Origin of the sequence: Pseudomonas sp. IPO3778 (assembly GCF_013386825.1) — a bacterium.
Classification (GTDB): domain Bacteria; phylum Pseudomonadota; class Gammaproteobacteria; order Pseudomonadales; family Pseudomonadaceae; genus Aquipseudomonas.
On the sequence record NZ_JACARC010000025.1, the window covers coordinates 1 to 55,886 of the forward strand.

The 55,886-nt window shown below is 62.4% G+C and carries 50 protein-coding genes, 1 tRNA gene and 1 pseudogene; 26 read left to right on the forward strand and 26 right to left on the reverse strand.

Features of this window, described 5'->3' with window-relative positions:
• Window positions 1-218: 218 nt before the first annotated feature.
• Genes purU through HX855_RS11010 form a run of 6 tightly spaced genes read left to right on the forward strand, consistent with a single transcriptional unit; the run spans window position 219 to window position 6,985 of the window.
• The gene (gene purU / locus HX855_RS10985; RefSeq protein WP_177089392.1) at window positions 219-1,085 is read left to right on the forward strand and encodes a formyltetrahydrofolate deformylase; all 867 of its coding nucleotides are present in this window, start codon (window positions 219-221) and stop codon (window positions 1,083-1,085) included.
• On the forward strand, window positions 1,082-1,987 hold the full coding sequence (gene folD, locus HX855_RS10990) for a bifunctional methylenetetrahydrofolate dehydrogenase/methenyltetrahydrofolate cyclohydrolase FolD (protein ID WP_177089393.1): 906 nt from the start codon (window positions 1,082-1,084) through the stop codon (window positions 1,985-1,987). The genes purU and folD overlap by 4 nt, the downstream gene beginning before the upstream one ends.
• Window positions 1,969-3,210 carry an FAD-dependent oxidoreductase gene (locus tag HX855_RS10995; RefSeq protein WP_177089394.1) on the forward strand — a complete coding sequence of 414 codons (1,242 nt, stop codon included), beginning with the start codon at window positions 1,969-1,971 and terminating at the stop codon, window positions 3,208-3,210. Before folD ends, HX855_RS10995 begins: the two co-directional genes overlap by 19 nt.
• 14 nt (window positions 3,211-3,224) lie before the next feature.
• On the forward strand, window positions 3,225-3,524 hold the full coding sequence (locus HX855_RS11000) for a sarcosine oxidase subunit delta (protein ID WP_177089395.1): 300 nt from the start codon (window positions 3,225-3,227) through the stop codon (window positions 3,522-3,524).
• Window positions 3,521-6,418, forward strand: a complete 2,898-nt coding sequence (locus HX855_RS11005) for a 2Fe-2S iron-sulfur cluster-binding protein (RefSeq protein ID WP_177089396.1) — start codon at window positions 3,521-3,523, stop codon at window positions 6,416-6,418. The genes HX855_RS11000 and HX855_RS11005 overlap by 4 nt, the downstream gene beginning before the upstream one ends.
• 3 nt (window positions 6,419-6,421) lie before the next feature.
• Window positions 6,422-6,985, forward strand: a complete 564-nt coding sequence (locus tag HX855_RS11010) for a sarcosine oxidase subunit gamma (RefSeq protein WP_177089397.1) — start codon at window positions 6,422-6,424, stop codon at window positions 6,983-6,985.
• A gap of 151 nt (window positions 6,986-7,136) precedes the next feature.
• Here HX855_RS11010 and HX855_RS11015 read toward each other — a convergent pair whose 3' ends face one another.
• Complete coding sequence (locus HX855_RS11015; protein WP_177089398.1) at window positions 7,137-8,543, reverse strand: cytosine permease; 1,407 nt, start codon at window positions 8,541-8,543, stop codon at window positions 7,137-7,139.
• 322 nt (window positions 8,544-8,865) lie between these two features.
• Between HX855_RS11015 and HX855_RS11020 the strand changes: the two genes are divergently transcribed.
• On the forward strand, window positions 8,866-9,351 hold the full coding sequence (locus HX855_RS11020) for a flavin reductase family protein (protein ID WP_177089399.1): 486 nt from the start codon (window positions 8,866-8,868) through the stop codon (window positions 9,349-9,351).
• Between the two features lie 147 nt (window positions 9,352-9,498).
• On the opposite strand, the gene HX855_RS33860 is transcribed toward HX855_RS11020, so the two are convergent.
• Together HX855_RS33860 and HX855_RS33865 are read right to left on the reverse strand one after the other, a co-directional pair.
• Window positions 9,499-10,284: a methyl-accepting chemotaxis protein gene (locus tag HX855_RS33860; protein ID WP_375140078.1), complete on the reverse strand. Its 786-nt coding sequence runs from the start codon at window positions 10,282-10,284 to the stop codon at window positions 9,499-9,501.
• Window positions 10,285-10,404: 120 nt separating this feature from the next.
• Window positions 10,405-11,445 (reverse strand): annotated as a pseudogene (locus HX855_RS33865) (cache domain-containing protein); the annotation flags it as partial.
• Between the two features lie 187 nt (window positions 11,446-11,632).
• Here HX855_RS33865 and HX855_RS11030 point away from each other — a divergent pair.
• The 4 genes from HX855_RS11030 (at window position 11,633) to HX855_RS11045 (ending at window position 16,368) form a co-directional block, all read left to right on the forward strand.
• On the forward strand, window positions 11,633-12,676 hold the full coding sequence (locus HX855_RS11030) for an LLM class flavin-dependent oxidoreductase (protein WP_177089401.1): 1,044 nt from the start codon (window positions 11,633-11,635) through the stop codon (window positions 12,674-12,676).
• A gap of 323 nt (window positions 12,677-12,999) precedes the next feature.
• Window positions 13,000-13,680 (forward strand): response regulator transcription factor, encoded by a 681-nt coding sequence (locus tag HX855_RS11035; protein ID WP_177089402.1) that lies wholly within the window; start codon window positions 13,000-13,002, stop codon window positions 13,678-13,680.
• Entirely contained in the window at window positions 13,658-15,073 is a 1,416-nt protein-coding gene (locus HX855_RS11040; RefSeq protein WP_177089403.1) for a HAMP domain-containing sensor histidine kinase, read from the forward strand. Before HX855_RS11035 ends, HX855_RS11040 begins: the two co-directional genes overlap by 23 nt.
• A gap of 86 nt (window positions 15,074-15,159) precedes the next feature.
• Complete coding sequence (locus HX855_RS11045; RefSeq protein WP_309139820.1) at window positions 15,160-16,368, forward strand: D-alanyl-D-alanine carboxypeptidase family protein; 1,209 nt, start codon at window positions 15,160-15,162, stop codon at window positions 16,366-16,368.
• 49 nt (window positions 16,369-16,417) lie between these two features.
• Here HX855_RS11045 and HX855_RS11050 read toward each other — a convergent pair whose 3' ends face one another.
• On the reverse strand, window positions 16,418-17,545 hold the full coding sequence (locus tag HX855_RS11050; protein WP_177089404.1) for an alpha/beta hydrolase: 1,128 nt from the start codon (window positions 17,543-17,545) through the stop codon (window positions 16,418-16,420).
• A gap of 151 nt (window positions 17,546-17,696) precedes the next feature.
• Here HX855_RS11050 and HX855_RS11055 point away from each other — a divergent pair, with 151 nt between their 5' ends.
• Both HX855_RS11055 and HX855_RS11060 read left to right on the forward strand, forming a co-directional pair.
• A complete protein-coding gene (locus tag HX855_RS11055) occupies window positions 17,697-18,548 on the forward strand; it encodes an EcsC family protein (protein ID WP_177089405.1) in 852 nt (283 codons plus the stop codon).
• Window positions 18,549-18,694: 146 nt separating this feature from the next.
• A complete protein-coding gene (locus HX855_RS11060; RefSeq protein ID WP_177089406.1) occupies window positions 18,695-19,486 on the forward strand; it encodes a phytanoyl-CoA dioxygenase family protein in 792 nt (263 codons plus the stop codon).
• A gap of 84 nt (window positions 19,487-19,570) precedes the next feature.
• Here HX855_RS11060 and HX855_RS11065 read toward each other — a convergent pair.
• The 5 genes from HX855_RS11065 to HX855_RS11085 all read right to left on the reverse strand — a co-directional run bounded on the left by HX855_RS11065 (window position 19,571) and on the right by HX855_RS11085 (window position 23,301).
• Window positions 19,571-19,646: transfer RNA gene (locus HX855_RS11065), tRNA-Gly, on the reverse strand.
• Window positions 19,647-19,709: 63 nt separating this feature from the next.
• Complete coding sequence (gene pgsA / locus HX855_RS11070; protein ID WP_003208929.1) at window positions 19,710-20,270, reverse strand: CDP-diacylglycerol--glycerol-3-phosphate 3-phosphatidyltransferase; 561 nt, start codon at window positions 20,268-20,270, stop codon at window positions 19,710-19,712.
• Between the two features lie 32 nt (window positions 20,271-20,302).
• Window positions 20,303-22,141, reverse strand: coding sequence for an excinuclease ABC subunit UvrC (gene uvrC / locus HX855_RS11075; RefSeq protein ID WP_218175982.1), 1,839 nt, complete (start codon window positions 22,139-22,141; stop codon window positions 20,303-20,305).
• 1 nt (window position 22,142) lies between these two features.
• Window positions 22,143-22,784 (reverse strand): UvrY/SirA/GacA family response regulator transcription factor, encoded by a 642-nt coding sequence (gene uvrY / locus HX855_RS11080; RefSeq protein ID WP_008436066.1) that lies wholly within the window; start codon window positions 22,782-22,784, stop codon window positions 22,143-22,145.
• 151 nt (window positions 22,785-22,935) lie between these two features.
• A complete protein-coding gene (locus HX855_RS11085; RefSeq protein ID WP_177089407.1) occupies window positions 22,936-23,301 on the reverse strand; it encodes a helix-turn-helix domain-containing protein in 366 nt (121 codons plus the stop codon).
• Between the two features lie 81 nt (window positions 23,302-23,382).
• Between HX855_RS11085 and HX855_RS11090 the strand changes: the two genes are divergently transcribed.
• A complete protein-coding gene (locus HX855_RS11090; RefSeq protein ID WP_177089408.1) occupies window positions 23,383-23,622 on the forward strand; it encodes a DNA-binding protein in 240 nt (79 codons plus the stop codon).
• A gap of 64 nt (window positions 23,623-23,686) precedes the next feature.
• Here HX855_RS11090 and HX855_RS11095 read toward each other — a convergent pair whose 3' ends face one another.
• The gene (locus HX855_RS11095; RefSeq protein WP_177089409.1) at window positions 23,687-24,121 is read right to left on the reverse strand and encodes a GNAT family N-acetyltransferase; all 435 of its coding nucleotides are present in this window, start codon (window positions 24,119-24,121) and stop codon (window positions 23,687-23,689) included.
• Window positions 24,122-24,134: 13 nt separating this feature from the next.
• A complete protein-coding gene (locus tag HX855_RS11100) occupies window positions 24,135-24,887 on the reverse strand; it encodes a carbon-nitrogen hydrolase family protein (RefSeq protein ID WP_177089410.1) in 753 nt (250 codons plus the stop codon).
• A gap of 618 nt (window positions 24,888-25,505) precedes the next feature.
• Between HX855_RS11100 and HX855_RS11105 the strand changes: the two genes are divergently transcribed.
• Window positions 25,506-26,588: a 3-deoxy-7-phosphoheptulonate synthase gene (locus tag HX855_RS11105; RefSeq protein WP_177089411.1), complete on the forward strand. Its 1,083-nt coding sequence runs from the start codon at window positions 25,506-25,508 to the stop codon at window positions 26,586-26,588.
• A 116-nt stretch (window positions 26,589-26,704) separates the two neighbouring features.
• On the opposite strand, the gene HX855_RS11110 is transcribed toward HX855_RS11105, so the two are convergent.
• The 11 genes from HX855_RS11110 to HX855_RS11160 form a co-directional block, all read right to left on the reverse strand.
• Window positions 26,705-27,406 (reverse strand): NAD(P)H-dependent oxidoreductase, encoded by a 702-nt coding sequence (locus HX855_RS11110; RefSeq protein ID WP_177089412.1) that lies wholly within the window; start codon window positions 27,404-27,406, stop codon window positions 26,705-26,707.
• Window positions 27,407-27,415: 9 nt separating this feature from the next.
• Window positions 27,416-29,035, reverse strand: coding sequence for an ABC transporter ATP-binding protein (locus HX855_RS11115; RefSeq protein WP_177089413.1), 1,620 nt, complete (start codon window positions 29,033-29,035; stop codon window positions 27,416-27,418).
• Window positions 29,036-29,037: 2 nt separating this feature from the next.
• Entirely contained in the window at window positions 29,038-29,865 is an 828-nt protein-coding gene (locus HX855_RS11120; protein WP_177089414.1) for an ABC transporter permease, read from the reverse strand.
• A gap of 3 nt (window positions 29,866-29,868) precedes the next feature.
• The gene (locus tag HX855_RS11125; protein WP_010173705.1) at window positions 29,869-30,828 is read right to left on the reverse strand and encodes an ABC transporter permease; all 960 of its coding nucleotides are present in this window, start codon (window positions 30,826-30,828) and stop codon (window positions 29,869-29,871) included.
• Window positions 30,829-31,014: 186 nt separating this feature from the next.
• Window positions 31,015-32,601 (reverse strand): ABC transporter substrate-binding protein, encoded by a 1,587-nt coding sequence (locus HX855_RS11130; protein ID WP_177089415.1) that lies wholly within the window; start codon window positions 32,599-32,601, stop codon window positions 31,015-31,017.
• Window positions 32,602-32,613: 12 nt separating this feature from the next.
• The gene (locus HX855_RS11135; RefSeq protein ID WP_177089416.1) at window positions 32,614-34,224 is read right to left on the reverse strand and encodes a 5-guanidino-2-oxopentanoate decarboxylase; all 1,611 of its coding nucleotides are present in this window, start codon (window positions 34,222-34,224) and stop codon (window positions 32,614-32,616) included.
• 11 nt (window positions 34,225-34,235) lie between these two features.
• Window positions 34,236-36,335: an acetate--CoA ligase family protein gene (locus tag HX855_RS11140; protein WP_177089417.1), complete on the reverse strand. Its 2,100-nt coding sequence runs from the start codon at window positions 36,333-36,335 to the stop codon at window positions 34,236-34,238.
• A gap of 18 nt (window positions 36,336-36,353) precedes the next feature.
• The gene (locus HX855_RS11145; protein ID WP_177089418.1) at window positions 36,354-37,514 is read right to left on the reverse strand and encodes an acyl-CoA dehydrogenase family protein; all 1,161 of its coding nucleotides are present in this window, start codon (window positions 37,512-37,514) and stop codon (window positions 36,354-36,356) included.
• A 41-nt stretch (window positions 37,515-37,555) separates the two neighbouring features.
• Window positions 37,556-38,347 carry an enoyl-CoA hydratase/isomerase family protein gene (locus HX855_RS11150; RefSeq protein WP_177089419.1) on the reverse strand — a complete coding sequence of 264 codons (792 nt, stop codon included), beginning with the start codon at window positions 38,345-38,347 and terminating at the stop codon, window positions 37,556-37,558.
• 154 nt (window positions 38,348-38,501) lie between these two features.
• Window positions 38,502-39,140, reverse strand: a complete 639-nt coding sequence (locus tag HX855_RS11155) for a TetR family transcriptional regulator C-terminal domain-containing protein (protein WP_177089420.1) — start codon at window positions 39,138-39,140, stop codon at window positions 38,502-38,504.
• Between the two features lie 41 nt (window positions 39,141-39,181).
• Complete coding sequence (locus HX855_RS11160) at window positions 39,182-39,940, reverse strand: class II aldolase/adducin family protein (RefSeq protein ID WP_177089421.1); 759 nt, start codon at window positions 39,938-39,940, stop codon at window positions 39,182-39,184.
• 132 nt (window positions 39,941-40,072) lie between these two features.
• Between HX855_RS11160 and HX855_RS11165 the strand changes: the two genes are divergently transcribed.
• The 4 genes from HX855_RS11165 (at window position 40,073) to HX855_RS11180 (ending at window position 43,725) form a co-directional block, all read left to right on the forward strand.
• Window positions 40,073-42,028, forward strand: coding sequence for an FAD-dependent oxidoreductase (locus HX855_RS11165; RefSeq protein WP_177089422.1), 1,956 nt, complete (start codon window positions 40,073-40,075; stop codon window positions 42,026-42,028).
• Window positions 42,004-42,594 (forward strand): helix-turn-helix domain-containing protein, encoded by a 591-nt coding sequence (locus tag HX855_RS11170; protein WP_177089437.1) that lies wholly within the window; start codon window positions 42,004-42,006, stop codon window positions 42,592-42,594. The genes HX855_RS11165 and HX855_RS11170 overlap by 25 nt, the downstream gene beginning before the upstream one ends.
• A gap of 121 nt (window positions 42,595-42,715) precedes the next feature.
• Window positions 42,716-42,922 (forward strand): hypothetical protein, encoded by a 207-nt coding sequence (locus HX855_RS11175; protein ID WP_177089423.1) that lies wholly within the window; start codon window positions 42,716-42,718, stop codon window positions 42,920-42,922.
• A complete protein-coding gene (locus tag HX855_RS11180; RefSeq protein WP_177089424.1) occupies window positions 42,910-43,725 on the forward strand; it encodes a hypothetical protein in 816 nt (271 codons plus the stop codon). Before HX855_RS11175 ends, HX855_RS11180 begins: the two co-directional genes overlap by 13 nt.
• A 14-nt stretch (window positions 43,726-43,739) precedes the next feature.
• Here HX855_RS11180 and HX855_RS11185 read toward each other — a convergent pair whose 3' ends face one another.
• The 3 genes from HX855_RS11185 to HX855_RS11195 all read right to left on the reverse strand — a co-directional run bounded on the left by HX855_RS11185 (window position 43,740) and on the right by HX855_RS11195 (window position 46,015).
• On the reverse strand, window positions 43,740-44,495 hold the full coding sequence (locus tag HX855_RS11185; RefSeq protein ID WP_177089425.1) for an outer membrane protein: 756 nt from the start codon (window positions 44,493-44,495) through the stop codon (window positions 43,740-43,742).
• Between the two features lie 133 nt (window positions 44,496-44,628).
• Complete coding sequence (locus HX855_RS11190; protein ID WP_177089426.1) at window positions 44,629-45,180, reverse strand: DUF3455 domain-containing protein; 552 nt, start codon at window positions 45,178-45,180, stop codon at window positions 44,629-44,631.
• Window positions 45,181-45,316: 136 nt separating this feature from the next.
• Window positions 45,317-46,015: a hypothetical protein gene (locus tag HX855_RS11195; protein ID WP_177089427.1), complete on the reverse strand. Its 699-nt coding sequence runs from the start codon at window positions 46,013-46,015 to the stop codon at window positions 45,317-45,319.
• Between the two features lie 272 nt (window positions 46,016-46,287).
• Between HX855_RS11195 and HX855_RS11200 the strand changes: the two genes are divergently transcribed.
• From HX855_RS11200 to HX855_RS11230, 7 genes are all read left to right on the forward strand, one after another.
• Entirely contained in the window at window positions 46,288-47,136 is an 849-nt protein-coding gene (locus HX855_RS11200) for a hypothetical protein (protein WP_177089428.1), read from the forward strand.
• Between the two features lie 43 nt (window positions 47,137-47,179).
• Complete coding sequence (locus HX855_RS11205) at window positions 47,180-48,058, forward strand: DUF3365 domain-containing protein (protein ID WP_177089429.1); 879 nt, start codon at window positions 47,180-47,182, stop codon at window positions 48,056-48,058.
• 10 nt (window positions 48,059-48,068) lie between these two features.
• The gene (locus HX855_RS11210; protein ID WP_177089430.1) at window positions 48,069-49,490 is read left to right on the forward strand and encodes a serine/threonine-protein kinase; all 1,422 of its coding nucleotides are present in this window, start codon (window positions 48,069-48,071) and stop codon (window positions 49,488-49,490) included.
• The gene (locus HX855_RS11215; protein WP_177089431.1) at window positions 49,487-50,302 is read left to right on the forward strand and encodes a PP2C family serine/threonine-protein phosphatase; all 816 of its coding nucleotides are present in this window, start codon (window positions 49,487-49,489) and stop codon (window positions 50,300-50,302) included. The genes HX855_RS11210 and HX855_RS11215 overlap by 4 nt, the downstream gene beginning before the upstream one ends.
• A gap of 136 nt (window positions 50,303-50,438) precedes the next feature.
• Window positions 50,439-51,827: an amidase gene (locus tag HX855_RS11220; RefSeq protein WP_177089432.1), complete on the forward strand. Its 1,389-nt coding sequence runs from the start codon at window positions 50,439-50,441 to the stop codon at window positions 51,825-51,827.
• Window positions 51,828-51,921: 94 nt separating this feature from the next.
• Window positions 51,922-53,274, forward strand: a complete 1,353-nt coding sequence (locus tag HX855_RS11225; protein WP_218175984.1) for a citrate-proton symporter — start codon at window positions 51,922-51,924, stop codon at window positions 53,272-53,274.
• A gap of 101 nt (window positions 53,275-53,375) precedes the next feature.
• The gene (locus HX855_RS11230; RefSeq protein ID WP_177089433.1) at window positions 53,376-54,722 is read left to right on the forward strand and encodes an OprD family outer membrane porin; all 1,347 of its coding nucleotides are present in this window, start codon (window positions 53,376-53,378) and stop codon (window positions 54,720-54,722) included.
• Window positions 54,723-54,731: 9 nt separating this feature from the next.
• On the opposite strand, the gene HX855_RS11235 is transcribed toward HX855_RS11230, so the two are convergent.
• On the reverse strand, window positions 54,732-55,634 hold the full coding sequence (locus HX855_RS11235) for a LysR family transcriptional regulator (protein ID WP_177089434.1): 903 nt from the start codon (window positions 55,632-55,634) through the stop codon (window positions 54,732-54,734).
• Between the last annotated feature and the right edge of the window lie 252 nt (window positions 55,635-55,886).

A 55,886-nucleotide genomic window follows, 5' to 3' on the forward strand; every position in this document is an offset into this window, starting at 1 on the left:
TAAATAACGGATATGCCCCCACCCCCCGGGCCCACAAAACTTTCCCCCCAGTTAAAAAACTTTCCCAAACCCCTAGACTCCCCGCCCCCATTCCCCTATAAAGCCACTTCAGGAATATTTTATTCCCCACAAGAAAACGCGCTCATGGAATGAGCCAGCTGTCCTCAGACATTTTTTCGCTATGCGATGAGCTGCCGCCATCATCCCGAGGACGTGTCATGCAACACGAAAAAAACCATTTCATCATCAAGGTCACCTGCCCGGCGGTGTCCGGCATCGTCGCAGCCGTGACCACCTACCTGGCGGACAACGCTTGCTACATCGGGGAGATGGCGCAGTTCGACGACGACTTCAGCGGCCGCTTCTTCATGCGCGCCGTGTTCCGCTTCAATGACGGCCACCCCGGCGACCTCGAGCAAATCAAGGCCGGTTTCGCCGACATCGCCCAAGCCTTCGACATGCAGTGGGAACTGCACGACACCCGCGAACCCATGCGCGTGATGCTGATGGTCAGCAAGTTCGACCACTGCCTCACCGACCTGCTCTACCGCTACCACAAGGGCGAGATGGACATGACCATCACCGCCATCGTCTCCAACCACCTCGACCTGCGCCCCATGGCCGAACGCGAGGGCATTCGCTTTATCTACCTGCCGGTGGCCAAGGACAACAAGGCCGCCCAGGAAGCCGAACTGATGAAGATCGTCGACGACACCCGCACCGAGCTGGTGGTGTTGGCGCGCTACATGCAGATCCTCTCCGATGACCTGTGCCAGCAACTGTCGGGGCGAGCGATCAATATTCATCACTCGTTCCTGCCCGGGTTCAAAGGCGCGAAGCCTTACCACCAGGCCTATCAGCGCGGTGTGAAGCTGATCGGGGCCACGGCGCACTACGTCACCAGTGACTTGGATGAGGGCCCGATCATCGAGCAGGAAGTACAGCGCGTCGACCACGTGTACAAGCCCGACGACCTGGTCGCCATCGGCCGTGACACCGAAACCGTAGCCCTGTCCAAGGCGGTCAAGTACCACCTGGAACACCGGGTCTTTCTCAATCAGGACAGAACGGTGGTGTTCCGGTGAGCGCCCATAAACTGATCGATGGTAAAGCCGCCGCCGCACAGGTGCTGCTGCAGGTCCGCGAGGACGTGACGCGCCTGCGCGAGCACGCCATTGAACCGGCATTGGCGGTGATCCTGGTGGGCGGCGACCCGGCCAGCCAGGTCTATGTGCGCAACAAGATCCTGCGGGCCGAAGAGGTGGGTATTCGCTCCCTGGAACATCGCCTGCCCAGCGACACCAGCACCGAGCAGTTGCTGATCCTGATCGGCCAGCTGAATGCCAACCCGGCGATTAACGGGATCCTCCTGCAATTGCCGCTGCCGCCGCAGATGGATGAATTACGGGCCCTGGAAGCCATCGCGCCGGAGAAGGACGTGGACGGTTTCCACAGCCAGAACGTCGGCGGCCTGAGCCAGGGCCGCCCGGTGTTGACGCCCTGCACCCCCAGCGGTTGCCTGTATCTGCTGGAGCAGACCCTGGGCGATTTGCGGGGCAAGCATGCGGTGGTCATCGGCCGCTCGAACATTGTCGGTAAACCCATGGCCGCCCTGCTGCTCAAGGCGGACTGTTCGGTAACGGTGTTGCATTCCCGCAGCCAGAACGCCCAAGCCTTGTGCCGGCAGGCCGATATCGTGATTGCCGCCGTGGGGCGCCCGCGTTTGATTGATGCCAGTTGGCTCAAGCCCGGCGCGGTGGTGATCGACGTCGGGATCAACCGCATCGACGATGACGGTCGCAGCCGCCTGGTGGGTGACGTCGACTTCGAAGGGGCCCTGCCCCATGTCGCCGCAATCACCCCGGTGCCCGGCGGTGTGGGCCCGATGACCATCGCCTTCCTGATGAAAAACACCGTGACCGCAGCCCTTGCGCAACACCAAGCCTTACGCAGCCAATCGGAGGCCGTATGCCATTCAATCTATTGAAATACGGGCTGAGCTCGGAATACCCGGTGGAGGTGGACTTGCCACCGCCCAAGGACCTCAAGGCCAGTTATGACGTGGTGATCATCGGGGCCGGCGGCCATGGCCTCGCCACCGCTTACTACCTGGCCAAATACCACGGCATCACCAACATTGCCGTGCTGGAAAAGTCATACCTGGGGGGCGGCAATACGGCGCGCAATACGGCGGTGATTCGCTCCAATTACCTGACCAGCGAGGGCGTACGGTTTTACGCGGAGTCGGTGAAGATGTTCCAGTCGCTGTCCAACGAATTCGACTTCAACATCATGTATTCCGAACGCGGTCAGCTGACCCTGGCGCATACCGACGCCACCGTGCGTTCGTTCCGCCAGCGCGCCGAGGTCAACAAGCACTTTGGCGGGCGGACCGAGATGATCGACCGCCAACAGATTCGCGAACTGGTGCCCAGCCTCAACCTCGACCCCGGCCACTTGCCGGTGATCGCCGGGCTCTGGCACATCGACGGCGCCACCGCGCGCCATGACGCAGTGGCCTGGGGTTACGCCAAGCAGGCGGCCAAGCGTGGCGTGGAGATCCACCAGCTCACCGAAGTGCAGGACCTGATCATCGAAAACGGTGCGATCACGGCGGTCAAGACCAATCGCGGCACGATCAAATGCGGCTGCGCGGTGCAGGCGATTGCCGGGCACAGTTCGTTGCTGATGGCCAAGGCCGGCATCCGCTCGCCGATCCAGACCTTTCCGTTACAGGCCATGGTGACCCAGCCGTTCAAACCGTTTCTCGACCCGCTGGTGAGTTCCTCGGCCCTGCACTGCTACGTGCAGCAAACCAGCCGGGGCGAAGTGGTGTTCGGCGGCGGTTCCGACCCCTACCCGCTGTTCAACACGCGCTCGACCCTGGATCTGAAGGAAAGCCTGCTGGCCCACGCCATCGAGATGTTCCCGTTCCTGGCCAACGCCAAGCTGATGCGCCAGTGGGCCGGGATCACCGATATGACGCCCGACTACAGCCCGATCATGGGCCTGTCGCCGGTGAAAAATTACTACCTCGACGCGGGCTGGGGCACCTGGGGGTTCAAGGCCACGCCGATTTGCGGCAAGACCATGGCCGAACTCGTGGCCAGCGGCGGCCAGGTGCCGGAGCTGATCAAACCCTTTGGCCTGGAGCGTTTCTCGACCTTCCAGCAAGTCAACGAAATGGGCGCCACGGCGGCCAGTCACTAAGCGCAGAGCGGACTATGAAAATCATGATTTGCCCGCTCAACGGGCCGCGCAATATCAGCGAGTTCACCTACGGCGGCGAGTTCAAGCCGATGCCCGACCCGGTGAACTGCAGCGACGCCGAATGGGCCGACTACGTGTTCAACACCGACAACCTCGCCGGTGTGGTGCGTGAATGGTGGATGCACACGCCATCGAGCTACTGGTTCCTCGCCGAGCGTCACACCGTCACCGATGAGATCCAGCGCACCTTCGACCCCAAAGAACTGTTCAGTACCCGCGTCGACTTCAACGCCGCCAAGGAGATCGCCGGATGAATCGCCTACCCGCCCCCATGGGCTTGCTGATCCAGCGCGATCAGTTGCTCGACTTCAGTTTCGACGGCCAGCGCTACCAGGGCTTGCAGGGCGACAGCATCGCCAGCGCGCTGTTGGCCAACGGGCGTTTCCTGATCTCCCGTTCGTTCAAATACCACCGCCCGCGCGGCCCGCTGACCATGGCCGGCCAGGACGCCAACAGCCTGGTGCAATTACCCCAGGAGCCGAACGTGTTGGCCGACGCCCACCCGTTGTCCGGCGGTTTGCAGGTGAGCGCGCAGAACGTCAATGGCTCCCTGGACAACGACCGGGATGCCTACTTGGGCAAGTTTTCCAAATTCATGCCGGTGGGGTTCTACTACCGTTCGTTCTATAAGCCCAAGGGCATGTGGAAGGTCTGGGAACCGATCATTCGCAAAAAGGCCGGCCTGGGTGTGCTCGACCTGACATTCCAGCCCGAGTACTACGACAAGGCCTACCTGTTTACCGACCTGGCGGTGATCGGCGCCGGCCCCGCCGGTCTGCAGGCGGCCCTCACCGCCGCGAATGCCGGGGCCAAGGTGTTGCTGATCGAGCAGCAGCCGATCCTGGGCGGCTCACTGACCTACGCCCGCTTCGATATCGAAGGCACGCGCGCCGAAACCCTGCGCCGGGAACTGCTCGGTGCGGTGCAGCAACACGAGAATATCCAGGTGCTGACCGAGGCCACCTGCAACGCCTGGTTCACCGACAACTACCTGCCCGTGATCCAGGGCAAGCGCATGTACAAGGTGCGCGCGCGCCAATGCCTGGTGTGCAGCGGCTCGTTCGATCAGCCGGTGATCTTCCGCAATAACGACCTGCCGGGCGTGATGCTGACCAGCGCCGCGCAACGCCTGATGAAACTCTACGCGGTGAAGCCCGGCAAACGCGCCGTGGTACTGACCGGCAACGATGACGGTTACCTCGCCGCCCTTGACCTGCACGACCAGGGTGTGGAAGTGGCCGCGGTGATCGACCTGCGCCACGCCCCCGCTGACAAAGCGCTGCCAGGCGCACTGGCCCAGCGCAAGATCCGCTGCCTGACCAACAGCACCGTGTTCGAGGCCCTGCATGAAAAAGGCATGCGCCATGTGAAGGGCGTCGACGTGCGCCAGATCACCGGCCAGGGCCAGGTCAGCGACAGCGGGCAACGGTTCGACTGCGACCTGTTGTGCATGTCTGCCGGCTACATGCCGGTCTATCAACTGCTGTGCCAGGCCGGCGGCAAGCTGGCTTATGAAGACACACGGGCAGAGTTCAGCCTCAGCGGTTTGCCGCAAAACCTGAATGTGGCGGGCTCCGTCCACGGCCGGCATCAGTTGGACAACGTGCTGGTGGACGCCACCAACGCCGCCACCCACAGTGTGCTCGCCCTCGGCTTGAGTGCGGCCGGCCCGCAGCTGCCGTTGCGCAGCGAAGCCCAGGTGAATTTCAGCTGGCCGATCTTCCCGCACCCCAAGGGCAAGGATTTCGTCGACTTCGACGAGGACTTGCAAGTGGCCGATATCGTCAACGCGACCCGCATCGGCTACCGCGATGTGCAACTGGTCAAGCGCTACTCCACCGTGGGCATGGGCCCGTCCCAGGGGCGTCACTCGGCCCTGCCGACGGCGCGCCTGGTGGCCTGGGCCACCCAGCGCAATATCAGTGAAACCGGGGTGACCACCGCGCGGCCGCCGTTTGTGGCAGAGAAGCTGGCGCATGTCGCCGGCCGTGCTTTCGACCCCTACCGCCAAACCCCGATGCATGCCCGGCATGTGCAGGCCGGGGCGAAGATGATGCCCGCCGGTATCTGGCAACGCCCGGCGTATTACGGCAAACCCCAGGACCGCGAGGCGTGCATGCAGGCCGAAGCCCTGCACGTGCGCAACAAGGTCGGGCTGATTGATGTGTCGACCCTGGGCGGCCTGGATGTGCGCGGCCCGGATGCCGCCGAACTGCTCAACCGGATGTACACCTTTGCGTTTCTCAAGCAGCCGGTGGGCCGTTCCCGCTATGCGCTGATGACCAACGAGCATGGGGTGGTGATCGACGACGGCGTGTGCGCACGTCTGGCCGACAACCACTTCTACGTCACCGCCACCACCAGCGGCGTCGACCGGATCTACCAGCAGATGCTCAAGTGGAATGCACAGTGGCGCCTGGACGTGGACGTGGCCAACGTCACCGCCGCGATCTGTGCCGTCAACGTGGCCGGGCCGGATTCGCGCAAGGTGCTGGAACAGGTCTGCACCGACCTCGACCTGAGCGCCGAAGGGTTTCCGTATCTGGGCGTACGCCAAGGCACCGTTGCCGGGATCAGGGCGCGGCTGCTGCGGGTTGGTTTTGTCGGTGAGCTGGGCTATGAAATCCACGTGCCGGCCCGCCATGGCCTGGCGCTCTGGGATGCATTGATGGCAGCGGGCAAGGCCCATGACATTCGCCCCTTCGGCGTCGAAACCCAGCGCCTGCTGCGCCTGGAAAAAGGCCACGTGATCATCAGCCAGGACACCGACGGCATGACCCACCCGGCCGAAATCGACATGGGCTGGGCGGTCAGCCGCAACAAGCCGTTCTTCGTCGGCCGGCGCTCGGTGGACATCCTCGAAGCCCAGCCGCTGAAACGCAAACTGGTGGGCTTCACCCTGCCCAAGGGCAGCGTGCAACCGCTGGAAGGCCACTTGGTGCTCAACGGCCCGGACATCAGCGGCAACGTCACCTCCTGCGAATACTCCAGCAGCCTGGGCAAAATAGTCGGCCTGGCCTACGCCGGTATCGACCAGAGCGCGCCGGGGCAACGGCTTCCGATTCGGGTCGAGGGCGGCATTGTCGTCCAGGCCGAGGTCGTGCCATTGCCCTTTTTCGACCCCACCAACCAACGCCAGGAGGGTTAAGCCATGACCAGTCTGAAAGCACACACGATAATCACGCCGGCGTGCCGCCTGGTGGACCAGACCGATTTGCCACGGGTTGGCTTTCGCGGCAACCAGAGCGCCGAATACCTCAACGCCCGCGGTTTCACCCTGCCGGACGCCCCCAACCGCGCCACCGCCCAGGCGGACGGCAGTTGGGTGGCACGCCTGTCCCAGACCGAGTACCTGTTACTCGGCAGCCCACAGGACCAGGGCCAGCGCATCGCCGATGAAGAGGCACGCTGGGAGCTGGACCACCGCGCCAACTACCTGCTGCCGCGTCAGGACAGCCATGCCTGTGTGCTGCTCAGCGGTGATGGGATTGCCCGGGTGATGGCCAAGCTGTGCGGCGTCGACCTCAGCGCTTCAGCCTTCAAGCCGGGGGCGGTGGCACAGACGTCGGTGGCGCGGGTCAACGCGATCGTCATCCACTCGGGCAGCATGGATGCACCGGCGTTTCATATCCTGTGGGATCGCGCCTCGAAGGACTACTTCGAAGGCGCGCTGTGGGATGCAGTGGCGGAGTTCGGCGCAGGTGATGCGCTCTGAGCCTGAAACAGGCCTGAAGGTAATCCCGATCAAAAAGGTGGGAGCGGGCTTGCTCGCGAATACGGTGGGTCAGCCACTGATGTGCTGACTGAAAGACGGCATTCGCGAGCAAGCCCGCGCCCACATTGGGACTGTGCTGCACCCGCCAGGGTCAGTCGGTGTAACCCAACCGCGCGGCCCGGCTCCCCTGGGTACGTTGACGGGTCGCCAGGCAGTAATACAACGGGCACGTCACCACCAACCCCACCAGCCACGACAGGTCGGCGCCTTCCACCAGGTTGGCGTACGGCCCCACATACAGCGACGTGTTGGCAAACGGCAGTTGCACGATGATGCCGATGAAATACGCCACGATTGCATGCAGGTTAAAGCGCCCGTAAATCCCGCCGTCCGCCTGGAAGATCGAGGCAATGTCGTAGGCGCCGCGCTTGATGAGGTAGAAGTCGATCAGGTTGATCGATGCCCACGGCACCAGCACCACCAGCAGCGCCAGGATCAGACCGATGAACTGCGAGATGAAGTCCGCCGAGGCGCCCAATGCCACCAAGCAGCAACCGCCGAGTACCACGCCGGACAGCACCACGCGCACCTTGATGCTGGGTGTCCACTGGCTGGCAAAGGTCTGGATCGAGGTGATGATCGACAGCACCGCGCCGTACAGATTCAGGGCGTTGTGGCTGATGATATTGAGCAGGAACAGCACCATCAGGATCGGCCCGAACGCGCCGGTGGCCTGCTTGACCGCGACCATGGCTTCGGTGCCTTCAGGCGTTGCCAGGGCGGCAACCAGGCCAAAGGAAAACGACAAAATGGTGCCCAGGGTCGCCCCCAGGTAGGTGGCGATAAAAGGTCGGGTGATGCCGATATCCGCCGGCAGGTAGCGCGAATAATCGCTGGTGTAGGGCGAGAAGCTGATCTGCCAGATGACCCCCAGCGACACCGTCGCCAGCCAGCCGGCCAGGTTGAAACCGCCACGGGTGAGGAAGTCGGCCGGCAGGTCATGGGCAAATATGTAGAGGAAGCCGGCCAGCAATGCGCTGCCCATCACCCAGGTGCCGATGCGGTTCAGGGTATGAATAAAACGGTAGCCGATCACGCCAATGGCCGTGGCGCTGAGCGCACCGATGAGGATGCTGGCCGGCACCGGTACCGACGGCACGATGCCAACGATGGATTTGCCGGCCAGCACGATGTTGGAAATGAAAAACCCGATGTAGATCAGTGCCGCGAAGAACACGATCAGCAGTGCGCCGTAACGCCCGAACTGGCCCCGGCTCTGCACCATCTGCGGGATGCCCATGCGCGGGCCCTGGGCCGAGGCCAGGGCAATCACGATGCCCCCGAGCAGGTGCCCGAGGGCGATCGCCAGCAGCCCCCACACCAGGTTGAGGTGGAACACCTGGGCCACCATGGCGCCGGTGACGATGGGCAGCGGTGCGATGTTGGTGCTGAACCATAAGGTGAACAGGTCGCGGGCCTTTCCATGGCGCTCTGCGAGGGGAACGTAATCGACCGTGTGGTTCTCGATCAGGGGATCTTGCCGGGACATCTGGGGCATGGAAATGAACTCGCGTTTGTCTGATCTTATAGTTGTTTGACGCCAAACCGGGGGCGCTCGCCGGCGGCCCCTCAGATGAACACCATATTATGGTATTCCAACATTTTCACAAGACTGATCCGTAGTCTCAAGCTGCATCTGATCCGTAAGTGTGCCACATGGCCCATCACCTTTTCTCGCCTTAACCCCCGTATTTATTGGTTATAAGACCAAAGGCTGACGTTGGTCGGCGGCTTGAAAAAGCCCTTGATTAGATTGTATTACGGTATACCATCAGACGCACAAACTTATAAAATTCGCCTTACCGCCAGAGGACCGTCCCATGATCGATGCCGCCATCTACAAACAAGTGATGGGTTCGTTTCCATCCGGGGTCACCGTGATCACCACCCTCGATGACGACGGGCAAATCGTCGGGCTCACCGCCAGTGCCTTCAGCTCGTTGTCCATGGACCCGGCCCTGGTGCTGTTCTGCCCCAACTACAGCTCCGACTCCTACCCCGTGCTGATCAAGAACAAACGCTTTGCCATTCATGTGTTGTCCGGTGGGCAGCAAAGCGAAGCCTATGCGTTCGCGCGCAAGGGCAAAGACAAGGCGCAGGGCATCGAGTGGACCTTGAGCGAGCGCGGCAACCCGATCCTGGCCAATGCCACGGCGGTGATTGAGTGCGAGTTGTGGCGGGAATATGAAGGCGGTGACCACGCGATCATGGTCGGCTCGGTGAAGAACCTGATCGTGCCCCAGCAGAACGCCGGGCCACTGGTGTATTGCCATGGGAAAATGGGCGCGTTGCCCATGCCGGCCTAAGCAACACCTGAATCCAATGTGGGCAATGTGGGAGCGGGCTTGCCCCCGATAGCGGTGGGTCAGCTACAGATAAGTTGGCTGATCCACTGTAATCGGGGGCAAGCCCCCTCCCACATTTGGATTGCTGTGTGTCAGTTGCATCTGTTGTCAGGTGCGGAAGCGGCTGACCAACTGGTTCAACGTCTGCGACAACGCTGTCAATTGCTGCGCATCCTGGCGCGTGGAATCAGCCAGGCTCGCCACCAACTGCGCATCCCCGTGAATCTGGCTGATATGCCGATTGATGTCTTCCGCCACCTGGTGCTGCTCTTCGGCGGCCGTGGCGATTTGCGTATTCATGTCGCGGATCACGTCCACCGACTCGCGAATCAACCCGAAGCTGGCCCGTGCATCGTTGATCGACACCACCGTTTCCTGGGACACCTCCAGGCTGGCGTGCATCTGCTTGCCCATCTGATGGGTGCGCCGCGCCAGGTTGCCCAGCAGCCCGTCGATCTCGCCGGTGGAGTCGGAGGTGCGCTTGGCCAGGGCCCGTACTTCGTCCGCCACCACGGCAAAACCACGGCCCTGCTCACCGGCCCGTGCGGCTTCGATGGCGGCGTTCAGCGCCAGCAGGTTGGTCTGCTCGGCGATGGAGCGGATGGTGCCGAGGATCGACTGGATGTCGTTGCTGTCTTTTTCCAGCTGCTCCATGGACTCGGCGCAGTGACCGACTTCTTCGCTCAGGCGCCCCACGCTGCTCACCGCCGCGTCGATCTGCTGTTGCCCGGTGTGCGCCTGGCGCTGGCCGTTGTCGGCCGAGTCGGCCGCCTGGCTGCAGGAGCGCGCGACTTCGTTGGAGGTGGCGACCATTTCATGAAACGCGGTGGACACCATGTCCACCGCCTCCCGTTGGCGCGAGGCGACCTCGGCCATTTCCACCGAGACTTCCATGGCGCTCCCCGATCTGCTGTGGATCTGCCCGGCGGCCTGGCCGATGCGCTGGATCAGGGTGCGGATCGCTTCAAGGAACTGGTTGAACCAGCCGGCCAGTTGGGCCGTCTCGTCGCGCCCTTTTACCGGCAGGCGCGCGGTCAGGTCGCCTTCACCCTGGGCAATACCTTCCAGCCCGCTGGCCACGCCACGAATCGGCTTGACGATCAGCCCGGCAAACCAGGCACCCACCCCGGCAAACACCAGCGCACACACCAGCGCGATCGCGGCGATCAACCAGGTGAGGCGCGCGGCACCGGCCATCACTTCACTTTCCCGTACCACCCCGATAAACCGCCAGCCCAAGGCCTTGGACGGCCAGACAAACGCCATGTAGCGCTCGCCCGCCAATTCGACCTGCACCAGGCCCTGGCCGGCCTCGCTCAACTGGCGGTAACCGTCACCCAACTCGCTGAGTTTTTTGAAGTTGTGGGACGGGTTATTCGGGTCCACCAGCACTGTATTGTTGGCCTCCATCAACATCAGGTAGCCGCTGTCACCCAGCTTGATCTGTTTGACCAGGTCGGTCAGTTGCTTGAGGGACACGTCGATGTTCACCACCCCGCTCGCCTGGCCCTGGCGGTCGTTGAAGCTTTGCACCGTACTCACCAGCACCACGTCGTCCGCGGCCCAGTAATAGGCTTCGGTGCGCAGGGTCTTGCCCGGCTGGGCCATGGCCGTCTTGTACCAGGGCCGGGTGCGTGGGTCGTAGTTCGCCAGCTTGGGGTCGCCGGGCCAGAACACATAGCCGCCGTCTTCAGTGCCCAATGACAGGTAGGTGTACGCCGCGTGACTCTTGGCCAGGCCCTCGAACAGCTTGAAGAGCTGCTGGTCGCGCTCGCCGGGGGCAACCTGGGCGGCATCGCTGGCCAGGTAGTGTTTCACGTCACCATTGATGCTCTGCAACTGCGGGTGCGCGGCCAGGTACGCGACGTTCTGGCTGATGCCTTCAAAGAACAGCTGCATGGCGTTGTCGACCTGGCGAATTTCACGTTCGCTGCCATCGATAAAGCCGTCCCGTGCCTCATGGCGCACGTTGAGGATGATCATCACGGCCACCAGAATAACCGGCAGGCTGGCGATCACCGCAAACGCCAGGATCAATTTTTGTTTTATGTTCATCTAGCTCGCCTTCCTTGTGAGGTGAGTGTGCGACCGTTGGAGAGAAAAGTTTTGCGGATATTCCGTATTATGGTATACCAACAATCAATCCGCCGAATAGCCGTCATCACTGGCAAGCTGCACATTGGCGAGAGCACTTAAGGGCCGCAGTCGACAGGCCGATCACAATAGATCCGAGGTAAGCGTCATGAAATTTTCCCTGTTCGTGCACATGGAACGCTGGGACGAAAGCGTCAGCCATCGCCAGTTGTTCGAAGACTTGACCGAACTGACCCTGATGGCCGAAGCCGGTGGTTTCAGCACCGTCTGGATTGGCGAACACCACGCCATGGAATACACCATCTCCCCCAGCCCGATGCCGCTGCTGGCTTACCTCGCCGCCAAGACCACCACCATTCACCTGGGCGCCGGCACAATCATCGCGCCGTTCTGGCACCCGTTGCGGGTGGCGGGCGAATGCGCGTTGCTCGACGTGATCAGTAACGGGCGCATGGAAGTCGGCCTGGCCCGAGGTGCCTACCAGGTGGAGTTCGACCGCATGGCCGGTGGCATGCCCGCCTCAAGCGGGGGCCAAGCCCTGCGCGAGATGGTGCCGGTGGTGCGTGCCCTGTGGAACGGCGACTACGCCCACGACGGCGATATCTGGAAATTCCCCACCTCCACCAGCGTGCCCAAGCCGATCCAGCAGCCCAACCCGCCGATGTGGATTGCCGCCCGCGACCCCGACTCCCACAACTTCGCGGTGGCCAACGGCTGCAACGTGATGGTCACCCCGTTGATGAAGGGCGACGAAGAAGTCCTCGACCTGAAGAACAAATTCCAGGCCGCGCTGGACAACAACCCGGACGTGCCGCGCCCGCAACTGATGGTGCTGCGTCACACCCACGTGCACGCTGTGGACGACCCTGACGGCTGGAAAGTCGGGGCCAAGGCCATCGCCCGGTTTTACCGCACCTTCGACGCCTGGTTCGGCAACAAGAGCGTGCCGGTCAACGGCTTCCTCGACCCGAGCCCGGAAGAGAAATTTGCCGGGCGCCCGGAGTTTGAACTGGAGAGCCTGCACAAGACTGCGATGATTGGCACGCCAGAAGAAATCATCCCGCGCATCCGCTACTACCAGGAACTGGGCGTGGACGAATTCAGCTTCTGGTGTGACAACAGCTTGCCCCACGCCGAGAAGAAAAAGTCCCTTGAGCTGTTTATCCAGCATGTGGTGCCGGCGTTTCGTTGAGGGTCACTCCTGAACCGCACACGACGCCGGCATTTGCCGGCGTTTTTTTTGCCCCTCAAGTCTTGGTGATCCCACCCGTATGGGCGTAGACCAGGGCGAATGTCAGCAAGAAGAAAGCCAGGTAAGTCGTCACGCTATTCCCTCATCTCAATCAGCACGTTCGGCCGTTATCAGGAATATATCCGTGCTGGCAGGGTGAGAAGGTTAAGGTGGGTTAAGAAATAGTTAGTGTTCGGGTGCACCCTGGATCAATAGGGTGCGCTTGCAGGGTGTGTCGGCATCACGTCGGGAGCGCTGAAAAACAGGTTCAAAGGGAGGACATCATGAGGCGTGCGTTGGTCATAGAGGACGACCCAGTGACGGCTGAAATCATCAGCGCTGAACTCCAGCGCCACGGTTTCAGCTCAACGTGGGCGGCCACCGGGCGAGAGGGGCTGGCCTCGGCAATTGCGGGCGGCTATGACGCCATCACGCTGGACCGTATGCTGCCTGACTTTGACGGGCTGACCATTGTCAGTACCTTGCGCGGTCTTGGGATTCAGACGCCGGTACTGATGATCAGTGCACTGTCGGACGTGGATGAACGCGTCCTGGGGCTGCGTGCGGGTGGAGATGATTACCTGACCAAGCCATTTTCGGCGGTCGAGATGGTCGCGCGCGTGGACGCATTGCTTCGGCGTACCGCCACAGACCCGAGCAACCCGCACCTCAGCTGCGGCAATCTGCGACTGGACCTGGTGGAGCACAAACTGACGCGAAACGACGAACACATCCAGCTGCTGCCCACCGAGTTCAAACTGCTCAACTACCTGATGCGCAGTGCCGGCCAACTGGTCACTCGCACCATGTTGTTCGAAGGCGTGTGGGGTTATCACTTCGACCCTGGAACCAACATCATTGATGTCCACATCGGTCGACTGCGCAAAAAGCTCGAAAGCGACGACAGCTCACCCGTTATCCATACCATACGCGGTGCCGGCTATGTCCTCGCTGCCAAAAAATGAGGAGTGGCGCTCGTCCGGGAGTCGATTGATCGGGTTTTACGCGGTGTTTTTCGTGGCCTGGGGCGCACTCTTCACCGGGGTGCTGTACTGGGAAATCTCCCACTACCTGGGGACGGTTGCCGAGCGCACGTTGCTGCAGCGCGCCCACTATTATCAAAATATCGATGACACGAAATTGCTCGCCGAGCTGGCGGCCAGTGAGGCGTATTCGACACCCGGGATCGACGCCTATGGCCTGTTTGCACCCGATGGAACACACGTCGCCGGCGACCTGCTGAAACTGCGCGCCACCCTGCCCGACGATGGCCAGGTTCATTACCTTGAGCGCGGCCTGAGCATTGCCCTGCCCAGCAAAGAAACCAGAAGCAGCTATGCGTTGCTGTCACGACGACCGGACGGGCATATCCTGATTCTGGCGCGTGACGGCGGGTCGATTTCCGCCGTGGGTGGCATCATCGAGCAAGCCCTGATGTGGGGGCTGTCACTTACCCTTATCCCCGGATTGATCGGCTGGTGGTTATTGCGACGCAGGCCATTGCGCCGTGTCAAACGCCTGCAGCGGTGTACCGAAAGTATCGTTTCGGGGAACCTGGCTGAGCGTTTGCCGTTGTCTGCGCGCCGCGATGAACTGGATATGCTGGCCAACGCCGTCAATACGATGCTCGATCACATTGAGCAATTGATGTATGAGGTGAAAAGCGTCTGCGACGGCATTGCCCATGACTTGCGCACCCCATTGACTCGGCTGCGCGCACGGCTCTATCAGCTCCAGCAACTGCCGCTGGCCCGTGAGCATGAGCAGACCTTGAATCAGGCGTTTGAGGAGAGCGAGTCGATCATGGTGCGCTTTCAAGGGTTGCTTCGTGTCGCTGAGCTTGAGGACATCCGTCGCCGCTCTGCCTTTGCGCCCTTCCCGATCATGGCGTTGTTGAAACAGGCCCATGAATTCTACGAGCCGATGGCGCTGGACCGCGCTCAAACCCTGTCGCTCGACATTACCCAGGATGCTCCCAGGTTGTATGGCGACGCGTCGTTGCTGTTCGAAGCACTGGTCAACCTGCTGGATAACGCCATCAAATTTACCCCTGAGGGCGGCCATATCGAACTGCGGGGGAGTATCAAGGCTTCAACGGTCATGATTGAAGTCATCGACAACGGTGCCGGCATCCCGGAAGCCGACCGTACCCATGTCATACGGCGGCTGTATCGCGGTGAGGGCAGCCGGATAAACCCCGGCCACGGCCTGGGCTTATCCTTAGTCGCCGCCATCGTGAAACTGCACGGTTACACACTGGACATCCGCCCTGGCGCCTCGGACAGCGGCACACGCGTTTTGATCAGTTGCCCGATGTTCGACGGTCAAGCCACGGATGGATCTGCACCTGAAGGTTAAATTTAACTTAACGCTGGTTAATTTGAGCGACCGGGTACCGAGGCCTAGTTTGGCAGCACTTATCGCTGACCCAAGGCCTTTTGCTTGTGAGCTATCTGCTGTTCCTGCGTGTGTTGACCGTGCTGTGTGTAACGCCCTCTCTGCTTTGGGTAAACGATGCCCTGGCTGGCAGCCCGACCCTGGGGGCAATGATCCCCGCGGCACCGAAACTGGGGGCCGAAGCCTGGATACTCATCAACGCAACAACAGACACCGTGATTACCAGCCACAACAGTGATGCGCGCCTGGCACCGGCCAGCCTGACCAAATTAATGACCGCGTACATCGCGACCCGGTCGCTCAAGTCCGGCCTGATAAACGCCACTGACAAAGTCATCGTGAGCGAAAACGCCTGGCGCACCGTTGGCTCACGCATGTTCCTCAAGCCCGGCAGCTCGGCTTCAGTGCATGACTTGCTGAGCGGCGTGATCATCGACTCAGGAAATGACGCCAGCGTTGCATTGGCCGAACATATTGCCGGCAGTGAAGGTGTGTTCGTCGGGATGATGAACTCCACCGCATCAACACTGGGCATGATCAACACTCATTTTATGAACGCCACCGGGCTGCCGGACCCGGAGCACTATTCCTCCGCGCGAGACATGGCCACCCTGGCTCGGGAAGTCATCAACGAAGGGTCCAGCTACTACCCGCTCTACGCCACGAAGACCTTCACCTGGAACGGCATTAAGCAATCCAACCGCAACGCGCTGTTGTGGCGCAACTCCATCTACGACGGATTGAAGACCGGGTACACCCAGGCCGCAGGCTATTGCCTGGTGGCCTCCGCACAACGTGATGGGCAACGCCTGATCAGCGCGGTATTGGGCGCCAGCAGCGCCCATAAACGTACGACAGAAACAGAAAAGCTGATGGGGTACGGCTTTCGTTTCTACGACACCGAGACCTACAAGAAAGGCGGCGAAGTACTCTCACAGGCCGCACTCTGGAAAGGCAAACAACGCTCCATCGCCGTCGGATTGCTCGACGACATGACCCTTACATTGCCCAAGAATAAAAACCGGGAAGTCGAGATGCGCCTCGCGTTTGATGGTCCGATCGAGGCGCCGATCACCGCCGGCACGGTCATCGGCAGGCTGGATCTGTTCGACGCCGAACATAAACTGGGGAGCCGGCCGTTGGTCGTCCTTGTGGACGCAGAGCAAGGCCATTGGTGGACCCGCTGGTGGGATACCGTGCATTTGTTTTTTACCCAAACCATTCGCGGCTGGTTCGATAAGACCGAGGTCGCGTGAGGGGTGAAGCAACGCTCCCTCACCCGCCCTCGGCGGGTCACTATCCGCACTACTTCAACCGCCCCGCCTCCCCCAGCCACGCTGGCGCGCCGTTGCGCAGCCATTCAGTGGCCGCAGGGTTGTGTTTGATGCGGCTGTCCAGGAACGCCACGCCAATGGCCTGAATCGCCGCCACTTGCTTGGGATCCGGCGCCGGTTCGCCCGCCACCGGGCCACCGCCGCCGGGTTTGGCCCCGTGCTTGTGCCCCCGACCTTTGGGCGCATCGCCGGACGCCTCACCGCCCTTGTCGGCCTTTTTCGCCGGCCGGCTGAACAGCTCGCTGCCGGACAAGGTCTTGTGGGTCGCACTGTTCAAGTCCAACCGGACACTGCCGGCCACCGTCACCGAGTCACCCACGACTTCCCGCTGCCGATAAGAGCTGACCCAGTTGAACGGGTCTTCATCCTGCTGGCCGGTCATCGACAGCACGGGCGCCGAGATCCGTGTGAACACGTCGGGCCGGGTATCGGGGTCCACATAGGGGCTGAGCAGCAACACTGCCTTGGGCTGAATCCCTACGCCCGACGTCGCGCCAGGCTCCAGTGCCCCGGCGAGTGCCTCAGCGGTCTGCGCCCCAAAATCAAAGCCGGCCACCACCACCTGGTTCCAGTCGATGGCAGCCAGTTGTGCGTCGCCTTTGGCGGCCCGTGCCTGCACCTCGGTCAGGACGTTCTGCACGGTGGACAGCCTGTCACGCAAGGCGGCGGCGGAGTAATGACTGCTGGCCATCCCTCTGAAGTCGCCATACAAGGCCTGTTGCGAGGCAAAAATCGACTGATCGTGGGCGTGCTCCTGCACAGACAGCACGGCATAACCGGCCTGGGCCCAGGCCTTGCGCCACGCCACGCCGCCCGAGGCCGGCTCGCCCAAGCCCGGGAAGTAAATGATCAGCGGCAAGCGCTCATGCGTCACCGGCGCCAGCCACGCAACCTCCACCGATTGCGGGCCGAGCTGCCAGGTGGAGGCCCAGCCGGCCGTTTCGGAGTGGGCCGGTTGATAGGCCGTGGCCAGCTCTTTGTTGACCCGTTCGCTGAATTCGGCACGCGGGTTGGGCGGATCGCCCGCGCACCCCGCGATCAATCCCAGGCTGCCCACCAGGGCGCCCACCGCCAGCCAGTACCGAGGTTGAAGGTTCATTCGATTCACACCGTCGTTCAGTTCAAGATGAGTGGCAGCCTACCCGACCCGCTGGCGCACGACGCACGGGCGCAGGTAAAGAATGGGTAAAGCGTGACGGCACGATGGGCCGCCGCGCGGGTCTTTGTTGTATGAACGCCGGAAAAACTTCATGGAGACGCCTGTGAGCATCAGAGACAACCCCGAGGACTACCAGGATCTCAAGCGGGCCGTGGGCTTGCTGGAGTCGCCGTCCCTGACGGCCCGGCTGTCCGGCATGATCGGCTCCCCCATCGAAAGTGCGGTAAAGGCCTTGCCCGGTGTGGTGTCAAAAAGGATCAATGGCGCCGTGGCGGCCGCGCTGCACGCCTCTGCCGACGCAGCGCTGAGGAGCCTTGGCAACAGCCCGAAAAAGCCCGCCTCCACCCGATTGCACAAGGCGTATGCCGCGGCCTCGGGCGCTATCGGCGGCGCGTTCGGGTTTGCCGCGCTGTTTGTCGAATTGCCGATCTCCACCACCATCATGATGCGCTCGGTGGCCGACGTGGCCCGCAGCGAAGGGTTTGACCTGGCAGACTTTGCAACCAAGCAGGCGTGCATCGAGGTGTTTGCCATGGGCGGCAACAGCCAGGCCGACGATGCAACGGAAACCGGCTACTACATGACCCGCAGCTTCACCACCCAGGCCATGCAACAACTGTCCAAGGAACTGGCGGGAATCGCCGCCAAACAGGGTTCCAAGGCCATCGGCAGCCTGTCGCCGGGGCAAGCCGGGAAATGGCTGGCGCTACTGATCGACAAAGTCGCCAGCCGTTTTGGCGTGACCATTTCCAGCAAGTTCGCCGCCCAGGCCGTTCCCGTGATGGGCGCCTTTACCGGTGCGACCATCAATGCACTGTTCACCCACTTCTATCAGGACATGGCGCGGGGGCACTTCATCGTCAAGCGGCTTGAAGAGAAGTATGGGTTTGAGTCGATCAAGCAAGCGTACCTGGCCATCAAGGCCGGGCCTCGGGCGTCTTGAGCGGGCTTCGGTTTTGCCTAAGCACTGCCTCGTGCAAAAGCTGGTTTTGCCGGAGCTGGGGCAATGTGAAGATGGCTTGATCCCGTGCTCCATGGCCCGCCGCCCTGGGGCCACGCCGCAAGCCACTCCTCATAATGGAACAAGCCATGAACCAACAACTGCGTGAAGATTTCGAGCGTGATGGAGCCGTGGTGGTGAGAGGGCTGTTTAAAGACTGGATCGAACCCCTGCGTGAAAGCATGGCGTACAACCTGTCCCATCCGGGGCCGTTCTTCCGAAACTACACCCCTGACCAGACCACCGGCCGCTTCTTTGGCGACTATTGCAACTGGCCCAATAACCCCGGCTACCGCTCATTCATTGAGGACGGGCCAGCCGCTGCCATAGCTCGCGCGCTCATGGGCTCTGAACGGGTGCGCATTTTCCATGAGCACGTACTGATCAAGGAAGCCGGAAACACCAAACCCACGCCCTGGCACCATGACGAACCGTATTACTGCGCAACGGCAGACCAGACCGTCAGCCTCTGGCTGCCCCTGGACCCGGTCGCCCGGGAAAGCTGCGTTGAATTCGTCGCCGGCTCGCACCAATGGGGGAAACTGTTCCGGCCGCGCAAATTCACCGGGGTGGATTACGACCACACAACGCCCAACCTGGAAACCATGCCGGATATCGATGCTAACCGTGACGCCTACCAGATCCTCGGGTGGGACCTGGAGCCAGGTGATGCAATTGCCTTCAACTACCTCACCGTCCATGGTGCTCCGGGCAACAGCTCCAGCCAGTATTCGCGCCGCGTGATCTCCACCCGCTGGCTGGGCGACAACGCCCGCTACGTGGACCGGGGTGGCGAGACTTCACCGCCGTTTACCCACCTTATCGGCACACTGCACACGGGCCAGCCGCTGCCGGAAGAGGAGTTTCCGTTCATCCTGTAAGCGCTACGGCACAGATGACAGGCGGGCTTTCACAAATTCCAGGCAAAAAAAAGCCACTCTATTGAGTGGCTTTTTCTTTGTGTTTGGAGCGGGAAACGAGACTCGAACTCGCGACCCCGACCTTGGCAAGGTCGTGCTCTACCAACTGAGCTATTCCCGCGTCTTGGTGATGCGCATTCTATAGAATCCTCATCACCCGTCAACCCCTTGATTCAAAAAAGTTTTATTTCTTTTCAACCTCGGTGCGCAGATGCGGCCAGGCGGCGCGCAGATATTGCAGCATGGACCACAAGGTCAGGCCCGCAGCGATCAGCAGCAAGGCGTAGCCCAGGAGCACCCAGAAGGAGAAGTCCGACGGGTTGGCCAGCAGGATCACCAGGGCGAGCATCTGCGCCGCGGTTTTCCATTTGCCCATGTTGGACACGGCCACGTGGGCACGGGCGCCGATTTCGGCCATCCATTCCCTCAGGGCCGAGACGACGATCTCGCGACCGATGATCACGGCCGCCGGCAAGGTCAGCCAGAGGTTGCCATGTTCCTGCACCAGCAGCACCAGGGCTACCGCTACCATCAGTTTGTCGGCGACTGGGTCGAGGAACGCGCCAAACGGCGTGCTCTGCTCCAGGCGGCGGGCCAGGTAGCCGTCCAGCCAGTCGGTGGCAGCCGCGAAGGCAAACACTGAACTGGATGCCATGTAGCTCCATTCGTACGGCAGGTAAAACAGCAAAATGAAAATCGGAATGAGCAGGACGCGTAGAACGGTGATCAGATTAGGGATATTCATCGGCACAACTGGCTACGAGGTGAGAAGGCATTCTACTCGCTGTGCAGATTTGCATAAATCAACTCTGCGAGCTTTTTACTGATACCGGGAGCTTTGGCTATTTCTTCGATGCTGGCACGGGACAGCTCCTGCAAGCCACCAAAATGTTTTAACAAGTCCCGCCGCCGTGTCGGCCCGACCCCTGCCACCCCTTCCAGGGTTGAGGTACGCCGGGTTTTGCCACGCCGGGCGCGGTGGCCGGTGATGGCGAAACGGTGGGCTTCGTCGCGGATCTGCTGAATCAGGTGCAGCGCCGGCGAGTCGCCCTTCAAGGTGAACTCATGGGCCGCATCATTCAAGTACAAGGTTTCAAAACCGGCCTTGCGGGTGGCGCCCTTGGCCACGCCGAGCAGGATCAGGTCGGGCACCGCCAGTTCGTTGAGCACGTCGCGGGCCATGGACAGCTGGCCTTTGCCACCGTCCACCAGCAGGATGTCCGGCAGCTTGCCCTCGCCGTCCTTCAGTTTGCTGAAGCGGCGGGTCAGGGCCTGGTGCATGGCGGCGTAGTCATCGCCCGGGGTGACGCCTTCGATGTTGTAACGGCGGTAATCGGACTTGATCGGCCCTTCCGGCCCGAACACCACGCAGGAGGCCACGGTGGCCTCGCCGCTGGAGTGACTGATGTCGTAGCACTCGAGGCGCTGGGGCGGTTCGTCGAGGTTGAGTACTTCGGCCAAGGCGTCAAACCGCGCGGCGACGTGCTGGCGGTTGGCCAAGCGTGCGCCCAGGGCCTGTTCGGCATTGGTCACGGCCAGTTGTTGCCAGCGGGCACGGGTGCCGCGTACGCGGTGGCTGATGTCCAGCTCGCGGCCACGCAGCTCGTGAATCGCCTCGATCAGCGCCGGGAAGTCTTCATGCACCACATTGACGATCAGCTCGCTCGGCAGGTCGCGCTCGGGGCTGCTGACGTAGTACTGGCCCAGGAACGCCGCCATGACTTCGGCGACCTCCTCTTCTATACCGGTCTGGGGGAAGAAGTTCTTGCTGCCCAGCACCCGGCCGCCCCGCACGCTGATCAGGTGCACACAGGCGCCGCCCGGGTTGACGAAGGCGGCGATGACGTCGACGTCGCCGGTGCCGCCTTCCATGCTCTGCTGGTCCTGGACACGGCGCAGCAGGGAAATCTGGTCACGCAGTTCGGCGGCGCGCTCAAAATCCAGGGTGCTGGCCGCTTGCTCCATGGCGCCGGACAACTCATCGGCCAGGGCATTGCTGCGGCCTTCGAGGAACATCACCGAGTGGCGTACGTCTTCGGCGTATTCCGCCGGCTCCACCAGGCCCACGCACGGCGCCTTGCAGCGTTTGATCTGGTACTGCAGGCACGGGCGGTTGCGGTTCTTGTAGAAGCTGTCTTCGCACTGGCGCACGAAAAACGCTTTTTGCAGCAGGCTCAGGCTTTCGCGGATCGCGCCGGCGCTGGGGTAAGGCCCGAAATACTTGCCCTTCTGCTTCTTGGCGCCGCGATGGATGCTCAGGCGCGGGAAGTCACCGTCCGAGAGAAACACGTACGGGTAGGACTTATCGTCACGCAGCAGGATGTTGTAGGGCGGCCGCCACTCCTTGATCAGCGTCTGCTCGAGCAGCAGCGCCTCGGTTTCGTTGGCGGTGATGGTGGTTTCGACCTGGGCGATACGCGCCACCAGCGCCGCCGTCTTCGGCGCCAGGCCCGTCTTGCGGAAGTAACTCGCCAGGCGGCTCTTCAGGTTCTTGGCTTTACCGACGTAGAGCAGGCGCGCTTCGCTGTCGAACATGCGATACACGCCGGGGCGGCCACTGCAGGTTGCAAGAAACGCACTCGGGTCGAACAGGAATTTTATTTCAGGGGCTGTCATTTCAGGCGCTGGCGTCAACCATGCCGTGGCGTACCGCCAGCAGGGTCAGTTCAACATCACTGCTGATGGAAAGCTTTTCGAAAATCCGATAACGGTAGGTGTTCACGGTTTTCGGCGACAGGCACAGCTTGTCGGAGATCGACTGGACTTTTTGACAGCCGACAATCATCAAGGCGATCTGGATTTCCCGCTCCGACAGCGCATCGAACGGCGAGTCGCTGGTGGGCTGGAACGACTTGATCGCCAACTGCTGGGCAATCTGCGGGCTGATGTAGCGTTGGCCGGCAAATACCAGGCGAATGGCCTGGACCATCTCCGCCAGGCCCGCACCTTTTGTCAGGTAGCCGGCAGCGCCCGCTTGTAGCAGCCGTGTAGGAAACGGATCTTCCTCACACACGGTGACTACCACGACTTTGATATCCGGATGGCTGCGCAACAACTTGGTCGTGGCGCCAAGACCGCCGATCCCGGGCATCTTGACGTCCATCAACACCACATCGGGCTTCAACTCCCGGGCCTTGATCAGGGATTCCTCCCCTGATTCGGCCTGGCCGACTACTTGCAGGCCATCGATGTCAGCCAGCATTCGTGTAATGCCTGTACGAACGAGATCATGGTCATCGACTACTAGCACCCTAATCAAGCAGACACCTCGCGATATGGTCTTATAGGTTGCTGAACACCTTAGCAAAAAACCAAGGGGCAGACCTAGCTGCAAGCGTCATATATATAGAGTTTCACTGCACAACGGGCCGTCGTCGAATGGCAGGCGGCTTGATTTCCTGGGTAAAAGGTCAGGATTCCTGGGCAGACGACCTGTTTTTCCCATTACTCAGGGTGGAATGCTCGGCCAGGGTAGAGGTCAATCGATGGATTGCATCCTGGTCTTCCTTGAACATCGCCCGGTAGTTGCCCAGCACTTTCTCTTCGATCTGGCTGAGGTTTTCCAGTTGGGTCGGCGTGGGAGTGCCGGTCAGCACGTACAGGATATCGACACCTCTCTCGGCGACGCGGGACAGGTAATCTGCCTTGGGCGCACGTCCGCCATTTTCATATTTACCTTGTGCGTTCGCCTCTACACCTCCTATTTCACCGAAATTTTTCTGCGACAGACCGAGCCGCTCTCTTTCTTGCCGTAACCGGGAACCGATTCCACTCATTTGGATGTATGATCCTGTTTGGCACACCCCAAGAGGTGACACACTCATCTCGTTTTAAACAAACTTGAACGGTTTTGAACTATGCCCGGTATTCGCACTGCTGCACAAGCCAAAGCCTGGCTGGAACACCAAGGTAAGTCTGTTCAAGCGTTCGCCCGGGAAAACGGCGTGGACCCGGCAACTACTTATCAAGTGCTCGCGGGGCGCAAAAAGGGACGGCGTGGAGAAGCCCACAAGGTGGCAGTCCTGTTGGGCATGAAGGACGGCATCATTCCAGGTGATGATGAAACCGTGAGGCAAGATCAGGAAGTGACCTCTTGAGGTCAGTATGCGCTTATTAAAATCGAGTGCCTGTTTTCCTCAAATGGGTTGTACCCCCGCCTGATCATGGGCGGCAATCTCGCTCCATGCGCCAGAAGCAATCCTCTGCACCTACGATTTCCAGGCCCTTGCGCTGATAGAGCCGTCGCGCCGGGTTGGTCTTGAAAACGGTCAACCGTAAAAGACCCAGCCCCTCGGCGCGCGCCTTGTACACCATCTGCTCGATGACCCAGCCACCAGCCCCTTGATGACGAAACGCCTCAAGGATGTGCAATTCGCGGATATACAGCGCCTTGGGGTCACGACTGAGACTGATAAAGCCCAGCACCTCGTTATCGCGGCAAATCAGCCAGTTCTCCCGACCGGCCCAGGCGGTATCGAACCCGGCGTCGGACCACGACAAGTCGTACTGGCGATAATAGTTGCCCATGGCCTGATGGGTCAGGGTTCGGGCGAAGGCCAGGTGTTGGCTGGTTGCGGCCTGCAATTGAAACGCCATGGGCCTGCACTCCCTAAATAGCCACCTGTTCCCCGTGCCACTGGCCGCCGGTGTCGCGCCGCGCAATCACCAACGTATCGCCCACACCCGGGGCTGCTGCGATCAAGCCGCCATCGGCCCCCCATATGGCACTGCGCCCGGCGCAGGTCCAGCCACCGGTGGGGCCGCCGTGATTGGCCATCAGCACCACCATCCGGTGCTCGGCGGCGTAGCCCTGGAGCAAGGTGGTGTCTGGCGCATAACCGCCTTCGCTGATCAGCACACCGGCGGCGTAGATATTCGCGCCCGCCTCGGCAGCCTGCCGGGGATGGCTGGCGTGGGAGAAATCTGCGCACACCGCCAGGGCGATCCTGTCATCCCCCCATTCGAGGGCCGCCCCGCCCTGCCCCGCAGTAAACGCCGCTTCTTCGCCAGGATGCAGATGCTGTTTGGTATAGACGGCCATCGAGCCGTCCGGCCCCAGCACCAGCGCGCCGATCAACACCTCATTCGCCGCCCCTTGGCGAATCGGCATGCCCACCACGGCGGTGATGCGCAGTTCACGCGCCATCTCCCGCAGTGGCGCCAGCACACCATCGTCCGGCGCAATCGCCAACCCGGCGGCCAGCGACGGCTCATAACCGGTCAGGGACAACTCCGGAAACACCAGCAATTGCACACCGTGCTCCGCCGCACGGCGCATGAACGCCAGGTGACGATTGATATTGCCGGGCACGTCGCCCACAAGGGAAATGGATTGGGCAGCAGCAATCGTCAGGGCAGTCATGGTCGCATCCAGGCAATCATCGTGAAGTCTGTGCAGCATATCGACACTTGGGTCATAGCCGTAAGTACCCAACCTCAATAGAAATTACTGATTGAATCCTCCCGCTCGCCTCAGTTAAGCTCCCCCCATCATTTGGAGACATACCATGTTGCAACTCACCCACACTCAGGTTTGCCCTGCTGCCAGCGCCCAGCGCTCGGTCGTGGCTGCCCGTGTGAGCGGTTTGAGCGCACTGGTCAGCTTTTATTTTGGGTATTGGTTTAGCCACTGGCGCGCCTGATACCTGAAATCGGCGCCCACTACTCAAGGGGTCGCCTACCAGAGAAATCTAACCCCCGGTCGGCTCCCCGACCGGGGGTTTTGTTTTTTCAGCCCTTATTATTTTTGCCACACACCGAACACTTAAAGGACTCACGACATGAACTACGCCACTTATTACCGCTACGACACCTCCACCGCCTGGCGATTTAGCAAGCCCCGTTCGGGACAGCCTGCCGCCTCCGATCGGTCACCTATTGGTGGCAAGCCAACACACGTAGCCAATACGGCCAATTGTCGAACACCCCAGTAGGGCCGAGCGTGCGGGAACCGCCCGCCGCTTGCCCAGGAAGCCCGAATATGAACTCTTCGATCGCCGCTCTGCCTGTTTCTACCCTGTCCTGCGCCAATGAAGCGCTGACCCAGCGTTTGCCCAGTTCCCTGGAGCTCAAGCACCAACTGCCCCTGAGCCCGTTCCTCAACGAACAGATCCACGCCCATCGCCAAGCCGTGCGCGCCATCCTCAAGGGCGAAGATTCACGCCTGCTGGTGATCGTCGGCCCGTGCTCGATCCACGACCCGGAATCGGCCATGGAATACGCCCGCAACCTGAAAAAACTGGCCCATGAAGTCAGTGACCAGATGCTGCTGGTGATCCGCGCCTACGTCGAAAAACCCCGCACCACCATCGGCTGGAAAGGCCTGGCCTACGACCCGCACCTGGACGGCAGCGACGACATGGCCGCCGGCCTGACCCTGTCCCGGGAACTGATGCGCGAAATGCTGCGCCTGGGCTTGCCGGTCGCCACCGAATTGCTGCAACCGATGGCTGCCGGCTACTTCGATGACCTGCTGAGCTGGGTCGCCATTGGCGCGCGCACCACCGAATCGCAGATCCACCGCGAAATGGCCAGCGGCCTCGGCATGCCCGTGGGCTTCAAGAACGGCACCGACGGCGGTGTGGCCATCGCCTGTGACGCCATGCGCTCCGCCGCTCACCCGCACCGCCACTTCGGCGTCGACAGCCAGGGGCATCCGGCAATCATTCAGACACCGGGTAACCCCGACACCCACCTGGTGTTGCGCGGCGGCCACCGTGGGCCGAACTACAATCGCCAGAGCGTGGCCCAGGTTCACGCCGACCTGGCCAAGAGCAAAGTGGCACCGCGGATCATGGTCGATTGCAGCCACGCCAACAGCGGCAAAGACCCGCTGCGCCAACCGGCGGTGTTCAACGATGTGCTGGAGCAGCGCCTGCAGGGCGACACGTCGCTGATCGGCATGATGATCGAAAGCCACCTGTTCGAAGGCTGCCAGCCTTTGAGCCCGTCGATGAAATACGGCGTGTCGATCACCGACGGCTGCCTGGGCTGGGACGGCACCGAGCAGTTGCTGCGCAGTGCGGCCGAGCGGTTGCGGGCGCACAATCCCGGCGGACAATGAAGATCAAATGTGGGAGCTGGCTTGCCTGCGATAGCGGTGTATCAGTTACCTAATAGGCTGACTGATGCACCGCCATCGCGGGCAAGCCCGGCTCCCACAGTGGATCTTCACTGAGTTCAAGACAGTGGATACAGCGCCTCATCAAACTGCTCCAGTTTGGGAAACACCAACGGCTGGTCATCCGCCAGCCCTTCCAGCCGCTGCCGGTAACGGTGCAGGAATTCCTGCCGCGCCTCGGCGCTGATGTACGGCACATGCCACGCCACAAACGGCTCCAGCACCTCAAACCCCACATACGCCAGCGTGCCACGCAAAATCGGCCGCAGCATATCCGCAAGCGGTCCATGAATCGCCCCCTCGCCAAACATATGCTCGCGCCCGCCGAGGGTGACCGTCACCAGCGCTTTCTTGCCGGCGAGCCCGCCCTGATCATAAAAGCGCTTGCCGCCGTAACACACGCCCGACACCAGCACCCGGTCAATCCAGCCCTTGAGCATGGCCGGCGCGGAGAACCAGAAGATCGGGAAGTTGAAGATCAGCAGATCGGCCCACAGCAGTTTGTCCAGTTCCTGCTGGATATCCGCCGCGATCGACTGGCTTTTCACCCCCAGTCGCTGCTCCAGGGCATACACCAGGTACTCGGGATTCTCCCGCGAGGTGAAGTCCGAGGCGCTGGCCACCGGGTTCCAGTTCATCGCGTACAAATCACTGACCTGCACCTCATGCCCCTGGGCCTGTAATGTACTAGCAGCCAGGTCACGCAAGGCCGCGGTAAACGACTGCGGCTCCGGGTGGGCGTGGACAATCAAAACCTTCATATCAGTTCCTCAAGAAGTCAGTGCGGCCCGTTCGGCCAGCAAATGGTCGAGCCAGTCGGGGTCCATCTCCGGCTCCGATGAAAACAGCAGGCCGGTGTAGTCCTGGTACGGCGGGGTGAAGATCGCGCTGCGGCTGCCCCGGTCCACCACCCTTCCGCGCTGCATCACCACCACCTCGTCGGCGATCGCGCGCACGGTCGCCACATCGTGGGTAATAAACAGGTAGGCCACGCCCAACTGCTGCTGGATACGGTTGAGCAGTTTCAGCACGCCCTCGGCCACCAACTGATCCAGGGCGGAGGTCACTTCATCGCAGATGATCAGTTGCGGGTCGGCCGCCAGGGCGCGGGCGATGCAAATCCGCTGCTTCTGGCCGCCGGACAGCTCCCGGGGCTGGCGCTCCATGAACGTGGCCGGGTCCAGTTCGATCATCTCCAGCAACTCGGCGACCCGGGCGCGCATGGCCTTGCCCTTGAGGCCAAGGTAAAAGGTCAGCGGTCGGCCGATGATGTCGACGATGCGTTGGCGCGGGTTCAGTGCGGTATCCGGGATCTGGTAGATCATCTGGATTCGCCGCAACTGCTCCTTGCTGCGCCGACGAAAGTCCGCCGGCAACGCTTCGCCGTCATACAGCACCTGCCCCGCCGTGGCCGGCAACAGCCCGGTAATCAACCGCGCCGTGGAGCTTTTGCCGCTGCCGGACTCACCAATCACCGCCAGCGTCTGGCCGCGATACAGGCTCATCGACACGTCATGCAGCACCGGCTGATGCCCGTAGCTGGCGCACACCTGGCGCACTTCCAGCAACGGCACTTGCTGCTCGGGACAGGCCTTGGGCTCAGTGCGAAAACTGCGTACCGCCCACAGGGACTTGGTGTAGTCCTGTTGCGGGGCGCTGAGCATGGTGCGGGTCTCGGCTTCCTCCACCAACTTGCCGTGGCGCAACACCATGATGCGGTCGGCCATTTGCGCAACCACCGCCAGGTCATGGCTGATATACAGCGCGGCACTGCCGAAGGTTTTCACCGCATCGCGGATCGCCGCCAGCACCTCGATCTGTGTGGTGACGTCGAGGGCCGTGGTGGGTTCGTCGAAGATAATCAGGTCGGGATGGCAGGCCATCGCCATGGCCGTCATCACCCGTTGCAGCTGCCCGCCAGACACCTGGTGCGGGTAACGTTGGCCGATGGTTTCCGGATTGGGCAGGCGCAGCACACGGTACAGCTCCACTGCCTCGCGTTCGGCCTCGGCACGGCTAATGCCACCGTTGATCACGGCGGTCTCCACATGCTGGTCAATCAGCCGGTGGGCCGGGTTGAAGGACGCGGCAGCGCTCTGGGCCACATAGGCAATGCGCAGCCCCCGCAGCTTTCGCAAGGCTTCGGGTTTGGCCTGCAACAGCTGGATGCCGTCAAAGCACACCGAGCCACCGGTGATGCGGCAACCGTCGCGGGCAAAGCCCATGGCCGCCAGGCCCAACGTCGATTTACCCGCGCCGGATTCCCCAATCAACCCCAACACCTCGCCCCGCTGCAAGGTCAGGTCGATACCCTTGATCAGTGGATGCCAGGCCTCCTCGTAATGCCCTTCAATCTGCAGGTTGCGGATTTCCAGCAATGGCTTGTCCATCCTCAACACTCCTTCAGGCCGCTGGATTTATGCAGCATCCAGTCGACGACAAAATTCACGCTGACGGTGATCAACGCCACCGCCAGGGCCGGCAGCAACGGGCTGATGTCGCCGAAGGTGATCAGCACCGCGTTGTCGCGGACCATGCTGCCCCAATCGGCGGTGGGCGGTTGAATGCCCAGGCCGAGGAACGACAGCGCGCTGATAAACAAAAACACAAAGCAGAAGCGCAGGCCGAACTCGGCAATCAACGGGGCGGCGGCGTTGGGCAGCACTTCACGGGTGACCAGCCACCACAGCCCCTCCCCGCGCAAGCGCGCGGCTTCGACAAAGTCTTGCACCACCACGGTCATCGCCACGGCCCGGGACAGGCGGAACACCCGGGTCGAGTCCAGCAGGGCAATCACCAGCACCAGCGAAGTGGCGTTGGTGCCCACCACGCTGAGGATCAGCAAGGCGAAGATCAGTTGCGGGATCGCCATCAGGATGTCCACCACCCGTGACAACCCTTGATCGACCCAGCCACCCTTGATCGCCGCAATCAAGCCGCTCAAGCCACCCAGCAAAAACGCCAGCACCGTGGTCAGGAATGCAATGCCCAGGGTATTGCGCGCGCCATACACCAGGCGGCTGAACATATCCCGCCCAAGGTTATCGGTGCCCAGCAAAAACTGGCCGCTCCAGGGCGCAAACCCGTCGCCCACCACCTGGGTTTCGCCATAAGGCGCCAGCACCGGTGCAAACAGCGCCACCAGCACGTACAGCACGATGATCAGCAGGCCGAACTTCGCGCTCAATGGCGCCTTGGCCAGTTGTGTGAGAAGGCTCATGGTCTACCCCTTGGGATGCATCAGGCGTGGGTTGGTGGCGATGGACAGCACATCGGCGCCGGTGTTGAGCAGGATGTAGGTGGCGGCGAAGATCAGGCTGCAGGCCTGCACCACCGGGATATCGCGCTTGGACACCGAGTCCACCAGCAACTGCCCGAGCCCCGGGTACACAAACACCACTTCGACCACCACCACGCCTACCACCAGATACGCCAGGTTGAGGGCGATCACGTTGACGATCGGCGCCAGCGCATTGGGCAACGCGTGGCGCCAGATAATCCGCGACTGGCTGATGCCCTTGAGCCGGGCCATTTCGATGTAGGGGCTCGCCAGCAGGTTGATCAGCGAGGCGCGGGTCATGCGCATCATCTGCGCGATCACCACCAGGCTCAGGGTGGCCACCGGCAGCACCGAGCGTTCGAGGATGGTGCCGAATGACGCGTCCGGCGCCAGGTTGGACAGGCTGGGAAACCAGCCGAGCTTGACCGAAAACACCAGGATCAGCAGGTACGCGACGAAGAACTCGGGGAACGACACCGCACTCAGGGCCGAGGTGTTGAGCAGGCGGTCGAACCAGCTGTTGCGGTACAGCGCAGCGAGCATGCCCAGCACCAGCGCCAAAGGCACCGAGACCAACGCGGCCAGTGCCGCCAGGCGCAAGGTGTTACCCAGGCGTGCGCCGATCAGCTCGGCGATGGGCCGCTGGTTGGCCAGAGAGGCACCAAGGTCGCCGTGCAGAAGGCGCAACAGCCATTGCACGAAGCGGCTCAGGGGCGGCAGGTCCAGGCCCAATTGGGCGCGGAAGGCCGCCACGGTTTCCGGCGTGGCCGACTGGCCGAGCATGGCCTGGGCGATATCCCCGGGGAGCATGCCCACGGCCAGGAAGATGATCACCGACACGGCGAACAACGACAGCAGGCCGAGAGCGAGGCGTTGGAGTACCAGCTTGAATAGGCTATTCATGTTCGGTTCTCATGAGTTGAGCATTTTCCTGATGGCCACACATTTCCCCTGTGGGAGCTGTCGAGCTTTAGCGAGGCTGCGATGCAGACGCTGCGGTTTAACAGGACACCGCGGTGATGCCATCGCAGGCAAGCCAGCTCCCACACTTGGTTTTCATTGCCTGAGCGATAGCGTTCGACACAAGAATCACGCCTGCCACCACCGCTCAATCAGCCGCAACCCATCCAGTTCCCCATACGGCGCCGTCAGCGGTCCATGGCTGACGCGGTTCGAGCGTGCCGCCACGGAGCTGGCAAACAACGGCACAATCGCCCCGCCATCGTCCCGGCACAGGCTCTGCATTTCGTTGTACATGTCCTGGCGCAGCGGCGCGTTCATCTCCCCGCGCGCCGCGTTGAGCAACTGGTTGAAGCGCGGGTTATCCCAATGGGTTTCGTTCCAGGCCGCGCCCTTGGCGTAGCCGATGCTGAACATGCGGTCGGCGGTCAGGCTGCTGTACCAGAACGAGGTGGTGAACGGCTGCTTCATCCAGACGTTGGAGAAGAACCCGTCCGCCGGCTCGCGCACCACGTCGATATCAATCCCGGCCTGTCGCGCCTGTTCCTTGAACAGCACCGAGGCGTCCACCGCGCCGGTGTAGGCGGCGTCGGAGGCTTGCAGGCGCACCTTGAGGGACTCGACACCGGCCTTGCGCAGGTAGAACCGTGACTTGTCCGGGTCGTAGGTGCGTTGCTCCAACGCGGCGTTGATAAAGCGGCTGCCGGGCTGGATCGGATGGTCGTTGCCCACCAGGCCATAGCCATGCAGCACCGAGGCCAGCAGGGTTTCGCGGTTGATCGCATGTTTCATCGCCATGCGAATGTCGTTGTTCTTGAACTCGTTGCTGTCGCACAACATCGGGAAGGTGTAGTGCTGGGCGCCCTTGGTTTCTTCGATCACCAGCGTGGGGTTGCGCTTGAGCAGGGCCACGGTTTTCAGGTCGACCTTGTTGATCACATCCACTTGCCCGGTAACCAGCGCATTGACCCGCGCCGCGCCGTCGGCAATGGCGATCAGCTCGGCACTGGCGAAATGCGCCCTTCCCTGTTTCCAGTAACCGGGGTTGCGCTCCAGGTCCATGCGCACGCCGGGCTCGAAGCTTTTCAGGCGGTAACCACTGGTGCCGATCCCGGCCTGCCAGTCGGCCACGCCATCCTTGGCCGGCATGATCACCAGGTGATAATCGGCAACCACGTAGGCGAAATCGGCGTTACCCGAATGCAGTTCGAACACCACCGCATCGCTGCCCTTGGCACTGACGCTGGCCACATCACCGATCACCGTCTTGGCCGCCGAGGTGGAGTTGGCCGCCAGGTGGTGGTTGATCGAGGCCACCACGTCGTCAGCGGTCAGGCTTTTGCCGTTATGGAAGGTCACGCCCTGGCGCAGCTTGAAGGTCCAGATCCGCGCGTCGGGAGTTGACTCGAAACTTTCGGCCAGTTCGGGGATGGCGGTGCCGTCCACGGCGATTTCGGTGAGGGTGTTGTACACCGCCGAAAAGCCGACGAAGGTGAAGGTGTCGACCCAGGAACCCGGGTCACGGGAGTCGGTGGTGCTGCCCCCGGCCAGGCCCATGCGCAGTACGCCACCCGGCTTGGGCACGGCCTCTTCGGCAAAGGCCGGCAGCGGCAGGCCCATGGAGAACGCAGCGGCCACGGCACCGGCGACGGCGCTGTGTTTGAGGAAGTCCCGTCGGTGCATCGCTTGAGTCATTTTGTTGTTGTTTTCACTCATGGTGTTGCTCCTCTAAAGGTTCACACAGGCATGCTTCAACTCGATCAAGGTCACGCCGTTGCGCTTGAAACCGTTACGCAAATCCGTCTGCAGCTCATCCAGGTTCTGTGGCTCGCTGACCGTACAACCGAATGCCCGCGCCAACGCGGCGAAGTCCGGGTTGCGCGGCAGGACGCCGATGGGTTCGATGTCCAGGCTCAGCATGTCGTCGCGAATTTGCCCCAGGGCATCGTTGTTCCACAGCAACACCACCAGCGGGCTGTCCAGTTCTTCCACCGCGGTGGCCAGCTCCTGGGCGGTGTAGAGAAAGCCGCCGTCGCCCACCAGCACCAGGCCAGGCCGTTCAGGTGCGCCGAACTTGGCGCCGATCCCGGCCGGCAAGCCATAGCCCAAGGTGCCGTAGCCGGTGGGGTGCAACCAGCTGCGGATGGCGTTGCTGGGGAAGGCGTAGTTGCCGGTGTAGGCCAACTGGGTCATGTCACTGCTGATGAAGGCGTTGGCCGGCAGCTCAGCGGCCACACGGTCGAGAATGGCCTGGTGAATCCGCTGCAACGGACCATGGCCGCTGCTGACTGCCTGGCGTAATGCCGCGACCGCTTTGGTCGCCGCATCGGCGTTACGCGGCGTGGCCGGCAGGCGTTCCAGCAGGGCCTGCGCGGTGTGTTGGGCATCACCGAGCAACGCCACGGCACAGGGATAAAAATCGTTGAACTTGCGCGGGTCGATATCCACCCGCAGCAGCTCGCCATTAATCGGCAGGCGTTCGCGCCAGAAATCGGTATCGGCCATTTCGGTGCCAATGGCCAACACCACATCCGCCTCAGCAATAAGCTGCCAGCCGGGCTCGACGCACAAGGTGGAACCGGCATTCAGCGGATGCTCCACCGGCAGCAATCCCTTGCCGGCCACGCTGCTGAAAAACGGCGCCGCCAATTGCGTACTCAAGCGCTGCAACGCGTTCGCCGCCGACAGCGCGCCGCCACCGCCAATGATCATCGGACGCTTGGCCGCAGCCAGTTTCGCCACCGCCTGATCAAGGCGTTCAGCCGACGGCACACCGCGCCCGCCGCGGCGCACCACTTCATGGCTCCAGTCTCGTTTGATCGGCGCCGACAGCACATCCAGCGGCACCGAAATATGCACTGGCCGTGGCCGCTCACTGTCGAACACCGAGTAGGCCCGCGCGATCAACTCCGGCAGGTCCTCAGCACTCAACGCCACCGCCGAAAACGCGGTGATGGGCGCGGTCATCGCCCGCTGGTCCTGGGTTTCATGCAGGCAACCCCAGCCCTTGCCGAGGCTGGCGGTGTGGTTGACGCTGGAAATCACCAGCAGCGGAATCGAGTCGGCATACGCCTGGCCGATGGCCGTCGCCGCATTGGTCACCCCCGGCCCGGTGATGATGAAACACACCCCCGGCTTGCCGCTGACCCGGGCGTAACCGTCCGCCATGAAGCCGGCGCCCTGCTCGTGGCGGGTCAACACATGCCGAATGCCACTGCCGGGCAAGCCGCGATACAGCTCCAGGGTATGCACACCGGGAATTCCGAACACAGTGTCGACGCCATAGTTGGCCAGCAATCGCACCAGGGCCTGGCCGCCCGTCAAGGTTTTACTTTGCATTGTCATCTCCTTCACGCCTGGGCGAGACGGATCAATGCATCGACCGCCGTGGCGCCCCGGGCATTGACCAGCAATGGGTTTACATCCAGTTCCAGCAACTGCCCCGCGTTGGCGCAGGCGTAGTCGGCCACCGCCCGAATGGCCGCCACCAGCGCTTCCATATCGGCCCCCTCACGCCCGCGAAAACCTTGCAGCAATGCGGCGCTGCGCAGGCTGAGCACGGCATTGCGGATCGCATCATCGGTGGTTGGCAGCAGCAGGCTGCGGCTGTCCTTGAGCAGTTCCACGAGGATTCCACCGGCGCCGATCACCAACGCCAGGCCAAAGTCGTTTTCACGCTTGATGCCCACAATCAGCTCCGCCAACGGTGGCGTGGCCATGGACTCCAGCAGCAGGTGATCAAGTGGAACATCCGGCGCGTAGGCGGCGATTTGCTCGCGCATCTGGGCCAGGGCGGCGCTCAAGGCGAGGCCGTCCCGCAGGTTGAGCGCCACGGCACCGGCCTCGGTTTTGTGCGGCAGGTGTGCACTGACGGCCTTGAGTACCAGCGGGTAGCCCAACCTGCCGGCATCGGCAATCGCCCGCGCCGGCGTGCTCAAGACACCGGCCGGCGTGGTCAATCCGAACGCCCGCAGCGCTTGCTTGGAGTCCCACTCGTTAAGCGACTGGCCGTGCTCTTCAAGGGCTTGCGGGCACAGCGGAACCAGTATCGACTCCCCCCGCGCCAGCAACGCCCGGCGATTGTTCTGGTAACCGGCAATCCGGCCCCAGGCCGCCAGCGCGTCTTCCACCCCTTGCAACGCCGCAACGCCTTGGGCATGCAGGCGCTCGCGAGCGTGGGCCGGCAGCAATTCGGGGAATGCCGAGGTGACAAACCCGGTCTTGCCGTGGCGAGTCAGCGCGCCGCAAAACAGCTCCAGCAGCAGGTCGCATTCCTTGCGTTCACCGGTAAATTCAGCGGGGTAGTCGAGCACCAGCATTGCCGCATCCGCTTCGGTGCGCAGTGCGGTGTCGAGCATGGCGTTGAGGGCTTCACTGTTGCCCCAGATGGCCGTGGTGAAATCCAGCGGGTTGACCAGGTTGGCGTAGCTGGGCAGCACCTGCGCCAGTTCCGAACGCTGGCCTTCATCGAGTTTCGGCAGGCTCAGCTCGTTGCGCTCGGCGTAGTCGGCAATCAACCCGGCATCGCCACCGGAACAAGCCAGGGCGATCAGGCTGTTGCCCGCCGGCAAATTCCCGCAGGCCGCCGCTTTCAGGGTTTCGACAAAACTCACCGGCCCGCTGACCCGGATCACACCCAGGCGTGCAAACAGGCTGTCGTACAGTGCATCGGAGCCCGACAACGAACTGGTATGACTCAAGGCCAACTCGGCGCCGATCTGTGACACGCCGGTTTTCAGGGCGATGATCGGAATACCCTTTTCCAGCGCCTTGTGAGCCGCGCGAGCGAACCCCGGCACATTCTTCAGGCCTTCCAGGTGCAAGCCGATGGCCGTGACGCGCGGCTCATCCAGCAGCACATCCATCAGCTCGGCGACCCCCAATTGCGCCTGGTTGCCCACCGACGCCATATAGGCCACCGGCAGCGAACGGTCGCTCATGGACAGGTTGTAAGCGAAGTTGCCGCTCTGGGTCAGTACCGCAACGCCCTTCTCCACCGGCTTGCCGCCATGGGCCACCGGCCACAGTGCAGAACTGTGCAGGTAATCCAGCAGGCCGTAGCAATTGGGCCCCAGCAGCGCCATCTCTCCGGCCGCCTTGAGCAATTGTTGCTGCAAGGCCTGGCCTTCGGCGCCGGTTTCGGCAAACCCGGAGGCGTAGCAGATGGCGCCACCGGTGCCGATGGCCGCCAGTTCGGCGACGCAGGTCAGGGTCAGCTCACGGTTGGTGGCGATAAACACGGCGTCCGGGCCGCACGGCAAATCCGCCACGCGGCGCACGCAGGGAATGCCGTCGAGGCTGTCATGCTGGGGGTTGACCAGCCACATCGGGCCGTCAAAACCGCCCTCGGCGCAGCGCTTGAGGGCGCGGGCCATGCTGCGTCCACCGACAAACGCCAGGTGACGGGGCGCCAGCAGGCGCTTGAGGTTGTCGCGAATAGCCTGGGACATAAGCGTTCTCCGACCCGATCAACGCAACAGTGGCCGCAACAGTTCGCGGGCAATAATGTGCCGCTGGATTTCCGAAGTGCCTTCCCAGATCCGTTCGATCCGCGCGTTGCGCCAGATGCGCTCCACCGGCCCTTCATCCATCAAGCCCATGCCGCCGTAAATCTGCACGGCCTCATCGGCGACCTTGCCCAGCACTTCGCTGGCAAACAGTTTGGCCATGCCGGCCTCGCCATCGGTCATGGTGCCCTGGTCCATCTTCCAGGCGGTGTTCAGGGTCAGCAGCTCGGCCGCACGAATCTGCGTGGCCATGTCGGCAAGCTTGAACGAGATGCCTTGATAGGTGCCGATGGGCTGGCCGAACTGTTTGCGGTCGGCGGCCCATTGCAAGGACACGTCCAGTGCACGCTGGGCCTGGCCCACGCAGTTGGCCGCGACCATTACCCGCCCGGCCGTCAGCCAGGCGTTGGCCACATCCCAGCCCTTGCCGACTTCGCCGAGGACTTTGGAGGCCGGCACGCGGCAGTCGTCGAAGAACATTTCATAGGTGTGGTAGCCGCGGTTGCTGACGCACTTGGGGCCCCGGCGAATGGTCATGCCCGGCGTGCCACGGTCCACCAGGAACGACGTCACCGCGTTGCGCTGGCGGCCGTTGTGTTCGTAGGTGTCGGTGACAGCAAACACAATCGCAAAATCGGCGTGGCCGGCATGGCTGATGAAGTGCTTGCTGCCGTTCAGCACAAAGTCATCGCCACTGCGCACGGCGCGGGTCTTGATCGCATTGGCGTCGGACCCCGCACCCGGTTCGGTCAGGGCGAAGCAGTCGACCTTCTTGCCCTGCACGCACGGCAACAGGTACTCGCCAATCTGCGCACCGGTGCAGGCCATGAGGATTTTCGACGGCCGGGCGACGAACACGTGCAGCGCCCACGACACCTTCGACAACTCCCGCTCGATCAACGCCTGGGACAGGTAGTCCAGGCCGCCACCGCCAACCTCTTCCGGCATGTTGAAGGCATAGAAACCGGCAGCGATGGCCTTATCACGGATCTGCGCGGCAAGTTCCGGTGAGACCTCATCGGCGCGGTCCACCGCCTCCTCGTGGGGCAACAACTCCTTGGCAACAAAACTGCGTACCGCGTCCACCAACATGTCTTGTTCTTGGCTGGGCTGGAAATTCATGGCGCTACCTGTCGATCGTTCGAGGGTGTTTTGAGGAGGAATCAGTTGCCGGTGAACTTCGCCGGGCGCTTTTCCATCGAGGCGCGCAGGGCTTCAGCACCGTCGGCGCTGCGACCGCACAGCAAACCGGCGGCGAGTTCCGCCTGGAGTTGCTCGGGCAAGCTGCGCTCGGCGCCTTCGCGGATCAGGGTTTTGGTCTGGGCAAAGGCGAACGTCGGGCCGTTGGCCAGGCGCGTGGCCAGCTCGTTGACGTGGGCGTGCAGGTGCTCATCGGCGACGACTTCGCCCACCAGGCCGGCGGCCAAGGCGCGATCGGCGCTCCACAGTTCATCGAGGAACAGCAGGCGCTTGGCCTGTTCGCTGCCGATCAAGCGCGGCAAATGCCAGCTGGCACCGGCGTCCGGCGAGTAGGCCATGCTGGTGTAGCCGGCCTTGAAACGTGCCGATTGCGCGGCCACACGCAGGTCGCAGCACAGGGTCAGGTCCATGCCGGCGCCGACCGCCGTGCCGTTGATGGCGGCGACTGTCGGCTTGTCGAGGGTGTGCAGGCGAGTCATCAGGGCGTGGGCGGTTTCGGTCCAGCCGTAGGTTTCGAGGGCACCACGGGCTTCGGCGTCGGCCCATTCAGCCAGGTCGGCACCGGCGCAGAAGCTGCGACCGCTGCCGGTCAGTACCACCACGCGCACGGCCGGGTCAGTGTTGAAACCGTCCAGCAAGGCATGCAAGTGCTTGAGGCTCGGGATGTCCAGGGCATTGCGCTGGGCGCCGCGATTGAGGGTGATCCAGGCGACGCCTGCTTGCACGTGGGTGAGCACGGACGGATCTACAGTCATGGAATCCTCGAATTATTTTAATTGGCCTGAGGGATGCGACATGGGCCGATACTAAACGAGTGTTCAGCAAGGAGGCAATCGGGTAGCTGCAAATATTTTTCGAGGGGGAATGCCGGCCTGGACATTGCGTCCAGGCGGCGAAGAAAACGTCAGTTCAGGGTTTGGTCTGAAAGCGCTGGCGGCCACCCGCCTGCAGGCCATCGACCCAGGCTTCGCAGATCTGGATGCCCTGCTCCGGGGTGAACGTGCCGGGGTTGAGCCCCGACTCCAGCCACAAACCATCGAGCAAGGCGCTCAAGGCAATCGCGGCCAAATCCCCATCGAAGCGCTCCCAGGCTTCTTCTGCGGCCATGTCCACCAGGGCCGAACGCATGATGGTGCGGTACTCGCCATAGGAATGTTCGTGAGCCTGGTTGATCGCCGGGGCGGTCTTGACCGCGCCCCAGAACACCAGCCAGGCATCCAGCAGTTGCGGGTCCAGCAGCTCGGGGGAAAACGAGCCGCGAAAAAACGCCGACAAGCGTTCGCGGGGACTGGGTGGTGCCTTGGCCATGGCATCACGCAGCAGGTCCATCACCTGCCGGGTGATCGACCGATAGGCCTCGGCCACCAGTTCATCCTTGCCCGAATAGTGATGACTGATCAGCCCCACCGACACCCCGGCCTCGGCGCTGATCTTGCGGATCGACGCGCCCTGGAAGCCGTCGCGCTTGAGGCAGACCAGCGTTGCCTGGACCAGATTGGCTTTGCGCAACTCCGGTTCCATGCGGGAGAAACGGGATTCCTGGGTCATGAGGCGGTGTCCTTGGGTTGAGTCGGCTGGACGACTCTACCTCACTCCCGGAACCCCGGCGACACCCGATCCAGCAACCGCAGCAATGCCGCCCATGCCAGCTGCATGGCATCCAGGTCCGCCAGCTCACCCTCTTCCAGTGGCCGGCCCGGGTCATTGAACTGGCGCTCGGTGTGTTCGCACACAGCCGCAGGCGGCAGGATCAACTTGCCGCACGCCTGGGCGGCGATCTGGATATCGCAGGCCTTTTCCAGGTAATACATGCGCAGGAACGCCTGGCTGACCGTCTCCCCCACCGTCAACAGGCCATGGTTGCGCAGCATCAACACCGGCTTGTCACCGAGGTCGCGAACCAGGCGTTGTTGCTCGTCCATGTCCAGCGCCACGCCTTCGTAGTCGTGGTAGGCGACCTTGCCGTAGAACTCCATGGAAATCTGGTTCACCGGCAACAACCCGCACTCCAGTGCCGCCACCGCACACCCGGCGCGGGTGTGGGTGTGCAGCACGCACTGGGCGTCTGCGCGGGCCCCGTGAATGGCGCTGTGGATCACAAACCCCGCCGGGTTGACGCCATGGGCCGACGCCTCGACCGCGCGCCCGTCCAGGCCGATTTTTACCAGGCTGGAGGCGGTGATCTCCTCGAACATCAGCCCATAGGGGTTGATCAAAAAGTGGTGCTCGGGCCCCGGGATTCGCACCGAGATATGGGTGAAGATCAGGTCACTCATGCGGAAATGCGCGATCAGCCGGTAGCACGCGGCAAGCTCTTCACGCAGCTGTAATTCGGTGGCCCCAGTCATTTTTTGTGCTCCAGGCGGGTGGGTGATGGGGCTGACGCTAATCCAGTCCCCAGTAAAAAAACAAGTTGATTTTTTACTGAGGCTGACCTCCTATAGAAAAATAACAACAACAGCGCCTGGAGTATCCGCACCATGTCGCCCCATGCCTTTCCGCATCTTTTTGAACCGTTGGTACTGCGCGGCAAACGCCTGAAAAACCGCATCATGTCCAGCGGGCACGACACCTCGATGCCCACCGACAACCGGGTCAACGAGCAATTGATCGCCTATCACCGGGCACGCGCCGAAGGCGGTGTGGGGCTGATTGTGTTGCAGGTGGCCGGCGTGCATGACAGCGCCCGCTACACCTCCCATGTGCTGATGGCCACCGATGACAGTTGCATCGACGGCTACCGCCGACTGGCCGAAACCTGCCATGCCCACGGCACCGTGGTGCTGTCGCAGATTTTCCATCCGGGGCGGGAAATCATGGAATCGGCCGACGGTTTGCTGGCGGTGGCTTACTCGGCCTCCGGGGTGCCCAACGAGCGGTTTCGCGTGATGCCACGCGCCCTTGACCAAGGAATGATCGACGAGATTGTCGCGGGCTATGGCGCGGCGGCGAAGCGCCTGTATCAGGCCGGGATTGACGGTGTGGAGGTGGTCGCCAGCCATGGTTATCTGCCGGCGCAATTTCTCAACCCGCGGGTCAATCGCCGCACCGACGGCTACAACGGCGAGCTGGAACAACGCCTGCGCTTCCTGCGGGAAATCATCGCCGCAGTACGGTCCGCAACCGACGGGCATTTCATTATCGGCCTGCGCATTTCTGCTGATGAGCGCGACCCCGAAGGCCTGACCGAGGAGGACTCCCTGGCCGCCGTGCAACAGTTGCAATCACAGCTGGATTACGTGCACATCGTCGCCGGCACCTCGGCCTCCCTCGGCGGCGCGATCCATATAGTACCGCCCATGGCCATTGCCCCGGCGTACCTGGCGCACGAGGCGGCGACGTTCAAGGCCAGCCTGTCGATTCCGCTGTTCGTCACCGGGCGCATCAACCAGCCCCAGGAAGCCGAACTGATGCTGCAACGGGGCCAGGCCGACGTGTGCGGCATGACCCGCGCGCTGATCTGCGACCCCCGAATGCCCGCCAAAACCTCCAGCGGCCATGCCGAAGATGTGCGGGCCTGTATCGCCTGCAATCAGGCCTGTATCGGTCACTTCCACAAGGGTTTGCCGATCTCCTGCATCCAGCACCCCGAGACCGGCCGCGAGTTACAGTTTGGCCAGTTGCAACCGGCACTGCGGCGCAAGCGCATCATGGTGGTTGGCGGCGGCCCGGCCGGGATGAAGGCGGCAGCGGTGGCCGCCCAGCGCGGGCATGACGTGACCTTGTATGAAGCCAGTGGTCAGTTGGGCGGCCAGGTGCTCCTCGCGCAACTGCTGCCACGGCGCAGCGAGTTCGGCGGCGCCAGCACCAATTTGCAACGGGAAATGGAACTGGCCGGGGTGCGGGTGGTGCGCAATACCCGCGTCGACCGTGAGCGGGTGGAACGCGAACAACCGGATCGCGTGATCATCGCCACCGGCGCCGAGCCCTATTGGCCGGCCTTCGAACGCGGCGGCGAGTTGCAGGTGGTGGACGCCTGGCAAGTGCTGCGCGACGAAGTCCCGTTGGGCCGTTCGGTGGTCGTGGTGGATTGGCGTTGCGACTGGATCGGGCCCGGCATTGCCGAACGCCTGACCCGCGCCGGCCATCAGGTGCAACTGGCAGTGAACGGCACCCATTGCGGGGAAAACCTGCCGCTGTACGTGCGTGATCAACTGGCCGGAGAGCTGCACCGGCTGGGCATCCCGATCATCCCTTACGCCCGCTTGTACGGCTGCGACGACACCACCGTCTACCTGCAACACACCGCCAGCGGCGAGCCGATGCTGCTGGAAAATATCGACACCCTGGTGTTGTGCCAGGGCCATCAGCCGGTGGACACTCTGGGCGCAGAACTGGAAGGCCTGGTGGGGTTCACGCGCATTGGCGACTGCCTGGCACCGCGTACCGCCGAAGAGGCGATTTATGAAGGATTGAAGGCCGCGTGGGACATTTGAACGACCAACCGCCACAACTGTTTCTCGGCACCCGCATCCGTGGCTTGCGCAAGGCGCGAGGCATGACGCTCACCGAATTGGCACAGATGAGCGAATTGACCGCCGGCTACATCAGCCAACTGGAACGCAACCTCGCCTACCCGTCGATCCCGGCACTGTTCAATATCGCCCGCAGCCTGGGCGTGACGATCCAGTGGTTTTTTGCCAGCGAGACCACGCCGGCCCCGCAGGATGAAGGCTTTGTGGTGCGCAAAAACAATCGTCAGAGCATTCGCTATGAAGACGGCATCGTCGACCAATTGCTGACGCCCCTGCCCAATCATCAGCTGGAGATGCTGCATTCGCGTTTTCCGCCGGGGGCCTATAGCCAGCAGAGCTATAGCCATGAGGGTGAAGAAGCCGGTTATGTGTTGAGCGGGGAATTCGAGCTGTGGGTGGGTGAGCGGCATTTTCAGCTGGATGAAGGGGACAGTTTCAGCTTCCCCAGCCGTGAGCCCCATCGGTATGGCAACCCCGGCAAGGTGGATGCGGTGGTGATTTGGGTGATTACGCCGCCGACGTTTTAGGCCGCTGAAGCGAATGGAGACGTTTCCTACGGGAACTGGCGACGCTGGCACGTCGGCCATCAATGGCGGGGCCCACAGCCACTTGCTATAAAAACGACTGCATCTTCTCGAGGTCGTCGCCATGTTTGGATTGTATTCGTTGTTCGCCGGTAAACCGACTCAGGATGACTTGGATACCGTGGAAGCCATCAAGTCAAAAAGAACCATGAGAATCGTGGGCGAATGGGGTATTTCAGTCTCCGCCGAAGAAGTCATGGAATCCGATGCCTACAAAGAAGCGATTCGCCAGGTCCGCAAAATGGAGGCCGATGATTCATGGGCCTGCTGATCATTTTGCCGTTACTGGTCAGCGGTTATCTGGTGTGTATAAAACATCCTTATTACTACTGCCGCCTGCACCGTTTTGAAGGCCAATTACTCTATCTGCACGTTGCACGGCTGGGGTTGGTTTGTCTGGTCGTCGCAACCCTGATAACTGCCTTGCTTCTGGCAGTGTCAAAACAGGCGGTTTATATCGCAGGTCACGAGCTTGCGACAGACTACAGCCGCCATCTTGGTTCCCTGTTGGTTCAACTCGACATCGCCAACGACAAAAATTGCGCTCTTTGGATCTTCCTACTGCAGACCGGACTGACTGCCTTGGTCATTCCTTTTTTCTGGGCAAGGTTTTATGTCAACACAAAGAAAAAAGAACTGAACCTGAAATCGGATGAACAACTTAAATACCGGCTTGCGCTGGGCACTCTTGAAGGCACGCCTTTCAAACTATTGCTCAAAGAATCCATTCAACACTACACCCTGTGCATGTTCAGCTTGAGCGACCGAAAGGTATATGTCGGTATCGTCATATTCGCTGGAGTACCGACAGAGTCCGAGGGAGCAGACCATGCCTTCACCCTCGTCCCAATACTCAGTGGTTACCGGGATAAGGATACGCTGGAAATCACCTTGAATACCCCCTACAGGAACACGAGTTGCGATCCTTCCATCCTGCTGCTCCAGGAAACCGTCGTCTCCGTGACCCGCTTCGACTTCAGCACCTGGAACGCCCTCCGGTCGCAAAAAAACCGAAAGATCCAGATGCACAACTACCGGGCGCGTCCTATCAAAGCCTCAGGCGCCTGCGCCTGAGGCCTTGCTACCGATCAATCAAACTTCCAGTTCAACCCCACCCGCAGCATCTGCCCGTCATTCTTGAATTTCGAGTCATAACCCGTGCCCGCCCCGCCGCTGCCCGGAATCACCGCCACGTTCAGCTTGTCTTCGCCCAGGTCGTAGTACAGGTATTCGGTCTTGATCGACAGGTTTTGCGTGAGCGCCTGTTCGATACCTGCGCCCACCGTGTAGCCCATCTTGAAGTGACTCTGGTCACCGCTGAACTGGGTGTTGCCGGTGGGGCCAAACATATCCACGCTCTGGCTGGTTTCGCCATACGCCAGGCCTGCGGTGCCGTAGATCAACGTATGGTCAAAGGCGTAACCAAAACGACCGCGCAGGGTGCCGAGGTATTTGATCTTCGATTCAAATTGGTTGTTCAGCGCCAGGTGGGTATTCAGTTGCGAGGTACCGATGTTGCGGCTGTCTTGCAGGTCGGTGTGGGAGATATCCGCCTCGACGCCCGCCACCCATTGCCCGAACTGGTAGTTGTAGCCAATCTGCGCGCCGCCGACAAAGCCATTGCGGTCCAGGTCCACCCGGCCCGGACGCGCACCGCCGTTGATATTGGCGATATTCGGTGCCGCCTGCCCTTTGGTATTGACGTCGCCGTCGCCACCAAAGCCAACACCGGCGTTCAAGCCACCGTAGAAACCGGTCCAGTCAGTGGCACCGCTATCAGCCGCCTGGGCACAGGCTGAAGCAACCAGAGAGACAGCCGCGACAGCGAGTAAACGAGTGATCATGTAAAGCTCCTATCATTATGGTTTGAATTGTAGGCACAGCTTCGCCGCGCGCCGATAACCACCGGTGCGAGACAAGAAGACGTTCAGAGGGTGTTACGACCGAGCCGAGCGGCCCGGGGTGAAACGGTAATGACTACTGGCCGAGGAAACGATAGTCGGCGCGGTAAGGCTCCACGTGCAGATCGCCGTCGTGCTCACAACTGCCGCTGAACACGCCGCCTTCGGTGTGCAACCGCTGCACGGCCACCACCGGTGAGAAGCCGCCAACGCCTTGATGGCTCACCACGTCCAGGCGCAACAGCGCAATATCCCGCGCCGTTGCCCCCGGCACCTGGGCCACCACCTTGCCGACCACGGCACTGCGATCATTCAGTTGCCAGGTTGGCCCGGCAAAGTGTCGGCCCACCGTCTTGCCATTGATCATCAACGTCGCCAGTGGCTCGCGAAACTGCCAGGTCAACTGGCCGCCGCTGTCCTTGGCGCAGTTGTAGATCTGCACACCTTCCGCCTGTACGGTCATCAGGACCGTCTTGGCGTCGCCGCTCAACGGGTCAGGCAGGTCCTGGGCTTGTGCCCGCTGGGCATCGATGGCACAGGCGATCAACACCACCAGGCCAATCACTTGCAATGCCAGCAGCGCCAGGCGATGACGGCGTGCCAAAACTTCAGGGTCGGTGTTGCTCATCACGCGCCTGCCGGGGATCGTTTTAAGAAAAGTCAGTGCAATCATCATGAAGTCCGTCTGGGGGTCAATTGTCAGCGTCTGCAGGATGAACAATCTGCCATCAGTTTTTATTCCCGATTATTTTTCAACCGGGGTATTACCAGACTTCAACCTTGAGCTCCGTCAGCCCGTTGCTGGGCATCGGCAACGCCTTGCCGCTGTGCACCACGCCGTGGCGCGGTGATTCGCGCTTGAGGTTCGGCACCGGTATGCGCCCGCCACCGCGCACGGTTTGCGCGCCGTTCATTTGGAATTTGCCATAGGCGAAATTCAGCCCCACGCCGTTCTGGCGCTGGAAATAAATCCACCAGCGGCCTTCCTCGAATTTCATGAACGCAAAGCCCCGAGGGTAGGCATCCTCGCCATAGTCATCAAAGGTCATCGCCGTGGCGAAGCCCAGGCCGTGTCCATCAAAGCGGCTGAGGTATTCCTTGTTCAGGTAATCGCTGCCGCCCTGCACGTGGAACACCCGGTAGGTGGTGTCGTCGATATGATCGATCAGGATCGAGCAGCCACTGAAGTCCGGCGTGAACACGTAGCCCGTGGCACCCGGGTTGGCGGGGATGTCGCAAAAGCTGCCTTGGGGCACCCAATGGCCCATCAGCGGCCGCTCGATCTTGCCGTACTCACCGGGTTTATCCAGGGTGGCCAGGCGGTAGCCGCCAGCTTTGTGGTCGTTCACGTCAAACACGTTGATGCCCGCGATCAATCCCGACGGAATGCGTTTGGCGGTCATGAAGTTCTGTTGCAGGAAGAGCTTGGTGGAGGAAAAAGCGTTCATGCACTGGGTGGTCATAGGTGCTCCTGACGAGAGGAAAGTCATCGGCCTCGCGCCAGCAAAAAGAAGCCGCCTGAATCACGCGAAACCATGAGTAGAACACCCTCCCCCAGTGCTTTATTCCATGATTTTGCTCAATCGGATCCGGCGTAATCCATACGCAAAATTGCCTTATTCCAAGCGCCTCACAACAGGTAGCCTGCGGCCCTGCGATGCCTTGCGCACGCACGACCACCGGCTGCAAGCAGCATCGGTGCCTGACCCCAACTTGCTCGATGACCGGCGCCCACGTGAAGAAACTTTCGATACTCCTATTGCTCGCCGGGCTGTTTCAGCTGCCCCACGTGCTCGCGGCCCCGGCCAACATCGCGGTGATTTCCTTTGCGGAAAAACCCCTGCACCTGATACGTGCCACCACCCTTTACACCATCGGTGCCGGCACGCGCCTGCAAGGTGGCGACATTCTGCAAACCGGCGGCGCCGGCATCCAGATCGAAGGGCTGACGCCGGCCATCGTCGCCCTGGGGCCTGACACGCGCATCCTGATCGCCACCAACAGCAAGGCGTCGCAAATCAACCTGCTCAACGGCTGGTTGAAGCTGCAGCCCGCCAGTGCGAATGCCCACGTCCCCCTGGCAGTCAACGCCGGCGGCCTGGCATTCAACGTCACCAACAGCGCCAGCGTGATCCACGTTGGCCCGCGTCAGACCGAAATGTTCGTCGAAGACGGCAGCCAGTCCGTCACCGAGCTGGACAGCCACGGCAAGGCCGGCCGCACGCTCACCCTGAACCACGAAGACTTCGCACAACGCGCCGGTGATGCCCCGCTCAAGACCGTCGCGCGCCCGGAGCAGGCATTTGTCGACGCCCTGCCCCGGCCCTTCCTCGACCCGCTGGTAGCGCTGGGTAAAAAAGTCCCCGCCGCGCCGGCGCTGAAAAAGGAACGCGACGTCACCTACGAAGACATCGCGCCCTGGGTCGTCAGCCCGCTGAACCTCAGCCAGCAAATGCTCGCCAGCCGCTTCGCCCCGCGCCTCACTGACCCGGCGTTTCGCCAGGCCGTGAAAGCCAACCGCGGCGGCGTGCTGGAGTGGGAGATCGAACTGCTGCGCCTGGAGCGCCGCAAAAACCCTCATTAACGGCCTGCTCGTCGTTCAACCTCGCCTGCACCCAAGGGGCCTTATGAAACTGTCGCTCGCGGTAAAATTCAACGTGGTGTTCCTCGCCGTCTTCGTGGTCGGCTTCATCGCCACCAGCGTCGCCACCCATTACATGCTGCAGCAAAGCGCACGCCGGGAAACCCTGGAAACCGCGCGCCTGCTGATGCGCTCGGCCACCGCCGCCAGCACCTACACCGCCGAGCAAATCGTGCCGCTGCTGGAAAACCGCCTGAAATTCCAGTTCCTGCCGCAGTCGGTGCCCGACTTCGCCGCCATCTCGCACCTGCAGGAATTGCTCAAGTCCTACCCGGACTACGCCTACAAGGAAGCCACCCTCAACCCCACCAACCCCCGGGACCTGGCGGATGATTGGGAAAAAAGCCTGATCAACAACCTGCGCAGCCAGCCCACCACCGATGAACTGGTGGGCGAACGCACCGACAAGGGCGGCCCGTCGCTGTACATCGCGCGGCCGATCCAGATCAAGGACGGCGCCTGCCTGGCCTGCCACAGCACCCCGGACGCGGCGCCCAAAACCATGGTCGACATCTACGGCGCGGTGAACGGCTTTGGCTGGAAACTCAACGACACCCTCGGCGCGCAACTGGTCACGGTGCCGCTGGCCCTGCCGCTGCAGCGGGCCAACAGCATGCTGCACAGCTACATGCTGTCGATGCTGGGGATTTTCGCGGTGCTGTTGGTGGCCTTGAACGTGGCGGTGCACCTGTTTGTCACCCGGCGCCTGCGGCAGATGTCGGCCCTGGCCGATCGGGTCAGCCTCGGTGAAACGGATGTGCCGCCGATGGACGTCAGCGGCAACGATGAACTGGCGCGCCTGGGCCAATCCTTCGGGCGCATGCGCACGAGCCTGGTCAGCGCCATGAAGATGCTTGAGGAGTAGGTGCCCCCCCATGCTTGAACAACTCGGCAAATACCGCATCGACAGCGTGCTCGGCAAAGGCGCCATGGGCACGGTGTACAAGGCGTTCGACCCGCACATCGCCCGCACCGTGGCGCTGAAGACCATCCGCAAGGAGCTGTTCGGCGACAGCCATCACGCCGAACTGGTCAGCCGGTTCAAGAACGAAGCCCAGGCGGCGGGCCGGTTGATGCACCCCAATATCGTCGCGGTCTATGACTACGGCGAAGACGAAGGCTCGGCCTACATCGCCATGGAATTTGTCGAAGGCACTCCGCTCAACACCCTGCTGGCCGCACAGACACCCCGCGACCTGAGCCACAGCCTGGGCTGGATGCGCCAGTTGTTGCAGGCATTGGAATACGCCCACTCCAAAGGTGTGGTGCACCGCGACATCAAGCCGGCCAACCTGCTGATAACCGCCGACGACCAGGTCAAGGTCACCGACTTCGGCGTGGCCCGCCTGGACTCCTCCACACTGACCCAGACCGGCTCGATGATCGGCACCCCCAGCTACATGTCGCCGGAGCAATTCTGCGGCGAGCTGATCGACGGGCGCTCGGACGTCTTCTCCGCCGGCATCGTGCTCTACCAACTGTTGACCGGTGAGCGACCGTTTTCCGGTTCGGCCACCATGGTCATGCAGCAGATCCTCAACCAGACACCGGTGGCCCCTTCCAGCCTCAACCTCGCCCTCGACCCGGCCCTGGACAGCGTGATCGTGCGCGCCCTGGCCAAGCGCCCCAGCGAACGCTACCCGTCGGCCCAGGCTTTCCTTGACGACCTGCAAGCCTTGATCGGCAGCACCACCACCGGCACCTGGATCAACGCCCAGATCGACGACGACCGCACCGTGCTCATGCGCCCCAACCAGCCCCTGGCCAGCGGTGTTCAAACCCCCACGGTCGCCACGGAGCCCCTGGAAACCCTCACCCCATGGAAACTCGCGGTGATGCCGGAACTGGAGTCGCTGCTGTCCCACCAGATCGGCCCACTGGCGCGCTTTCTGGTGCGCAAGAGCCTGAACGCCTCGGAAGATTTCGAGGCGATCTGCGCGGCGCTGCTGCCCCACATTCCCTCGGAACGTGGCCGTGAACAATTTGCGAGCGCCAGCCAGTCACTGTTCCAACGCTTGAACCCGGCCACCGTGGCCCCGGAACCTGTCAGCGAACCCACGGTGGTGACCCTTATCCGGGAACCCACCCAGGCCCTCGAGCCCGAGATCGATCCCGCCTTCAGCGACATGGCCGAACGCCGCCTGGCCGTACTGATCGGCCCCATCGCACGCATCGTCGTCAGCCGTGCCGCCCGTGCCACGCCGTTGCGCCAGGCGTTCCTGCAACGCCTGGCGGAACACATCGAGAACGAGGCCCAGCGCCTCGCCTTCCTCCACAGCTTTGAGCCCACCTCATGACCGATTCCAGCCTCAGCCCCTCCGGCCCGCACCGCCTCGCCACGGCGATTGCCTGCGGCCTGAGCGACGTCGGCCCGGTACGCGAGAGTAACGAAGACAACTTTTTGCTGGACACCCACCTGCAGCTGCTGGCCGTGGCCGACGGCATGGGCGGCCACGAAGCCGGCGCCCTGGCCAGTGCGCTGGCCCTGACCTGCCTGCGGGAGCACCTCACCGCCCACGGAACCGACGCACCGGCGTGCTCCAGCGACCCCGATGCCACCTGGTCCGACCCGGCGATGCAGGCCGTGAGCGTGCTGCACGACGCCCTCGACCAGGTCAATGCCCAGGTGTACGCCCGCAACGTCGCCCGGCAGATGAGCGAAGGCAACGGCATGGGCACCACCCTGACAGGCCTGTGGCGCCCCCACAGCCAAGGCCCGCTGCTGGTGTTCCATGTGGGTGACAGCCGCCTGTACCGTTACCGCGACGGCGAGTTGGCGCTGTTGACCCGGGACCAGACCTGGTACCAGCAAGCACTGGAGGCCGGCAAGGTCGACCGCCTGCCCGCGCGCAACCTGTTATTGCAGGCCATCGGCCCGGCGGCACGGGTCGAGCCACAGATACGCGTGCACCCGGTGCTGCCCGGTGACCTGCTGATGCTGTGCAGTGACGGCCTGCACGGCTGCGTACCCCATCAGGAGATCGCCCAGGTCCTCGCCGCGGCCGGTCGCCACACCCTGGAAACCGCCTGCGAACGGCTGCTGGACCTGAGCGTGGAATACGCCGGGCGCGACAACGTGACCGTGCTGTTAGCGCTTTACGACCAATAACGACGTTTTTTCAGTGCACACAAAAACGCAACACTGAACTGCACCGATTGTGATGGCCGCGCCACACTCGGGTTTATATAGTCATCCCTACTGCAACCCGCCATGAGCCAGCTGGCCCATCCCAAGGAAGCGTTCGATGACTGACCTGCACACCCTGACGGCCGCCGAACTGCTGGCGCAATTCGCCAGCCGGCAACTCGCGCCGATCGACTATTACGACCAACTGCTGGCCCATATCGACCGCTGGGAGCCGCAGATCAACGCGCTCTACGCCTTCGACCCGCAACAGGTGCGCCAGCAGGCCCAGGCCTCCACCGAACGCTGGGCCAAGGGCCAACCCAACGGTGCCCTCGACGGCGTACCGGTGACCCTCAAGGAATTGATCGCCACCGAAGGCGTGCCCATTCCCCTCGGCAGCGCCGCCACCCGCCTGACCCCGGCCCTCAAGGACGCACCGCCCGCCGCCCGGATGCGGGAAGCCGGCGCGATCATCCTGGCCAAGACCACCAACCCGGATTTCGGCATGCTGTCTTCCGGCCTGTCGAGTTTCCACGGCATCACCCGCAACCCATGGAATACCGCCAACAACACCGGCGGCTCCAGCTCCGGTGCCGCCGCTGCGGCCGCCGCCGGCTATGGCCCGCTGCACGTGGGCACCGACATCGGTGGTTCGGTGCGCTTGCCTGCCGCCTGGTGTGGCCTGGTGGGGTTCAAACCGACCCTGGGGCGCATCCCCATCGACCCGTATTACACCGGCCGCACCGCCGGCCCCATGACCCGCACCGTCGATGACTGCGTGCTGCTGATGCAACACCTGGCCCGCCCCGATGCCCGCGACGCCACCAGCCTGCCGCCGCTCACCACCCCGTGGAGTCACCAGCCGCTGTCGGTCAAGGGCCTGCGGGTCGGGCTGATGCTCGAACCCGGCGTGGGCCTGCAGCCGGAAGGTTTCGTGTGTGAAGCGGTGGAGCACGCCGCACGCCTGTTCGAAGCCCATGGCGCCAGGGTCACCCTGATCCCGCCGATCATGGACCGCGCCCAGCTCGACGGCCTCGACCATTTTTGGCGCGCCCGCCAGTGGGGCGACTTGTCCGCCTTGAGCAGCGAGCAGTTCGACAAGGTCTTGCCGTATATCCGCGACTGGGCCGCGCCCGGTGCCGAGATCAGTGGCGTGCAGGCCGTGAAGGGCTTCAACCAGACCTTCGAAATGCGCCGCCGCGCCGCCCAGGTATTCACCGAACTCGACCTGGTGCTGTCCCCCACCAACCAGGTCAACGCCTTCCCGGCCGAGTGGCCATCACCGAGCAACGACCCGCAACAACCGTTCGAACACATCGTGTTCACCGTGCCCTGGAACATGGGCGAACAACCGGCGCTGTCGATCAACTGCGGTTTCGCCGCCGATGGCATGCCCATCGGCCTGCAGATGATCGCCCCACGGTTTGCCGATCAATGGCTGCTGCAAATCGCTAAAACCTACGAGAGCTGGCGTGGCGCAATCCACCACTGGCCGAATCCTTCCTGACTTTGACGCTGTAAGAACTGCCCACCCACACGCCAGCTCCGGGCCTACTCGGCCGGGAGCTCGGACGACCTATAACTAAAATCGAGGGGCTGGTATGCACACTGAGCAATCGACACGATCCGATCCAGATCACGCACCCGAAACACCGTCCCCGGACGCCGGCAAAAAGAGCATCTTCGCCGTGGTCCTGGGTAACGCCGTGGAGTTTTTCGACTTTGGTGTGTACGCCACCTTTGCGGTGATGATCGGCCACACGTTTTTCCCGTCCGACAGCGCTTTCGTCAGCTTGATGCTGTCGGTCACGGCCTTCGGTATCGGCTTTATCGTCCGGCCACTGGGCGCGGTGCTGATCGGCGCCTACGCCGACCGCGTCGGGCGCAAACCGGCGATGCTGTTGACCCTGGTGATGATGGCCGTGGGCACCGGCAGCATTGCGATATTGCCCGGCTACGAGACCATCGGCATCGCCGCGCCGATCCTGCTGGTGGTCACCCGCATGATCCAGGGCCTGGCCTGGGGCGGTGAAGCCGGCCCCGCCACCACCTACATCCTCGAAGCCGCGCCACCCCACAAACGCGGCACCTATGCGTGCTGGCAAGTGGTTGCCCAGGGCGTGGCGGCCATGGTGGCCGGGCTGGTGGGGTTCACCCTGACCAAAGTCATGTCCCCGGAAGACCTCAACAGCTGGGGCTGGCGCGTGCCGTTTGTGTTCGGCCTGCTGGTGCTGCCCATCGGTATCTACATCCGCCGCAACCTTGCCGAAACCTTCCACGGCCACGGCGAGCAGACCAGCACCGGCGACCTGGTGCGGGAAGTCTGCGGCAAACACCGGCGGGCATTGGTGTTGGGGTTGCTGATCCTTTCGGGCAGCACCATCACCCAGTACTTCCTCAACTACATGACCACCTTCGCCCTCACCGAGCTGAAGTTGCCCACCAGCATCTCCATGCTCTCGACCCTGGTGGCCGGCGCCGCCATGGCCGTCTGCGCGGTGGCCGGCGGCATGCTCTGCGACCGTTTCGGGCGCCGGGTGATCCTGATGACGCCGCGGGTGGTGCTGCTGTTGATCCTGTTCCCGGCCCTGCAACTGATGACCGAACATCCCAGCCCGGCGACCTTCCTGCTGACCCTCGCGGTACTCTCGGGCCTGCACGGCATGAGCGGCGCGGCGCTGATCGTGCTGCTGGTGGAGAGCTTCCCGAAATCCGTGCGCTCCACCGGTTTCTCCATCGTCTACGCCTTCGGTGTGGCTGCATTTGGCGGCACCGCGCAGATCATCATCACTTGGCTGATCGGCACCACCGGCGACCCGATGTCGCCGGTCTGGTACCTGCTGGTCGCCAACCTGGTGTGCCTCACCGCCGCCTGGTTCGCCAACGAAACCCGCCCGCCGCTGCCCGGCAGCCCGGCCCGCGAAACCCGGCTCACAGAAGCCCCGGTTCGCTGAACACCTTTTCCCACTGTCCCGCGTCTTTTCGCCACCGACCGGCAGCGCCTCAGGGCCTGCCGGGACGGTCGCCTTACGTCTGATTTGTATGGGGATTTACCATGTATCCACGTCTTTTACTGGCCGTCACTCTGGCGTCCAGCACCCAGGCTTTCGCTCAGGACAACGCTCAAGCCAGCGCACCGGGCTTCCTCGAAGGCAGCACCCTGGACCTGAACCTGCGTCACTACTACTCCAACCAGCACACTCAGCGCACCACTCACCTGGGCATCAAGAAAGCCGGCGGTATCGAACCTACCCGCGTGCGGGAAACCTGGGTACAGACCAGCATGCTCAAGTACAGCTCCGGCTACACCCAGGGCCTGATCGGCGTGGGCGTGGACGCGGGGATCTTCAGCGCGGTCAACCTGGAGCGCGGCCACGGCAAGGTGGCCAATGGCGGCGACCGGGTGCTGGTGGATGGCGACGGCGACGCGATTCCCACCTGGAGCCGCCTCGGCGTGGGCGACGTGCGTTTTCGCCTGTCGAGCACCGAGATCAAGGCCGGCCGCCTGATGACCGACAACCCGATCCTGCGCTACAAGGACAACCGCGCCCTGCCCTCCAGCTTCCAGGGCGTGGGCCTGTTCAGTAACGAATTCGACTGGCTGTCGGTGCAAGGCGGCAGCTTCGAACGGGCGATCCCGCGCACCGGCACCGGCGCCGAAAAACTCACCACCACCTTCGGCAACCGCGCCTACACCGGCTCACGCATCAGCTACCTGGGGGCCACGGTCAAGCCGGGTTACGGGCTGGAAGCCAGCGTCTACGCGTCGCGCTTCGAAGACATGTGGGACCAGACCTACGTCGGCCTGACCCACCGCATCGGCGACAAAAGCGACCTAGCCCTGAAGACCGCCTTCAACTACTACCACACCCGCGATTCAGGCGACAAAAACCTCGGCTACATCGACAACAACGCCGCCAGCCTGGCCTTCACCGCCACGCACCTGGCCCACAGCCTGACCCTGGCTTGGCAGCAGGTGTTCGGCAACGAATACTTCGACTATGTGTGGGAGTCCACCGGCAACTACATGGCCAACTCGCTGTACTCGGACTACAACGGCCCCAACGAAAAATCCTGGCAACTGCGCTACGACCTGGACTTCGCCGCCTACGGCGTGCCCGGCCTCACCGCCAGCCTGTGGCACGCCAAGGGCTGGGACATCGACGGCACCCACTACGACGGCGACCGCAACGGCCACAACACCGGCTATAACGTGCGCGGCCTGGACGGTGCCAAACACAACGAAAACGGCTTGATGCTGGCCTACGTGATCCAGTCCGGCAGCCTCAAAAACACCGTACTGCGCACCATCGTCTACAACCACCGGGCCAGTGGCGGGCAGATCGACGGCAGCTACGACGAGTTCCGCCTCGTCGCCAACGTGCCGATCAATATCTTCTGAGGCTCAGGCTCAGTTCAGCGAACAACGCTGCATCGCCCCCGCCAGCATCTCCTGGCACTTGAGCACCGCCACCGAACGGGGGCGGTTGCGGTACACGCACAGGTCGATGCGGATGCGGCCAAGGTCTTCATCGGCGATCGGCACGGCCACCAGGCCGTCGCCCAGGTCGCGCACGTCTACCTCTACCTGGGGCAAAATCAACACGGCTGCCCGTTGTCGGGCCAGGCTCTTTTGCACTTCCAGGGAGCTGGTGGTGAACACCGGTTCGAGGGTCACTCCGCGTTTTTTAGCGGCTACTTCCAGGGCCTGGCGCACGCCGTAGGCTGAGTCGGGAATCGCCAGGGGCTGGCCTTCCAGTTCGCTCAATTCGATGCTTTCGCGCTGGGCGAAGGGGTGTTCGGCGCTGACCAGTACCCGGTGCCACAGCTGGCAGTGGGCGGTGACTTCGACGTCGGCGCGCTCTTGCAGGTAGAACGCCAGGCCCAGGTCGGCTTCGCCGCTGCACAAGGCGTCGAGGGTGGCCGAGGCGCTGGCGATCACGATGTTGAAGGTGACCTTGGGGTGGGCGCGGTAGAAGGTGGCGAGTACCGGGGCGAGTACGGTGGAAACGATACTTTCTGACACATGGATGCTGATGTTACCGGCCACCTGGCTTTGGCGGCTGGCGATGACTTCGCGCACCTGGTCGAGGCCGCGCAGGGTTGAGGTGACTTGTTCGGCGAGGCATTCGCCCTCGGCGGTGAGGCGGATGCCACGGGGGCCGCGTTCAATCAGGGTGGCGCCGAAGAAGTGTTCGAGGTGTTCGATTTGGCGGCTGACGGCGGTGGGGGTGACGTAGAGACGCTCGGCGGCCTTACGCAGGGAGGCGCAGCGGGCGACCTCGTGGAAATATCGCAAGGCGCGTAGTTGCATGGGGGGGTCCTTTTTCTGGGGCTGGGGTGGGTGGGGAGGCAATTACTGCGCCAGCTGTTCTGTTCTGTGTACATATCCGTTGCTGCGGTAACGGCCGCTATGGGTTCCGCCCTTACGGCGGGTCACTTTTGGAAAAGAGCCCCAAAAGTAACCAAAAGGGCTCTTGCCCCACCACTCGGCACCTCGCCTAGGCTCGGTGTGCCCGCACTCCGGCATTGCTCCGCGGGCCGCCGCGACGGGGCGTCCCTGCCC

Coding starts and splice junctions, on each gene's coding strand:
- purU (WP_177089392.1), top strand. CDS start 219: ATGCAACACGAAAAAAACCATTTCATCATCAAGGTCACCTGCCCGGCG.
- HX855_RS10995 (WP_177089394.1), top strand. CDS start 1,969: ATGCCATTCAATCTATTGAAATACGGGCTGAGCTCGGAATACCCGGTG.
- HX855_RS11000 (WP_177089395.1), top strand. CDS start 3,225: ATGAAAATCATGATTTGCCCGCTCAACGGGCCGCGCAATATCAGCGAG.
- HX855_RS11005 (WP_177089396.1), top strand. CDS start 3,521: ATGAATCGCCTACCCGCCCCCATGGGCTTGCTGATCCAGCGCGATCAG.
- HX855_RS11010 (WP_177089397.1), top strand. CDS start 6,422: ATGACCAGTCTGAAAGCACACACGATAATCACGCCGGCGTGCCGCCTG.
- HX855_RS11015 (WP_177089398.1), bottom strand. CDS start 8,543: ATGCCCCAGATGTCCCGGCAAGATCCCCTGATCGAGAACCACACGGTC.
- HX855_RS11020 (WP_177089399.1), top strand. CDS start 8,866: ATGATCGATGCCGCCATCTACAAACAAGTGATGGGTTCGTTTCCATCC.
- HX855_RS33860 (WP_375140078.1), bottom strand. CDS start 10,284: ATGGAAGTCTCGGTGGAAATGGCCGAGGTCGCCTCGCGCCAACGGGAG.
- HX855_RS11030 (WP_177089401.1), top strand. CDS start 11,633: ATGAAATTTTCCCTGTTCGTGCACATGGAACGCTGGGACGAAAGCGTC.
- HX855_RS11035 (WP_177089402.1), top strand. CDS start 13,000: ATGAGGCGTGCGTTGGTCATAGAGGACGACCCAGTGACGGCTGAAATC.
- HX855_RS11040 (WP_177089403.1), top strand. CDS start 13,658: ATGTCCTCGCTGCCAAAAAATGAGGAGTGGCGCTCGTCCGGGAGTCGA.
- HX855_RS11050 (WP_177089404.1), bottom strand. CDS start 17,545: ATGAACCTTCAACCTCGGTACTGGCTGGCGGTGGGCGCCCTGGTGGGC.
- HX855_RS11055 (WP_177089405.1), top strand. CDS start 17,697: ATGGAGACGCCTGTGAGCATCAGAGACAACCCCGAGGACTACCAGGAT.
- HX855_RS11060 (WP_177089406.1), top strand. CDS start 18,695: ATGAACCAACAACTGCGTGAAGATTTCGAGCGTGATGGAGCCGTGGTG.
- pgsA (WP_003208929.1), bottom strand. CDS start 20,270: ATGAATATCCCTAATCTGATCACCGTTCTACGCGTCCTGCTCATTCCG.
- uvrC (WP_218175982.1), bottom strand. CDS start 22,141: ATGACAGCCCCTGAAATAAAATTCCTGTTCGACCCGAGTGCGTTTCTT.
- HX855_RS11085 (WP_177089407.1), bottom strand. CDS start 23,301: ATGAGTGGAATCGGTTCCCGGTTACGGCAAGAAAGAGAGCGGCTCGGT.
- HX855_RS11090 (WP_177089408.1), top strand. CDS start 23,383: ATGCCCGGTATTCGCACTGCTGCACAAGCCAAAGCCTGGCTGGAACAC.
- HX855_RS11095 (WP_177089409.1), bottom strand. CDS start 24,121: ATGGCGTTTCAATTGCAGGCCGCAACCAGCCAACACCTGGCCTTCGCC.
- HX855_RS11100 (WP_177089410.1), bottom strand. CDS start 24,887: ATGACTGCCCTGACGATTGCTGCTGCCCAATCCATTTCCCTTGTGGGC.
- HX855_RS11105 (WP_177089411.1), top strand. CDS start 25,506: ATGAACTCTTCGATCGCCGCTCTGCCTGTTTCTACCCTGTCCTGCGCC.
- HX855_RS11110 (WP_177089412.1), bottom strand. CDS start 27,406: ATGAAGGTTTTGATTGTCCACGCCCACCCGGAGCCGCAGTCGTTTACC.
- HX855_RS11115 (WP_177089413.1), bottom strand. CDS start 29,035: ATGGACAAGCCATTGCTGGAAATCCGCAACCTGCAGATTGAAGGGCAT.
- HX855_RS11120 (WP_177089414.1), bottom strand. CDS start 29,865: ATGAGCCTTCTCACACAACTGGCCAAGGCGCCATTGAGCGCGAAGTTC.
- HX855_RS11125 (WP_010173705.1), bottom strand. CDS start 30,828: ATGAATAGCCTATTCAAGCTGGTACTCCAACGCCTCGCTCTCGGCCTG.
- HX855_RS11130 (WP_177089415.1), bottom strand. CDS start 32,601: ATGAGTGAAAACAACAACAAAATGACTCAAGCGATGCACCGACGGGAC.
- HX855_RS11135 (WP_177089416.1), bottom strand. CDS start 34,224: ATGCAAAGTAAAACCTTGACGGGCGGCCAGGCCCTGGTGCGATTGCTG.
- HX855_RS11140 (WP_177089417.1), bottom strand. CDS start 36,335: ATGTCCCAGGCTATTCGCGACAACCTCAAGCGCCTGCTGGCGCCCCGT.
- HX855_RS11145 (WP_177089418.1), bottom strand. CDS start 37,514: ATGAATTTCCAGCCCAGCCAAGAACAAGACATGTTGGTGGACGCGGTA.
- HX855_RS11150 (WP_177089419.1), bottom strand. CDS start 38,347: ATGACTGTAGATCCGTCCGTGCTCACCCACGTGCAAGCAGGCGTCGCC.
- HX855_RS11155 (WP_177089420.1), bottom strand. CDS start 39,140: ATGACCCAGGAATCCCGTTTCTCCCGCATGGAACCGGAGTTGCGCAAA.
- HX855_RS11160 (WP_177089421.1), bottom strand. CDS start 39,940: ATGACTGGGGCCACCGAATTACAGCTGCGTGAAGAGCTTGCCGCGTGC.
- HX855_RS11165 (WP_177089422.1), top strand. CDS start 40,073: ATGTCGCCCCATGCCTTTCCGCATCTTTTTGAACCGTTGGTACTGCGC.
- HX855_RS11175 (WP_177089423.1), top strand. CDS start 42,716: ATGTTTGGATTGTATTCGTTGTTCGCCGGTAAACCGACTCAGGATGAC.
- HX855_RS11180 (WP_177089424.1), top strand. CDS start 42,910: ATGGGCCTGCTGATCATTTTGCCGTTACTGGTCAGCGGTTATCTGGTG.
- HX855_RS11185 (WP_177089425.1), bottom strand. CDS start 44,495: ATGATCACTCGTTTACTCGCTGTCGCGGCTGTCTCTCTGGTTGCTTCA.
- HX855_RS11190 (WP_177089426.1), bottom strand. CDS start 45,180: ATGAGCAACACCGACCCTGAAGTTTTGGCACGCCGTCATCGCCTGGCG.
- HX855_RS11195 (WP_177089427.1), bottom strand. CDS start 46,015: ATGACCACCCAGTGCATGAACGCTTTTTCCTCCACCAAGCTCTTCCTG.
- HX855_RS11205 (WP_177089429.1), top strand. CDS start 47,180: ATGAAACTGTCGCTCGCGGTAAAATTCAACGTGGTGTTCCTCGCCGTC.
- HX855_RS11210 (WP_177089430.1), top strand. CDS start 48,069: ATGCTTGAACAACTCGGCAAATACCGCATCGACAGCGTGCTCGGCAAA.
- HX855_RS11215 (WP_177089431.1), top strand. CDS start 49,487: ATGACCGATTCCAGCCTCAGCCCCTCCGGCCCGCACCGCCTCGCCACG.
- HX855_RS11220 (WP_177089432.1), top strand. CDS start 50,439: ATGACTGACCTGCACACCCTGACGGCCGCCGAACTGCTGGCGCAATTC.
- HX855_RS11225 (WP_218175984.1), top strand. CDS start 51,922: ATGCACACTGAGCAATCGACACGATCCGATCCAGATCACGCACCCGAA.
- HX855_RS11230 (WP_177089433.1), top strand. CDS start 53,376: ATGTATCCACGTCTTTTACTGGCCGTCACTCTGGCGTCCAGCACCCAG.
- HX855_RS11235 (WP_177089434.1), bottom strand. CDS start 55,634: ATGCAACTACGCGCCTTGCGATATTTCCACGAGGTCGCCCGCTGCGCC.